The organism is Calditrichota bacterium (assembly GCA_013151735.1).
GTDB lineage: Bacteria > Zhuqueibacterota > JdFR-76 > JdFR-76 > BMS3Abin05 > BMS3Abin05.
Map to the genome: position 1 here is coordinate 1 of JAADHR010000059.1, position 40938 is coordinate 40938.

At 49.0% G+C, this 40938-nt stretch carries 35 protein-coding genes; 6 read left to right on the forward strand and 29 right to left on the reverse strand.

Annotated elements, in window-relative coordinates:
* Positions 1-455: 455 nt before the first annotated feature.
* The 4 genes from GXO76_04060 (at position 456) to eno (ending at position 4663) form a co-directional block, all read left to right on the forward strand.
* Complete coding sequence (locus tag GXO76_04060; protein NOY77026.1) at positions 456-1244, forward strand: alpha/beta hydrolase; 789 nt, start codon at positions 456-458, stop codon at positions 1242-1244.
* Between the two features lie 71 nt (positions 1245-1315).
* Entirely contained in the window at positions 1316-1600 is a 285-nt protein-coding gene (locus tag GXO76_04065) for a hypothetical protein (GenBank protein ID NOY77027.1), read from the forward strand.
* Positions 1601-1822: 222 nt separating this feature from the next.
* Positions 1823-2566 (forward strand): hypothetical protein, encoded by a 744-nt coding sequence (locus tag GXO76_04070; GenBank protein NOY77028.1) that lies wholly within the window; start codon positions 1823-1825, stop codon positions 2564-2566.
* Positions 2567-3388: 822 nt separating this feature from the next.
* Positions 3389-4663, forward strand: a complete 1275-nt coding sequence (gene eno / locus GXO76_04075) for a phosphopyruvate hydratase (GenBank protein NOY77029.1) — start codon at positions 3389-3391, stop codon at positions 4661-4663.
* Between the two features lie 27 nt (positions 4664-4690).
* On the opposite strand, the gene GXO76_04080 is transcribed toward eno, so the two are convergent.
* From GXO76_04080 to GXO76_04125, 10 genes are all read right to left on the reverse strand, one after another.
* Complete coding sequence (locus GXO76_04080) at positions 4691-5953, reverse strand: hypothetical protein (GenBank protein NOY77030.1); 1263 nt, start codon at positions 5951-5953, stop codon at positions 4691-4693.
* Positions 5950-7998, reverse strand: a complete 2049-nt coding sequence (locus tag GXO76_04085) for a hypothetical protein (GenBank protein ID NOY77031.1) — start codon at positions 7996-7998, stop codon at positions 5950-5952. The genes GXO76_04080 and GXO76_04085 overlap by 4 nt, the downstream gene beginning before the upstream one ends.
* Positions 7999-8442: 444 nt before the next feature.
* Positions 8443-9702 carry an adenosylhomocysteinase gene (locus tag GXO76_04090; GenBank protein ID NOY77032.1) on the reverse strand — a complete coding sequence of 420 codons (1260 nt, stop codon included), beginning with the start codon at positions 9700-9702 and terminating at the stop codon, positions 8443-8445.
* Positions 9703-9725: 23 nt separating this feature from the next.
* Positions 9726-10859, reverse strand: coding sequence for a methionine adenosyltransferase (locus GXO76_04095; GenBank protein NOY77033.1), 1134 nt, complete (start codon positions 10857-10859; stop codon positions 9726-9728).
* Between the two features lie 889 nt (positions 10860-11748).
* On the reverse strand, positions 11749-12684 hold the full coding sequence (locus tag GXO76_04100) for a hypothetical protein (protein ID NOY77034.1): 936 nt from the start codon (positions 12682-12684) through the stop codon (positions 11749-11751).
* A gap of 6 nt (positions 12685-12690) precedes the next feature.
* Positions 12691-12894, reverse strand: coding sequence for a hypothetical protein (locus tag GXO76_04105; GenBank protein ID NOY77035.1), 204 nt, complete (start codon positions 12892-12894; stop codon positions 12691-12693).
* The gene (ptsP, locus tag GXO76_04110; protein NOY77036.1) at positions 12891-14672 is read right to left on the reverse strand and encodes a phosphoenolpyruvate--protein phosphotransferase; all 1782 of its coding nucleotides are present in this window, start codon (positions 14670-14672) and stop codon (positions 12891-12893) included. The genes GXO76_04105 and ptsP overlap by 4 nt, the downstream gene beginning before the upstream one ends.
* 2 nt (positions 14673-14674) lie before the next feature.
* A complete protein-coding gene (locus GXO76_04115) occupies positions 14675-14941 on the reverse strand; it encodes an HPr family phosphocarrier protein (GenBank protein NOY77037.1) in 267 nt (88 codons plus the stop codon).
* A gap of 26 nt (positions 14942-14967) precedes the next feature.
* Positions 14968-15711, reverse strand: a complete 744-nt coding sequence (locus tag GXO76_04120; GenBank protein NOY77038.1) for a PTS mannose/fructose/sorbose transporter family subunit IID — start codon at positions 15709-15711, stop codon at positions 14968-14970.
* Positions 15712-15715: 4 nt separating this feature from the next.
* Positions 15716-16408 (reverse strand): PTS sugar transporter subunit IIC, encoded by a 693-nt coding sequence (locus GXO76_04125; GenBank protein ID NOY77039.1) that lies wholly within the window; start codon positions 16406-16408, stop codon positions 15716-15718.
* A 247-nt stretch (positions 16409-16655) separates the two neighbouring features.
* On the opposite strand from GXO76_04125, the gene acs reads away from it, so the two are divergent.
* On the forward strand, positions 16656-18548 hold the full coding sequence (gene acs, locus GXO76_04130) for an acetate--CoA ligase (GenBank protein NOY77040.1): 1893 nt from the start codon (positions 16656-16658) through the stop codon (positions 18546-18548).
* Positions 18549-18608: 60 nt separating this feature from the next.
* Here the strand turns inward: acs and GXO76_04135 are convergent, their stop codons facing one another.
* The 11 genes from GXO76_04135 to GXO76_04185 all read right to left on the reverse strand — a co-directional run bounded on the left by GXO76_04135 (position 18609) and on the right by GXO76_04185 (position 31031).
* Positions 18609-19589, reverse strand: a complete 981-nt coding sequence (locus tag GXO76_04135; GenBank protein ID NOY77041.1) for a polyprenyl synthetase family protein — start codon at positions 19587-19589, stop codon at positions 18609-18611.
* 102 nt (positions 19590-19691) lie between these two features.
* Positions 19692-20915 (reverse strand): FtsX-like permease family protein, encoded by a 1224-nt coding sequence (locus GXO76_04140; GenBank protein NOY77042.1) that lies wholly within the window; start codon positions 20913-20915, stop codon positions 19692-19694.
* Between the two features lie 208 nt (positions 20916-21123).
* Positions 21124-21717 carry a GNAT family N-acetyltransferase gene (locus GXO76_04145; protein NOY77043.1) on the reverse strand — a complete coding sequence of 198 codons (594 nt, stop codon included), beginning with the start codon at positions 21715-21717 and terminating at the stop codon, positions 21124-21126.
* A 138-nt stretch (positions 21718-21855) separates the two neighbouring features.
* Complete coding sequence (locus tag GXO76_04150; GenBank protein ID NOY77044.1) at positions 21856-22509, reverse strand: CBS domain-containing protein; 654 nt, start codon at positions 22507-22509, stop codon at positions 21856-21858.
* Between the two features lie 4 nt (positions 22510-22513).
* Positions 22514-23740, reverse strand: coding sequence for a phenylacetate--CoA ligase (locus GXO76_04155; protein NOY77045.1), 1227 nt, complete (start codon positions 23738-23740; stop codon positions 22514-22516).
* Between the two features lie 302 nt (positions 23741-24042).
* Positions 24043-24834, reverse strand: coding sequence for an ABC transporter ATP-binding protein (locus GXO76_04160; protein NOY77046.1), 792 nt, complete (start codon positions 24832-24834; stop codon positions 24043-24045).
* Positions 24835-24929: 95 nt separating this feature from the next.
* Positions 24930-26150 carry an ABC transporter substrate-binding protein gene (locus GXO76_04165; GenBank protein ID NOY77047.1) on the reverse strand — a complete coding sequence of 407 codons (1221 nt, stop codon included), beginning with the start codon at positions 26148-26150 and terminating at the stop codon, positions 24930-24932.
* 243 nt (positions 26151-26393) lie between these two features.
* On the reverse strand, positions 26394-27446 hold the full coding sequence (locus GXO76_04170) for a branched-chain amino acid ABC transporter permease (GenBank protein NOY77048.1): 1053 nt from the start codon (positions 27444-27446) through the stop codon (positions 26394-26396).
* Between the two features lie 8 nt (positions 27447-27454).
* Positions 27455-28339, reverse strand: coding sequence for a branched-chain amino acid ABC transporter permease (locus tag GXO76_04175; GenBank protein NOY77049.1), 885 nt, complete (start codon positions 28337-28339; stop codon positions 27455-27457).
* Positions 28336-30261: a long-chain fatty acid--CoA ligase gene (locus GXO76_04180; GenBank protein ID NOY77050.1), complete on the reverse strand. Its 1926-nt coding sequence runs from the start codon at positions 30259-30261 to the stop codon at positions 28336-28338. The genes GXO76_04175 and GXO76_04180 overlap by 4 nt, the downstream gene beginning before the upstream one ends.
* Entirely contained in the window at positions 30258-31031 is a 774-nt protein-coding gene (locus GXO76_04185) for an ABC transporter ATP-binding protein (protein NOY77051.1), read from the reverse strand. Before GXO76_04185 ends, GXO76_04180 begins: the two co-directional genes overlap by 4 nt.
* A 326-nt stretch (positions 31032-31357) precedes the next feature.
* On the opposite strand from GXO76_04185, the gene GXO76_04190 reads away from it, so the two are divergent.
* Positions 31358-32077: an HAD family hydrolase gene (locus GXO76_04190; GenBank protein NOY77052.1), complete on the forward strand. Its 720-nt coding sequence runs from the start codon at positions 31358-31360 to the stop codon at positions 32075-32077.
* Between the two features lie 82 nt (positions 32078-32159).
* Here GXO76_04190 and GXO76_04195 read toward each other — a convergent pair whose 3' ends face one another.
* The 8 genes from GXO76_04195 to GXO76_04230 form a co-directional block, all read right to left on the reverse strand.
* Positions 32160-33104, reverse strand: coding sequence for an aldo/keto reductase (locus GXO76_04195; GenBank protein ID NOY77053.1), 945 nt, complete (start codon positions 33102-33104; stop codon positions 32160-32162).
* Positions 33105-33175: 71 nt separating this feature from the next.
* Positions 33176-34495, reverse strand: coding sequence for an amidohydrolase family protein (locus tag GXO76_04200; protein NOY77054.1), 1320 nt, complete (start codon positions 34493-34495; stop codon positions 33176-33178).
* Positions 34496-34687: 192 nt separating this feature from the next.
* Positions 34688-35254: a DUF4416 family protein gene (locus tag GXO76_04205; protein NOY77055.1), complete on the reverse strand. Its 567-nt coding sequence runs from the start codon at positions 35252-35254 to the stop codon at positions 34688-34690.
* Positions 35241-36122 (reverse strand): arylamine N-acetyltransferase, encoded by an 882-nt coding sequence (locus GXO76_04210; protein ID NOY77056.1) that lies wholly within the window; start codon positions 36120-36122, stop codon positions 35241-35243. The genes GXO76_04205 and GXO76_04210 overlap by 14 nt, the downstream gene beginning before the upstream one ends.
* A gap of 407 nt (positions 36123-36529) precedes the next feature.
* The gene (locus tag GXO76_04215) at positions 36530-37324 is read right to left on the reverse strand and encodes a TIGR00266 family protein (protein NOY77057.1); all 795 of its coding nucleotides are present in this window, start codon (positions 37322-37324) and stop codon (positions 36530-36532) included.
* Between the two features lie 216 nt (positions 37325-37540).
* Entirely contained in the window at positions 37541-38539 is a 999-nt protein-coding gene (locus GXO76_04220; GenBank protein NOY77058.1) for a ketoacyl-ACP synthase III, read from the reverse strand.
* A gap of 222 nt (positions 38540-38761) precedes the next feature.
* Positions 38762-39556, reverse strand: a complete 795-nt coding sequence (locus GXO76_04225) for an acyltransferase (GenBank protein NOY77059.1) — start codon at positions 39554-39556, stop codon at positions 38762-38764.
* Positions 39557-39676: 120 nt separating this feature from the next.
* The coding region (locus GXO76_04230) for a transglutaminase domain-containing protein (protein NOY77060.1) at positions 39677-40938 on the reverse strand (1262 nt) is incomplete at its 5' end.

A 40938-nucleotide genomic window follows, 5' to 3' on the forward strand; every position in this document is an offset into this window, starting at 1 on the left:
TAAGATAAACCCAAAAAGGCAAAAGCCCAACAAAATAAGATGTTAAGCGAGCGAAGCCGAGTTTAAAATCTGTAGCGCCTGCCTGCCTCAGGGGGCTCCGCCCACTTTTCAGGGCGGAGCTTCATCCAACAATTTTTTTGATCGGACAATACTCGATGAGTGTCATCGTTCCTGCTTTGGTGAATAGCACGAAGTAGTCGCGCATTTTCGAAAAGGAGGGCAACCCGTCCCTTGGAATCCGGCAGCAGCTTGTGGAGCGGCTGAACAGACAGCAGGCAATTATTGAAAAAACCAAACAAATGGAAAAAGCTATCTTAGGCGGCGGCATTGACGATGCCATTTTTGAAGGCGATTGGGAATGGGTGGAGTTGGAGGAAGTGATAAAAGAAAAACAAAACGGTTGGACGACGCGTACACATGCGTGAAGGATCCGCTGATTCATAAGGAGGAGATTCATGAATTTGGAAATCATAAGTGAAGAAGCCGTATCCAATGCGCGTCCCACGCCAATCCTGTTTTTGCATGGTATGTGGCACGCTGCATGGTGTTGGGCGGAGCACTTTATGCCCTATTTTGCCCAACAGGGATACGTATCCTATGCGTTGAGCCTGCGGGGTCACGGGGGGAGTGAAGGACGGGAGCGCCTGCGCTGGACATCCCTTGCGGATTATGTAGCGGATGTAACCCAGGTGGTGAATCAGATGGAGAAACCGCCGGTATTAATAGGGCACTCTATGGGGGGATTGATCGTTCAGAAGTACCTGGAATCAAATGAAGTACCCGCTGCAGTGCTGTTGGCATCTGTGCCACCCAAAGGGGTGATTCTGGCCACCCTGCGGGTCGCTTCTCGGCACCCGATGGCGTTCATGAAGGCCAACCTAACGCTGAGCATGTTCCCGGTGGTCAGTACCCCGCAACTGACACGGGAGGCATTCTTTTCAGCGGACATGCCCGAGGAGAAGGTGAGGCATTACTTTTCACGACTGCAGGATGAGTCGTATCGTGCCTATCTGGACACAATGGGATTAAACTTACCGCGGCCCAAGCGGGTGAAAACACCGCTGCTGGTGTTGGGGGCAGCCAACGACGCGCTCTTTTCTCCCCGTGAAGTTGAGGCAACCGGGCGGGCGTACAACACGAGGGCAGAGATTTTTCCCAACATGGCACATGATATGATGCTGGAAGACGGGTGGCAGAGGGCAGCGGACCGGATACTGGGTTGGCTGAACGAGCGGGGCTTGTGACGGCCAACTGTGCGGAGAGGGTGTCGGGCGGCGAAACGCGTGTGCCCGCCCGCCGGATATAGCGCGCAGCCATGCCGTCCGGCGTCTCCCATTTTCCGAAGGTGAAAGGCTTTGACAGCCTGGGTTCTGTGGCCTTTTGCCAATGGAATTGCCGGGTCAGGGCCGGAACATCCGCGTTGCGTTCGCGCAGCGGCGGAATGCGAATGGGAAAGACATTGAGGCGAAACTACAAATCTTCGCGGAAGCGCCCCTTTCTGATCATCCCCTCCAGAACGCGGTTGGTGGCAGCCGATTTCAGTATCCACTTGCGGTACGATCCCGAAACATCGGAATGCGATTTTCGTATTATGGGTTAGAAACTGGCGTCCGATTTGAAAGCGTTCGGATTGGTCAATCATGCCGTCTGAACGGAAACAAAAGTCGAGTAATCGGATTCAAAAGAGGTTGAGGTGATACAAATAAACCGTTTTCAGATTCTGTGCCTTAATGCCAGGTGATCGGGAGGATAAAATACGATGGAATTCAGGAAATATGTGATTTTAATTTCGCTGATTTTATTAACTACAGGATGTGCTTCCATGAAAAAGACAAAAATATTCACTTTTACAGGGGACAGGCCGGCTGTCCGCGAAAAAATAACCGAGCAGGATATTGCCGCCTTGCCGTCGGTTGTGCAAAAATACTTGCGCTACACGAACATCGTTGGCAAAGAGAAAATCAAGACCGTGCGCCTGAAACAGGGCGGCGGTTTCCGCCTAAAGCCGGAACGGGATTTCAAAAATATGAAGGCGGTGCAGTATTTCAACGTGGATTCCATGGAATTCTATTGGCGTGGAAAGATCAGCGTCATCACCGCTACCGACCGTTTTATCGACGGCAAAGGCGACCTGACCGTAAAACTGCTCGGCTTCATTCGGGTGGCCCACGCCGAGGGGTTGAAAGTGGATCAGGGCGAGATTCTGCGTTTCTTAGCCGAGGGCGTCTGGTTTCCGTCTGTATTCGTAAACGACTATATCCGCTGGCAGGCTATTGATGACCGCGCGGCCAGAGCCACCATTACGCGGGACGGCCTTTCCGCCTCGGCCACTTTTTTCTTCAATAAGGAAAATCAGGTGGAGCGAATCCTCGCGGAACGCTATATGGACAAAGACGGCAAATTCGAGCTGGCAACCTGGGAGATTCAAATCAAAGAATACAAGGCCTTTAACGGGGTGATGATCCCGAGCCTGTCACATGTGGTGTGGAAACTGGACAGCGGCGACTTTTGCTATTACAAGCCGGAAATTTTCAGCATTGACTATAACGTGCCGCTGCCTTATTGACGGGAGGACGATATGCGCATAGCAAAATACAACGTCCTGATGCGTTCAATCTGAGGGGGGTGAGTTCAACCCCTCTCGGGGTTGGGAAATTTCTTGAGAGACCGTTTTCTACAAACGTTGAACGCCTTTGGCGTTCATGGCCAATTCAAGCGGTTTTGGTCATTGAAAAATTGGAATTTATCCTCCGGAGGCGGACAGGTTTGGTTATTGGAATTTGTGATTTGGGAGTTTCTTTTTCCCTTGCAAATCGGGTTTTTTGGCCGTTTTGGGAATCCACTTCTTGGCGGATGTGATTTGGCAAGTGGTGTGGGGATTATTTTGAGGCCCTACCGGCCTTTTTGTAGAAAAATGATTAACCGATTGATATGAAAAACCTTCGACTCTCTTCCTTATCCATTCATTCTTCCTGCGTCCGGGAAAACCCGGACAGATAGAAAATCACCCCCTTCATAGATGATGATATTTCTTTGAGCAACTGTTTCTGATGGTGAAGGATGGGAGCCTTTGATGACCCGTATCCCCGGACGGTGCAGGGATTGAAAGACCATTGCAGGACGGTTTGCTGCGCTGTATGATTTGCGATACCTGACCAACCAACCGAAGCGCAATGGGATGGATTGACAGGAAGGGAATGAAAAACTATTTTGAACTTTTTAAAGAATAGCCGGTAAGACTAATGATTTGAAATTTATTGAGGTTTTTCAGATCCCATGTTTGACGGAAGCCTTTTTTCAAGGTGTTGCGTTCAGAATTCGGGGGAAAAGGAACCCACTCTACAGGCAGGTTCTGCAGCTAAGCGAACCATTCAAAAGGAGAAACAGCATGAAAACACTTATTAAGAAAATTGATGCGATTGAGATTCTGGACTCACGAGGGAATCCTACGGTAAGAACTTATGTGGAACTTTATGACGGAACAAAAGCAATGGCATCGGTCCCGTCTGGTGCAAGTACCGGCAAACATGAAGCGGTTGAATTAAGAGATCATGACCCCAGGCGATATGACGGAAAGGGCGTTCTAAAAGCCGTCAAAAATGTCAAAGAAATTATCGGGCCAAAACTAATTGATCTGGATGTGACGCGGCAAACGGAAATTGATCAGCTAATGATTGAACTGGATGGAACAGAAAACAAGTCGAAATTGGGAGCCAACGCGATTTTGGGGGTTTCGATGGCTGTGGCCCGCGCCGCTTCACAGTCGTTGCATTTACCTCTTTATCAGTATCTGGGTGGGGTAAATGCCGTTCGAATACCTGTGCCCTGCATGAATATTATCAATGGCGGTGAACATGCCGACAACAGTGTTGATTTCCAGGAATTCATGGCTGTTCCTCACGGCGCCCCGAATTTTAAGGAAGGCTTACGATATGTGGCTGAAACCTTTCACAAACTCAAAAGCATTCTTAAATCCCGTGGTTTGGCAACCAGCGTGGGGGATGAGGGGGGTTTTGCTCCGAATTTAAAAAGCAATGAGGATGCGATTGAAACAATCATAGACGCCATTGAAAAGGCCGGTTATACGCCCGGTAAAGATATTTCGATTGCCATTGACAGTGCAGCCAATTCTTTTTCGCCGGACCTGGGAACAACGTATGATTTAAAATGGTCCGGCGCCGGAAAAATGACCAGCGAAGATTTGATTGAACTTGCGGCCGATTGGATCAAAAAATACCCAATAATTCTGTGGGAAGATCCGCTGTCGGAAGGTGATTGGGATGGTTTTAAAAAATTTACGGAAAAATTTGGCAAAGAAATTGAGGTTGTAGGCGACGACATCTTTGTTACCAACACGGCATATATCAAAAAGGGCATTTTGCAAGGAACCGCCAATTCGTCGTTAATTAAACTAAATCAAATTGGCACAGTAACCGAAACCATTCAAGCGGTTAAAATGTGCAGGGAAGCCGGATGGCGATATTTTATTTCTCATCGCTCGGGCGAAACCGAGGATTCATTTCTGGCTGATTTTGCCGTGGCGATGGACGGCGGTCATTTAAAATCAGGTTCAGCCAGCCGGGGCGAACGACTTGCAAAATATAACCGACTTCTGGAAATTGAAAATGAACTTGGCGATCGGGCTGAATACCGGTGGAAATAGCTGGTTTCAGTCGCCGCGGGTTAATCCCTAAAACCGCAAATTCAAATTCAACCCGAAATCGATGCCTTTGGCGTATGCCGGGAGAAGGCCGCCGCGAAACATCCAGCCGATGTCGAATTTGAAAAAACCGGCGTGGAGACCAAACCCCATGGCGGGGCTGATGCCGTAGTAGCCGCCCAGCCCCAATCCAAATCGCAGGGGCAGAAAGCCGAGGCCTTGCCATTCACCGGCCACGGCCAGATACGGTTGGGGCGAAACGCCGGCCCGATTCGAAAACCCCTGATGGTAATCTGCAGCGAAGAGAAAGCTGTGCCAGGTTCGGCTGACGCCGACCCGCATTTCCAGAGGAAGGCGGGTGGAGAACGGCTGCAAATCGGTGTCGGTGGTATCCACATGAACCGCTGAATCCTGATCGACCTGAGAAAGGGAAAAAACATTCAGTGCCGTTAGTGTGTGGAATCCGCTGTAATAGGCGTGTTTTTCGCCGGTCCATTTGATAGAACCCAGAATATTCGAAAATGCCAGCCCGGCATTCCAGCCCTTCCAGCGTGTAGCGGCTCCCAGATCAAAAGCAAATCCGTGTCCGAGAAGCGCATATTTTCCGGTCAGTTTTCCGGCGGCATATCCGTCGTAGGAATTGTAAATCTCCATTTTTTGGTTTTCGAGGGAGGCGTAACCGATTCCGACCAAGTAGCGCAGATTGGCGCCCACGGCCAAAAAATCCACGTAGGGGACGGCAAAACGGTGGGCTCCCGAAACGGTGAGCGAGGAGTAGCTCAGGCCCTCACCGTGGGTGTCGCTCAAATCGTAGCGGCGGTTCATATCGATGCCCTCAAGGGCCAGTTTCATGTAGTCTTTGTCGAGTGTTACATGGGACGCCCCCCGACCGGTGAAGGTGAGTGCAAAGGATTTAAATGAAAAGCCCAGGATTTGAAGGTGTTCCTTGGAAAGCACGCGAAACCCGGAGTCGGGAATGCGGGACAGGATGTCTTCTTTGTCACTGGCCCCCAAATATTTTCCATTGTACATATCATAAAAATGCTTGGAGAAGGTGCTGTTGCCGAGGTGCAATCCAAGGCCCGCCAAATTAAAGTCGAGAGAAGGGTTGTCTTCAAGCGCCAGATTGGCGGGATTCCAGCTCGGGGCGTACACGCCGCGGGCAATGGAAGTAAATGCGTTGGCCAGTCCTACGCTTCTTCCCTGAGAAAGCCCCTGGCTGAAGGTCTGAACAGAGACGCCGTCCGCCAGTAAAAGAACGGCGGCTATCAGGATTATTTTTTGTATTTTCATTCCGATTCCTCTGGATTTACGTGGTAATTTATTTTGATAAAGGCTTTTGCGGAAAGGTAATCGTTACGGTAAACGCGAATAAATTTATCCCCGGAACCGGGCAGTGAGATTCGAATTCCCGAAACAACCGTGGGATGCGTAAAAACAGCCAGTTGGTCTTTATCAAGAGAAATAGTGATCTGGCTGGGGGTTTCCTGAACAACGTTTCCAGTTTCGGAAGTTACTCCCGGATTTAATGTAATAGGGCCGATTGTCAATTCCGGGTTGGAATAAACGGCGGTGTCTCTGGAGGTGAAATAAAATGTGGCGGACGCGCCGAACGGCAAATGATTTCCAAGTTCCGCCTGAAAAGACCCTCCATTGAGATTATCCCGAATCTCATTCTGGGCATCCTCATCGACTTCGAGACTGTCCGGATCGAGTGTGAGCTGCTGGTCAGGGAATTTCAGATTGACCGGAATGCTGACGGTTACCTGTGAAGAAATGGTATCGGTTGCCCGAATGGTGGATTCGGTTAGTCCGTCGCCAAGGATGACAGAACCCGACACCGTAATGTCATCGGGCAAGATATTCAGAAAACGGGTAACTTCGTCTCCTTCCAGAATAACGGTTGTAACAGCGGGCTGATCTCCCGCCGGTTGAATGGTAACGGTTCGCTGAATGGTTGCCTGTTGGCCGGTGTTTGAGTTGGTACCGACAATATTCAGCGTCGGTTGAATCAAAAAGCCGATTCCATTGATCAACTTCAATTCAATCCGGGCATCGCCAAACTGCAAACCCTCCAAGTCCTTGGGAGTGTCCAGCTGGGTTGACATCGAATCCAGATTGACGTGAATTTGGTTCAGAATTCCGGAGAGTTTTGAAAAGGCCAGTTTGGGAATATTGACCGCCAGGGCAATTCCGTCATTTGCATGGATGGTAATGATTTGATCACCTGACCCGGTCGCTTTTGCCTTCCAGTGAAACCGCACAACGGCCCCTTCACTGGTTCGTTCCGGGCGAAATTTATATCCGCTTAAATCATAATATTGATTGGTTTGTTCGCCTTTTCGAAGGAAAAGATGGGCCTGAAAGGTATCGCCGGAGGCATCAAAGAAATTTAAAAGCTGGATCGAAAGCTCCAGATCCAACGGCAGATTATTGGTCATCTGAAAGGAAATACTTCCGGTGGAGATGTCCGCCTCGGTAACAATGATGGAATCTCCGAGTGTGGTGTAATCGGTATCTTCAAACTCCTGATCCGGTATCTTGGCCCGGGCCTCGCTGGCTACAATGTCGGACACATAGACTTCCATGTCGACCGATTGGTTGGTGGCATCCACGAAAACCGAATCGCTGCCGCTGCCCGGAGAATCCCCCGAAATGGTAAAGGCCAGGTGGCCCGGAAGCCGAATATTCGCAAGAGATTTATTTAGGGTGATCTGTCCGTTGGGAGGCAATTCGTTTTGAGATACAATTGAAACCACGAGGGTATCCGTATTGTAGTCGTAAAGGCTAATTCCCAATCCGCTTGAGATGGGAATGGGGAGTTTGTTATGGAGTGTAATCCGGACGGATCCCTCCCGAATAAGAATGGATTCAAAATCTCCAAAAGCAGGGAGTTCGGTCTTGTCCAGATTAACCGTAAACGGTGGTACCTGGGCCGTTTGCCCGTTCAGTAAAACCGATTGAGGATAAATGGCCGCAAATTGAACGGAAACGACTTGTGAGCCGGGGGAATCGACTCGAATGTCGCCCAGCGTTACGTCAAAATCTTCGGAAATTCCCTCAACGCTCAGATTGTCTCCCACTTCCACCGGATCCATGGATTGCGTTACCTGAAATCCAAGAAGACCCGTTGAATCAAAGGAGATGTCGTCTGTATCCTCCAGAAGCTTACCGATCGTCAGCGTGGTGTCAATGAGCGGGATGGCGACATTGACATCCCATTGGGGGGCTTGCGGTTCCTTAACTGAACAGCCTGAACCATAAAATAAACCTGCCATAAGAATGACGGGCAAAACCAATCGGGGAATGCTACCCCGGAAACGTCCATGTTTTTTCATAAGTCACCATTCCTTAGTGTCCGACTTTTATGCACATCTGCGGGAAAGTTGAACCGGTTAATGCGGTTTTCTTTTTTGAAATGAAAACACTATCTATTTATCGGTCAATTTGGTAAAAAATTTATTAATTTACGGAGAATTGAAAATCTTTTTTAGTCCTGATTCGATATCTGCCCTTTACATTTCATGTTCACTATTTTAGATGTTTTTCACCAAAGTCAAAATTAAATTTTTATTGTGTTGTGTTTTCGATTTTTGGCGGTAAATAATGTTTTCAAATGAAAACAGATTCCTGAATTCAGGCTTAAAAAAGGCCAGCATTCCCTAAAATTCTGTGTGAACTATTTTACAGAGAATACTGGCCAAATTTGAAAGTAACTTGCCCGCGGAAGAGATAATCTTCCTGAATCGATAAAATGGGGTCAATGTGACACAACCAGACGCCTATGTCCCCATTGTCCAGGACGACAAATACTCTTTTTGTTCCTCGGTCAATTCATCGATTCCGATGCCCATGGATTCCAGCTTTAAGGTGGCAATCCAGTTTTCAATTTCTACCGGCACCTTGTACACCTTTGCTTCCAGATGGCCGGCATTTTTGATCACCCATTCGGACGCGAGGGCCTGGGTGGCAAAGCTCATGTCCATTACAGATGCCGGATGTCCTTCCGCTGCGGCCAGATTGACCAGGCGGCCTTCCGCCAGCAGGTGAATCCGGTGCCCGTTGGGCATAATGTACTGATCCACAAAATTCCGAATGCCGCGGTGGACCTCTTTGGCCATTTTTTCCAGACCGGGAATATCAATTTCCACATTAAAATGCCCGGAGTTGGCAACGATCGCGCCGTCTTTCATTTTTTCGAAATGCTCGGGCCGGATCACATGAATATCGCCGGTGAGTGTAACAAAGACGTCCCCGATCTTTGCGGCTTCCGCCATGGGCATCACCCAGAAGCCGTCCATGGCGGCCTCCAGGGCCCGAATGGGATCGACCTCCGTAACGACCACCTTTGCTCCCATTCCTTTTGCGCGCATGGAAACCCCTTTGCCGCACCAGCCGTAACCGGACACCACAAAAATCTTTCCGGCAATCAGGACATCGGCTGCACGAATAATCCCGTCGATGGTGGATTGGCCTGTTCCGTAGCGGTTGTCAAACAGATTCTTGGTAGCCGCATCGTTTACAGCGATGACCGGAAACTTGAGAGCGCCGTCTTTTTCCATGGCTCGAAGGCGGATAACACCCGTGGTGGTTTCTTCCATACTCCCCAGGATCTGAGACGCCATATCCCCGTGTTTGGCGTGGATATCCGATACCAGATCAGCCCCGTCGTCCATGGTGATAACCGGCTGGTGGTCCACGCATTTTTCGATGTGCTGATAATAAACCTCCCGGTTTTCGCCGTTAATGGCAAACACCGGAATATCGAAATCCCGCACCAGAGATGCGGCCACGTCATCCTGTGTGCTGAGGGGATTCGAGGCACACAGATAGATGTCGGCTCCGCCGGCTTTCAGGGTGCGGACCAGATTGGCTGTTTCGGCGGTCACATGCAAACAGGCAGACATTTTTTTGCCGGCCAGCGGTTTTTCTTTTTCAAAACGTTTCCGTATTGCACGCAAAACGGGCATATCGCCGTCGGCCCATAAAATGCGGCGCTTTCCCTCATCGGCGAGCCCCAGATCTTTAACGTCGTAATCCACAATGACCTCCCTCTATTTTAAAATTAACGTGCTAATTCTTTTGCTTTATCTGTAATTTCCCAGGTAAATCCCTTTTCCTCACGGCCAAAATGCCCGTAAGCGGCCGTTCTCCGGTAGATCGGTTTTCGTAATTCAAGCGCATCGATAATGCCTGCAGGGGTCAAATCAAATATCTGGCGAATCTTTTTTACGAGCTCTCCATTACTGAGTTTTCCCGTGCCAAAGGTGTCCACATGGATGGAAACAGGTTCTGCAACACCGATGGCGTAAGCCAGTTGAACCTCGCATTTGTCTGCCAGATTGGCTGCAACCACGTTTTTGGCAATCCAGCGCGCGGCGTAAGAAGCCGATCGGTCCACCTTCGTGGGGTCTTTTCCGGAGAAGGCGCCGCCGCCGTGCCGTGAGTAGCCGCCGTAGGTATCCACGATGATCTTTCGTCCGGTCAGGCCGGTATCTGCATGAGGACCGCCCAAAACAAACCGGCCGGTCGGGTTAATTAGAAACGAAACCGTCTCCTTCCGAATGTACTCCTCCGGAATAACCGGCAAAATGACGTGCTTGATCACATCCGCTTCGATTTGATCGTGCTCGATATCCGGCGCGTGTTGGGTGGAGACAACCACGGTTGTGATCTCTACGGGTTTGCCATCCTCGTAGGCTACCGTAACCTGCGATTTTCCATCCGGGCGGAGATAGGGCAAAACGCCCGTTTTTCGGACGTCAGCCAATCTTTGCGTCAGGCGATGGGCCAGAATAATGGGCAGGGGCATCAGTTCAGGGGTTTCGCGGATGGCGAAACCAAACATCATTCCCTGGTCGCCGGCGCCGGCGCGATCCACGCCCATGGCAATGTCGGGGGATTGCTGGTCAATCGCCGTAAGAACGGAGCAGGTGTTGCCGTCAAAACCCATGAGGGCGTCGGTGTAGCCGATGTCCCGGATCACATCCCGCACTAAATTGGGAATGTCTACGTAGCAGTCTGTGGTAATTTCACCCCCGACCAGCGCCAATCCTGTGGTGACAAATGTTTCGCAGGCAACCCGCCCGTAGGGGTCTTTTGACATAATGGCATCCAAAACGGCATCAGAAATCTGATCCGCAACCTTGTCCGGGTGGCCTTCAGTAACCGATTCGGACGTAAATAATGTTCGAGCCATGAATGAAGTTCCTCCATTTTATAGAATGAGTCGTGTCAAAATAAACAGGAATTCTGTTTTCTGTCTGCCGGCAGCGGCGAACTTTGCTGTAGCCGGATTTTGGTGAAACCGTTTCTGTTGTTTCGTTCATATCGGCATCTTCCCTTTTTTGTTGATGTCGGGACGATGCTCCCCAAAAACCCTTTTGCAGGTCACGTTCAGCAGAGGAATAGATTCAGCAGGAAAAATAGGATTTTGAGCAATTTCTGCAATCGGCGGTTTTTAGAGATTTGAAACGTCACATTTTTAAGTTTAAAACTTAAAAAAAATGGCAATTAAACGCAAGTTTTTTTTGGATGTGGATCAGGGGTTTTTAAATTATTTTAATGGTTTCAGTGGCTTTTTTGTGGGGAAGATATTAGATCTTTCAGAATTCGAATAATTGATTAAGAATATTTTGTCATTTCGAACCCGCTGTCCCTCGACAGGCTCGGGAACCGCGGCGGGTGAAGTTTGGAATGCGCCTTGGGCGTGCAATCTTTAAAGAGATCGCCACGTACGCCAGAGGCGTACCCGCGATGACAGGAAGAAACTCAAATCGGAATTCTAAGTATGTTTTTTAAAATACACCATGACAACAACGCCCACAATAATTCCAGTAGAACCATCTTTAAAAAATGGCAAGCCCCGACCCACATTTTCTGTTTTACTTCAAAAAATATCAGTAAAAACACTGAAAGGGAAAACCTGCTTTTTTTCTGAAAGGACATTGTTGTAACATTTTATATCGTAAGTATTTAGCAGAATCGGTCCATTCCTGACCCTCCCTCCGGCCCCCTCCCTGAAATCAGGGAGGGAGAGTCAGGGGGTGGGTTCAAAAGGGGTTGTGTCTTATTTTCAGGAGGACCTTTTAAAAATCCGAAAGTTCCGTCAGATGGCGTTGAATGTAAAATAACAGTTTTTCGTGAAGTTTTGCATTGGAGGCGGCTACCAGGGACAGAATTTGTCCGTCCTTCTCGGGAATCAGCGGGAAATCGTCCAGCGAATTTCCATGTGCGTCCGAAATGAAGACCCCGCCTTGTTTTGCAATAAGCCGGGCGGCTGCGATATCGTAGGGAAAAAGACCCATAATCCGTCCGTTTCCTGCCTCCCGAAAGTGCAGCTCGGCCTGGTCCAAATTTTCCAGCAAAAATCCTCCCAGATCCAGGTAGGCATCCAGCTGTCCGGTGAGTAGTCGCGTAATAGAATAGGCGGCACTGTTCCACAAAAAGGTTCCGCCATTGAGCGCACTCCCCTGAATCAGATCGCCCAAAATCGCCATGAGCGGCCGGATGGGACGCCCGACCACGTCGAAACTCCAGAACAGACGGGTGAGGTCCGCGGTGTCAGACAAAAGGAGCCCTTTGCCCGGAGGCAGCTCCAGAGAAGACGGCGCAGTGGATGCAAAATAAACCTGCCCTGTTTTGATTTCAACGACAATGCCCGCCACCAGATCCCGGAAAAGGGGCCTTTCACGGAATCTGGCAATGGCGATGGACACGACCGCCATTTCAAAGCCGGAGGCCGCCGGGCGGGTTCCATCCACCGGATCGACAATCAGGACGTAGGCCGGGTTGGAAGCAAGTTTTACAAAGCCGCGATCCTCCGAGTAATAGGCCAGGGGAATGCCGAGATGATCCAATTCCTGTCTCAACACCTCTTCGGCGATTTCATCCAGACGAAAGGTTGTGTCGCCGCTGGAAGCCATTCCTGTAATCGCCTTCCCGGCCCGGGAATCCAGCAACGGAAGCACCGCCTCCCGGATTTTTAATGCAACCGGAATAAATGTCCTGAAATCGACGTTCATTGTGGTTTACCCGGAACCTTTCGACAAACTCTTTTTCAAAATGTCAATGGTTTGAATGGTGGAAAGAGCCCTTTGAATCTCAGAGTTTTCTCCGATGGCGATGGCTTCTTCCCCTTGTGAAGGAAAGCCTTCCAGCAAAGACAGCAAATGGTTTTTGTTTTGATTGTGGAGGGCGTCCCAATCCAAAGAAAATGTCGCAGGGTTGTTCACTTTTGGACTCCCAAACTGTCTTTTGGAAGGCGGCGTTTCAGGAAGCGCTCGGCGTATGCCTGAATTTTTTCCGCCGAATCGTATGTCAGCACCTTCTGAGCCATTTTTTTCATCTCCCGGTAACGCAGGGAACGGACAATTTTTTTGGTTTTATCCAGAAAATAAGGGGGCACGCTTAATTCATCCAAACCCATTCCCAGAAGAATAGGGATGGCCAGGGGGTGGCTTGCCAATTCACCGCACATGCCGACCCATTTTTTTTGCCGGTGTCCGCCTTCAATCGTTTTGTAGATCAATCGCAGTACGGCCGGGTGGAACCCGGTGTAAAGGGCCGCAATTTTTTCATTTCCCCGATCCACCGCCAGCGTGTACTGAATGAGGTCGTTTGTGCCGATGCTCATGAAATCGACCTCACGGGCGTATTCCTCGGCCATCATTGCGGCCGCGGGCACTTCAATCATGATTCCAATAGGCAGGTTTTCGTCGAAGGGCTGTTTCTTCTGGCGAAGCTCTTTTTTGGCCTCTTCCAGGTATTTTTTGGCCTGACGGATTTCTTCTATTGATGTAATCATGGGAAACATCAGGCGTACGTTTCCTTTTATGCTGGTTCGCAAAATGGCCCGCAGTTGGGTTTTGAAGATATCCGGTTTGTCCAAGCAAATGCGAATGGACCGCCATCCCAAAAAGGGATTGTCTTCTTTGTTGGTCAGTTCCGCAATGGAAAGCCGGTCGCCGCCAAGATCAAATGTCCGAAAAATGACGGGTTGAGGAAAAAGCCGGGTGGCCACATTGGAATATTCGGTAAATTGCTCCTCCTCGTCGGGGAATTTAGCTTCTCTTAAAAACAGGTATTCTGTTCGATAAAGACCCACGCCCCTGGCTCCATGCAATAAAACCGAGTCCACTTCTTCCGGGAATTCAATATTTGCCGAAAGTTCAATTTCGTGTCCGTCAAGCGTGATGGGCGATTGTTCCCGTAAAGGAAGCAGGTCTTCCAGATATTTTTGGTAGTTTTCCTGACGTTTCTGATAGTCTTTTAGCGTCTCCGGTTCAGGATTTAGGATCACCCGGCCCGTGTTCCCGTCAACAATGAGGACATCCTCGTTGTTGACTTCGCTTGAGAAATGGTGAAGCCCTACCACAGCCGGTTTTTCAAAGGATCGGGCCAGGATGGCGACGTGGGACGTTTTTCCCCCCATGTCGATGGCGAGCCCCAGAATGCGCGACCGGTTCAAAAGAACAATTTCGGAGGGTGTGAGTTGGTGGCTCACAATAATGCCCGGTTCCGGCAAGTCCGGTCTGACCTTTTTTGTTTCCCCCTGGTAATTTCGAATGACGCGTCGCTTGACGTCCAAAATATCCAGGCCCCGCTCACGCAAATAATCGTCGTTGCCTGAAATCATGAGGTCGTGAAAACCCCGCATAATCTGGAAATAAAGCCAATCGGCATTCTTGCGCTCGTCTTTGATTCGGCGGATGGTTTCATCAAGAACAATTTTATCTTCCAAAATCAGGAGGTGGGCATCAAATACCTTGGCATTCTCTTCGCCAATATTGTTTTGAACGTGTTTTCGAATGCTGAGAATTTCTTCCTTTGTCTTCTGCAGAGCTTCTTGAAATTTTTGAATTTCTCCCGAAATTTCATCGGGGGAAAGGGTTCGTTCTTCTACCGAAATACTCTCTTTTCCAAAGGGACGTGCCGGTCCGATGGCAATTCCCGGAGAGGCAGGAATGCCTGTGAAAATTTTTTCAGAGGGTGTAATTTTATAAGCAGACATACCTAATCTTCATCAAATTTGTTTTCAAAAAGTGCAGCAAGGGTCTCCACAGCCTTATCTTCATCCTCTCCTTCCGCCCGAATGGTTATTTTGCTGCCCATTTCGGCGGCAAGCATCATGAGCCCCATAATGCTCTTCCCGTTGACTTCCACGCCATCCTTAATAAGTTGAATATCCGACTTAAATTTGGATGCCTTCCTTACAAAGAGAGCAGAGGGCCGGGCATGTAACCCCAGTTTGTTTTTCACAATGACTTCTTTCTCGACCATTTTCTTCCGTTTTGAATTGGCGTTTCCTAAAAAATAAAAACAACCCCGAACATAAGTGCAAGAGACAGAACCAAGGCCATATAAAAAGACCATCCTTTTCTGAGGATAAAGAAGGTTACGCCTCCTGTAAGAAAAAACAGTCCGCCCATTTCAAGTCCCATTTTTGCGGACGTCAAAAAGAGAAAGCCTGCCAGAATTCCCACTGAGAAGAGAGAAACCTTTTCCAGCGCATCGACATATTTTTGGTACCTTCGCATGGACAGCTCACTTACGATATCAAACCCCCTTTTGTACCCATGAAAAACCCCGTAATAGCGAATAAAAATATGCGGAATGTTGTACAAAACAAACATGACAATGGGTCCAAGAATTCCGCCAATGAGAGCGAAAAAGACCCCCAAAATTGACGCTACAGGTTTAATGGTGCCCCAAAAAAGCCTGTCGCCGATGGCACCCAGGGGGCTGGACAGCCGGAATTTAAATTTTTCGATGGGAGCAAAATCGGTCCATTTTTCAACGGCGGCTTTTTCTTCCAGCCGGGCAACCGCACCAAGGGCAAATGACGAAAAGTACGGATGGGCATTGAAATAACCCAAATGCCGTTTAAGAAACGCTTTTTTATCTTCGGGATCGCTGTATAATTTGTTCAAAATCGGAAGCAGACAAAAAGCAAATCCCAGATTTAACATTCGTTCAAAATTCCAGGAGCCCTGGATATAAAACGATCGCCAGACAATTTTGACTAAATCCGACTTTTGGAGTTTTCTCATGGCATTAACCCCAGAGTAATCCGATGACGATTCCAAGGATAACCCCTGCAAACAGGATCGGGCGGTTTTTTTTGCTGGTGTAATAATATCCGACAATCCCAATGCCCATTCCCAGAAGCGTGGATTTCAAACCGACGGTTGTAAGCTGTCCCCATTCCCGGGTCCAATTACCCAGTTTATCCAATCCCCAGGCGCCCACCCAGACAGCCACTACCGTCCAGACGGCTCCGTGAAAAAAGGCATGAAGAATCCCAATTCGGTGCATCCAGGCAACACCCGAGGCGTGTCCCTTTTTTGCAAAATGATCGGCCCATTTTACGAGAATCCGGTTGTTCCGGCGCATCTGAGGAAGCGTAAACCCGGCCAGATGGGCGATAAGAAAGGCATACAGGAACCCACCAAATACCAGCCAGGGTTGGTGAAGCGCATTCTGGGGTTGTGCAAATAAAATGGCCGACATCCCCACAAACGATCCGATATTTCCCTCCGGCAATTTTGCACCCCCGATCGGAATATCTTTTAGCCAGATCATTTCCATGGCCAATCCAAAGAACAATCCCAGCGGCAAATCCCCGAAAATCCAGCCAATCAGGGTGTTGCTGATTAAGGGGTGTGAAATGAGGATTTGCCAGGCGGCAGTTGTATCCAGCCCAATGATTCCGCCCGATAAAAAAAGAATTAAATATTTCTGAAACATCAGGAATCTCAAAAGTTTCAGATGACCCGCAAGATTATTTAATTTAATCATTTTAAAAAAAAATACTTACAAAGTCAAGAGAAATAATTGTTGACATTCATTATAAATTTCTTTATCATAAAATTACGAATTAAAAACCTGTTTCCTCTATCGTAATTTGAACACGGCACCATAAAAGGTAGTCGCTGTCAAAATAGATTGAACCCACATATCCAATCAACAAATCAAATCAAAAGGAGAAGCAATTATGGCATCTTTAGAGGGAGAGGTATATTATCCATCTCAGACAGTTATTGATCAGGCAACCATTAAAGATTACGACTCTTTGTATCAAAAATCCATCAAAAACCGGGAAGAATTTTGGGCCGAGGAAGCCGAAAAGCTGGATTGGTTTAAAAAGTGGGATCGGGTACTTGATGACCGTGACAAACCCTTTTACAAATGGTTTGTCGGGGGGAAAATCAACATCATCCACAACGCAATCGACCGTCATCTCAAAACATGGCGCCGGAATAAACTGGCTCTCATCTGGGAGGGGGAACCGGGAGATTTTAGAACCTTTTCTTACCACGCGTTGAATCGGGAGGTTTCCAAATTTGCCAATATCCTGAAGAGTATGGGCGTTAAAAAGGGAGACATTGTGACGATCTACATGCCCCAGATTCCCGAATTGATGTTTGCAATGTTGGCCTGTGCCAAAATCGGGGCCATTCACAGCGTGGTTTACGGAGGATTTAGTGTGGAAGCGCTGGCCGAACGCATTGCCGATGCCAAGAGCCGGGTTCTGGTAACCGCGGACGGTGGATGGCGCCGGGGCAAAATTAACGACCTGAAAAAGATCGTGGATGAGGCCATTAAGCGATCGCCAACCATTGAATCGTGCGTGGTGGTCAAACGAACCGGACACGAGGTGTATATGGAAAGCGGCCGGGACTTTTGGTACGAAGACCTCATGAATTTTCCTATTGCCTGTGAATCGTGTGGAACAGCTGAAATGGATGCGGAAGACACGCTTTTCATCCTTTACACATCCGGTACCACCGGAAAGCCGAAGGGACAGGTGCACACCCATGGAGGATATGCGGTTTATACGTCAACAACCCATCGGTATGTATTCGATATTAAAGAAGATGACCGGTTTTGGTGCGCCGCAGATCCGGGCTGGATTACCGGACACAGTTATATTATTTACGGGCCGCTAATTAACGGCGCGACCGTTATGATGTACGAAGGCGCCCCCAATTACCCGTACCCCAATCGCTGGTGGCAAATGATTGAAAAATATGGAATCAACATCCTGTACACCTCCCCTACGGCTATTCGCGGCCTGATGCGATTTGGCGATGATTGGCCGCGCCGCTACGATCTGAGCAGTCTGCGGCTTTTGGGGTCGGTGGGTGAACCCATCAACCCGGAAGCCTGGCGCTGGTACTACGAGGTGATCGGTCAAAAGCGGTGCCCGATCATGGATACCTGGTGGCAAACGGAAACGGGCGGATTTATGATCACCCCATTGCCCATCACGCCGCTAAAACCGGGATCGGCCACGAAGCCGTTTTTTGGGATTGAGGTCGGGATTGTGGACGAAGAGGGAAAAGATGTGGCCCCGGGGGAAGAGGGAAAATTGGTGATCAAAGCCCCATGGCCGGGAATGGCCCGGACCATTTTGGGGGACCCTGATCGATATGTAAATACGTACTGGAAAGATTACGAAAAACAGGGTTGGTACAAGGCGGGTGATTCCGCCCGAATCGACAAAGACGGCTACATCTGGATTATTGGGCGCATTGATGATGTGATTAAGGTGAGCGGGTATCGTCTGGGAACCGCAGAAATTGAAAGCGCTCTGGTGAGCCATCCCTCCGTTTCGGAGGCAGCAGCAATCGGACTTCCCCATGAGCTAAAGGGACACGCCATCCACGCATTTGTTATTCTGAAAACGGGTCAAAAAGCATCACCGGAATTGGCCGATGAACTGCGGGACCATGTGGCGCGGGAGATCGGGCCCATTGCCCGTCCGGAGGCCGTTAATTTTGTTGACTCATTGCCCAAAACACGGAGCGGAAAGATCATGCGGCGGGTTCTAAAGGCAAAAATTCTGGGACAGGATGTGGGAGATTTGAGTACGCTGGAAGAATAGGTCGGCCTTAAAAAGCCTTTGCCCACGAATTTCACGAATTTTCATGAATTGATTGTACGACTAATAATTTCTGTGGGAAACCAATTCCAGGAACAGCTCCAGGTTTTTGCGCCCCCTTGTTTCGGGCAAAACGGAAAGCTGTTCCTGCGCCTTTTGGAAATGGTCTTGGATGCAGGTTTCAGCGGCTTGCAGGGTTCCCGTTTCCTGAAAGAGTTCGGCAACCCGTTTCACCCCTTCAACATCAATTGCGGGCCGATCCAGAATGCTGTGGATTTCCCGCTTCGTGGCCGGACTTCCGACTTCGAGGGCGTGAATTAATAAGAAGGTTTTCTTCCGCTGGAGGATGTCGCTGCCCCAATCCTTTCCGAGAACCTTTTCATCGGCAGTTACATCGAGCAGATCATCCTGAATTTGAAAGGCCATTCCCATATTCAGCCCGTATTCCCACAGGCTGCGGATGTGTTCTTCGGATCCGTTTCCGAAAATTCCCCCGATCTGCGTACAAAGCGCAATCAGGACGGCCGTTTTTTTGCGAATCATTGTAAAGTAATCGCTCAGGGTGACATTCCAGCGGCTTTCAAATTCCTTGTCCAGTGCCTGGCCTTCGCATAATTCCCGCAGGGCGTCCGAAAAAAGTTTTCCGATTTCTGCGATACGGGGATGGGCACAATTCATCAAATAGCGGTAAGACAGGGCGACCAGCCCGTCGCCGGAGAGAATGGCCACATTCACATCCCATTTTTTGTGGACGGTTTCCTGACCCCGGCGAATATCGTCCTGATCCATGACATCATCATGAATGAGGGTAAAGTTGTGGAGCATTTCCACGGCTACGGCCGCATCCAGGCAGTCCTCTGCGCGCCCGCCCACCGCTTCACTGGACAGGAGAAGCAGAACCGGCCGGAGACGTTTTCCTCCGCCGTCAATAATATATTTCATCGGCTCATAAAGGATGGCGGGTTCCTTGTGCTCAAAAACGGATTGAATGCGCGTGTTCACAAGGGTCCGAAGATGGGTTAATTTTTTTTCAAATTCAGTCAACAAAAATCCCATGCATTACATTTGATGAACAGGTTTTTCAATTGCCGGCCATGCCGTATCCGGATAAGAATATTGGGAGCTCCTTTTTTTCAAAAGTTCTCACTATTCGTAGCGCAGCGCTTCAATTGGATTCAGTTTCGCAGCCTTGGAAGCCGGGTAAATTCCAAAAAAAAGACCCACAAAAGATGAAAACACAATGGCTACCAGGACGGCCCATACCGGAACAGCTGACGGCATTTTAAGGGCCAGTCCCAGAATTTTTCCGCCCCCCACTCCAAGAATAACACCGATAATTCCACCGATTTCACTCAGAATAACGGCTTCCACGATAAATTGCCAGAGGATGTCCTTTTTCTTGGCGCCAATGGCTTTCCGGATGCCTATTTCCCGGGTGCGTTCGGTTACGGATACCAGCATGATATTCATAATCCCGATACCGCCCACAATAAGTGACATGGCGGCGATGGCCGTGGCCACAATGGATATGTAACCGCTGATTTTATTCCACGTGTCCAGAAGCGATTCCCGGGTGACAATTTCAAAATCGTTCGGTTTCCCCGGGGGAACTTTCCGTACCGAACGGAGAATGCCTGTGACTTCATCAATTGCAGGGGCGATGAGATCCGGGCGATCGGCCTGCAAAGCAATGGAAATGGAGCGCCGGCTTCCAAAATATTTGAAAAAGGTGGAAATAGGCATGAAAACAACATTGTCTTGACTGAACCCAAAAATCTTCCCTTTTTCTTCAAATACCCCGATCACGCGCATTTTATGGCCATTGACCAGAACCAATTTCCCAAGGGGACTCTCAAAAGGGAAAAGTTTGTCAACGATGTCCATCCCCAGAATACAGACATCCCGGGTGCTGTGCACATCGTCTCTTGTAATGAAACGGCCTTCCTTCAACATGTAGCCACTCACAAGTGCCCAATATTCATTTCCCCCTTTGGCAAGAACCGTTGGGTTGGTGTGGCGTCCCTTGTATTTTACCGTAATGCCAAACTGATCATCATCCGGGGAAATCAATTTAATGAGAGTGGCGCGTTCTTCAATAGCCCGAACCTCTTTCATCGTGATATCCTTGCGATTGCGAATATCACTGCTCAGGCGTCCGGTTTGAATGGCCGGGTATTTTTGAACATAAAACGTACTGCTTCCGATAATGGACAGCTCTTTGCCCACTCGTTTGTTGAATCCCTGAACCAGAGTCTGCATAGAAATAATGGCGAGAACTCCGAATACAATGCCAATGGTTGTGAGAATGGCCCGGGCTTTGTTTGCCCGGATAGACTCAATGGCCATCCACAAACTTTCATGTAAATCCATGAATCCACCTCTTAATAAATTTAAAAATAAGAAATTTCAATAAGATAATCAAGCAGTTCTTTTGATAAAACCGCCAATTTACAGATACGGGAAAAATAATAATTTGCTTCAATAAATTTTAATAAATAAAAAAAGCCGAAATCGAATGATTTCGGCCTGAGATCAGCATTTTCTCCCCACTATATGAAATCGAGCGGTGACTGCGAAATCAGCCCCCGTGATCCTCGGCATCCATGAGCATCTTATCCATGTATTCCCACAGCTTGGAGATGTCTTGTGTCATGATGATGAGGTCGTGTTTTCGTCCCCGTAAATCCTTAACATGGTCTTTCAGCTGGGCTTCCTTTTGAAATCCGATGGTTTCAAAAACACGAATGGCTCCTTCCTGAGAATCCATCATTTCCGCTTCCACTTTTTCGATGCCAAGGAACTGTGCCAGCAGGAAGATTTCTTTTGCCAGAATTAAGCCCAGTCCCTTTCTTCGGTATTCGGGAGAGGTGACCATGCGAATTTCTCCCACGTGCTGTGACCATCCGTGGCTGGCACGGTGCAGTGTGGCGTCCCCCACCACTTTGTCATCGATAAAGGCCAGAATCGGGATAATTTTTTCGTAATCGATGTGTTGGGCCCACTCATGAATCACTTTTGGATCGGTCACGTCGTCTTTAAGAAAGAGACGATCTTCTGGTCTGAGACCGATGAAAAAATCGTAGAGCGCCTTTTCGTCTGATTTTTTCATGGGTCGAAGGGTTACCGGTGTACCATCCCTTAGCTTCTTGGTTTTTGGGTAGTCTTTAAACATAGTTACTCCTTTTTTAGGTTGAAAAATTGAGAACTTCTGTCTTTGATCTAAAGGGTCAAGAACAAGAATAATAACCTGTTGAATTATCGGATTGATGTCAATTGCCGTCAATGAATTCCGCGTTTTGCAGGACAAACATTACTCTTCACAGGCGATCGTTGAAAGGACCACAAATCCTTCTTTTTCAATTTCAGACACCAATTTATCCACATTTTTTGTGCATTGAATACGCATCACAATTTTGCGCAATTTGGGGTCTTCATGCCGGGGTGCAACCAAGCTGATAATATTGACGTGGTATTCTTTAATAATGGAGGCCAATTTGTAGATTTGCCCGGGCTTGTCCTCTGCTTCAATCGTAATCCGAATACCGCGCGCGCCCACTCCCATCACATCCAGAAATTGGTCGACAATATCGGTAAGCGTAATAATGCCGAGAAGATTTTTTTTGCGGTCGGTCACCGGCAACCCCCCAATCCGATGTTCCCGCATAATCATGGCGGCATCTTCCAGAGTCATTTCAGGATGAGCTGTTAAAACATCCTTTGTCATAATATCTTTTGCGGTGATTTTATCCAACAGATAATTAAGTTCGTAAACCGAAAGGGTGGTGGCCGGCGAGGCCGATGCCTTTTTAATGTCCGATTCCGTTACAATTCCTACCACTTTCCCCTTTTTCACGACCGGGATGTGTCGAATATGGTTTTCCTTCATGGCGTGAATCACTTGGTTGAAGGAATCGGTTTCTCCGACCGTGATTACATCCGTTTTCATGTAATCTTTAACAATCATCTGCTCACTCCCATTTTCTTACGTCGATTACCCTACGATCGGGAATTTCAAAAGCATGAACCCATTTCACATTTCCATAGACCTTTACAACGCTTTTAAGGGCCTCTTCGATTTCGTCCGTTCGTCCCTCGCACCCGGTTTCGGCCGCAATCAGCTGATAGGTCAGGATGTCTTTGTGACCGGTGCGGGTAACCAAAATTTGAAAATCTTTTACACAGGGTATTTTCTTCAACACATCCCAAACCTGGCTGGGGTGAACAAACATGCCCTTCACCTTAACGCCTTCACCCACACGCCCCTTGTACCCGCCCAGACGCGGTGAGGCATCGCCACAGGGACAAGGCTCTTTCATAAAAAAGGACAAATCGCCCGTACCAAACCGAATAAGGGGATAAGTGGCATTAAAATGGGTGACCACAATCTCACCGGTTTCTCCGGGAGGACATTCCTTGCCTGTGGCCGGGTCGCAAATCTGCACCAGTGTCTGGTCGCTCACGTGCCAGCCTTCCTGCTGCGTACATTCAAATCCGGCACAGCCAATATCGGCTGTGGCGTAAACTTGAAAAACAGAGATACCGTAGTCCTCCTGAAACTCCCTGCGAAGCGAGGGCGGAAGGGGCTCGCCCGTGACCAGGGCCACCCGATAATGCAGCTCCTTTTTGGGATGAATGCCCATTTCTTCTGCCCTTTTTAGAATGGCCATCAAATAGGAGGGCGTGCCGGTGTAGCCGGTGATGTTTTGAGAAAGGGCTGCCTTTACCTGTAAATCGGTGTTTCCGACACCGGCGGGAAAGACGACACAACCTATTTTCCGCAAGCCCGCATCCAGCATAAATCCTCCGGGGGTCATGTGATAAGAGAAGGTGTTTTGAACGACATCCCCTTCACGAAAACCGGCTAAACGGAGGGCCTTTTCAAAGTGCCAAAAATCATCTGTATCGCCTTCGGGATCAAAAATCGGTCCCGGCGAGAGAAAGATTCGTCGTAATTGACTCACGGGTTGCGCCAGCCATCCGCCAAACGGCGGATTTTCAGCCTGAAGCCGAATGAGATCATCTTTGTGTGTAACAGGGATTTTTTCCAAATCGGCTGGCGTAGAAAAATCGTTAGGGTTGAGGTGGTTTGAATCGAGCAAAAATTTAAAATAGGGTGCGTGTGCGTAAGTGTAGGAAATCAGATCGCTTATTGTTTCCGAAAACGGAAGATGTTTGGTGTTTGGTGTGCGTGTCACGTTTCTCTCCTACAATCGGTTTGTCAGCAAAGAAAACGCCGGAAAAAATAATCTGATCGTGCTTCAGGAGATGGAATGGCAAAAATAACTCGGATTAAAGAAACCCGTTTTTCTAACTTTCTGTTTTTATAATATAGGAAAAAGAATTCATAAATTCAAAATAAAAATCACAATGGAGAGTTGCTGCTTCCGCAGGTGACAAAAATGAACCGTACCAAATTGACAGGATTATGTGAACAAACGAAGGAACAATGGGATTCAAAAGGTGCTTATATTTTTTTTCATTGGACGGGCCAGGCGGCCTACAGCCACCGTTTCCGGCGTTTGTAATGTTTCACATCGCGGAAGCTTTTTCGTTTGCCCAGTTCAGACAGGCCCAGATAAAATTCCCGGACATCGGGGTTATCTCTCAACTCTTCCGTCAAACCATCCAGTCCCACCCGCCCATTTTCCATAATGTAGGCATATTCCGAAATGGAAAGCGCTGCCCGGGCATTTTGCTCAACCAGCAAAATACTGACTTTTTCCTCGGTGTTGATCCGTTGAATAATCTCAAAAATTTCCCGGACCAGAAGGGGCGCCAGCCCGAGGGAGGGTTCATCCAGCAGCATGAGGCGGGGTTTGGCCATCAGGGCCCGGCCGATGGCGAGCATCTGTTGTTCGCCACCGGAAATATAGCCGGCCACATTGTTTTTCAGGTCTTTCAGACGGGGAAAATAATCGTACACCATATCCAAATCCCGCTTCACATTTTGGCCGTCTTTTCGGGTGTACGCGCCGGCTTTCAGATTCTCTTCAATCGTCAGATGTTCAAACACGCGCCGGCCCTCCAGCACCTGAAAGATCCCCATCTGAACGATTTCCTCGGCGCCCTTGTTGTCGATTCGCTTACCATTAAACTCGATGCTTCCGTCCGTAACCTCACCATCCTCGGATTTCAGCAATCCGGAAATCGCCTTTAACGTCGTGGTCTTTCCGGCGCCATTGGCTCCCAAAAGGGCAATAATTTTTCCATCCGGCACCTCGATGGACATTCCCTTCAGGACCAGGATGACTTTGTTGTAAACCACTTCAATATTGTTTAGTTTCAGCATGCGGATCCTGCTAATGACTCTATTTCAAAAAGATTTTGCTCATGAATTTCACGAAAAGAAAGCTTCCGGAGGGACCCCCCTCCGGAAGCCCTTTTTTATTCTTTCCCTTCCATCTCCTCCTTGGGAACAGGCGGGGTTTGAATCCAACCGGTCACAGGAACCAGTTGACCATCCTTTATCGTGACCAGCTTCACATCTTTTGCCCCCCGGTGATCTTTTTTGGTGTAGCTCACAGGGGTGACAAGGCCATCGATTTTAAAATCCTTGATCGTCTCGAAGCCTTTTTTAATGAGAGCCCCCGTCACTTTGGAGGGATCATTATTGACCGTTGCAAGGGCAATTTTGATGGCCTGGGCCATAATGGCGGCGTTTACCCAGCCGGTCATGTAGGGGGGTTCACGATATTTGATTTTTGGATGATACTGTTTGTTGATTTTTTTCAGCAATTGAATACCCTTCACGTTGTTCTCGCTCCAGATTGCAAAAGGCATGACTCCCAGATAGCCATTTGCGGCCGGTCCGGCCAGCTCTGCCAGTTTTTGCCCGGTGCCCCAGAAATTTCCCGTAAAAATCGTGGTTAACCCCAATTTTTTGGCGTCTTTAAGAATGGTAGCGGTGGCCATAAAGGTCTCCTGAATAAAGGCATAATCAGCCTTTTTCTGTTTGATCCGCAACAATTGGGAGGTGGCGTCCAGTGCTCGCAGCGAAACGTTTTCTTCATCCACAATGTCGATTCCCAGTTTTTTCGCATAACGTTTGGCCGGGGCCAGTGGCGCGCGCCCGTAACCGCTGTCGTTGAAAATAAGGGCGACGCGGACAGGCCGATTTTGTTTCCAGTGGTCCTTAATGTATTTCAGAACCGTACGCACGTGGTCGGCATACGTGGTTACCGGGAGGAAATTCCAGTTGCCCGGCATCCAGACGAGATTTTGAGAAAAAGAGGCCGAAATGTAGGGGATTTTGTCTTTGATAATCTTGGTTCGCAGGGCCTCGCTGTCGCCGGTACCCCAGCCGATGATGGCCTTTACTTTCTCCTGCTCCACAAATTTTTTGTAGGCCGAAATAGCCTGGGGAATTTTGTACTGGTAATCCGTCCATTTTAAATCGATTTTTACGCCATTGATGCCTCCATTCGCATTAAGCCATTTGTAATAATCCCGAACCCCGTCTGCATAATGCCACCCTACATCCCCCGTGGGACCCGTGATGTCGAAAATGGCCCCCACTTTGATTGTTTTTGGCCTGGCGCCTACAGGACTCAAAAGGCCAAATAGAAACAGAATCCCCACGAAAAGAACAGCCCATTTTTTCACCATTTTTCTGACCTCCTCTTTTAGTTAGACCTTCGACTAACACCTGATATAACGTGTATCCCTGAATAAATCCTTAGGACGGAACGAAACAAGAATTCTGAACGTCAATGTGTCGAGTCAGCGACTCAACCCACAATTATCGCGATTAGCCTTCGTGATTCATGGATGATTTTTATCCACAGATTTCACGGATTTGCACGAATTCTTGGTTCGTGTTCATTCGTGTCATTTATGGGTATTTCTTCCCTAATATGAAAAGGGCCACAATTTCCAATAGGCCTTGATCATTTGCCAGCGGTGGTAAAGGCCGTCGGGTTCATAAATCAGAAACAGAATTACAATGAGGCCAAAAACCAACTCGCGGCTGGCTCCCAGAATATCTCCGATGTTCGGGTAGATACTGCCGAGTGAGCCGGCCAACACCCGCAAAAATTCGGGTAAAAGCGTAATAAAAATAGCCCCGTAGATGGTACCCAGTACGCTTCCCAGCCCGCCGATAATAATCATCGCCAGATAATCGATCGAAACGGTAATGGTAAAATGCTCGGGCGTAATGATGGTAATGTAGTGCGCCCAGAGGCTTCCCGCTATACCCGCATAGAAGGAACTGACGAAAAAGGCCAGGAGCTTGTATTTAAACAGATTAACCCCCAGAATTTCTGCGGCAATATCGTTGTCCCGAATGGCAATAAAGGCTCTTCCAATGCGGGTTCGCAGCAAATTCCTCGCATACGTGACCGCCAGAACCAACACAACAAAAATCAGGTAATAGAACGATCTTTCGCTGGAAAATTCAAAGGATCCGATTTTGGGAGGCGGTACCAGAATTCCAGAGGTGCCGTTGGTCAGGCTTCTCCAATGAACAATAGTAAATTCAATAATAACCTGGGCCGCCAGTGTAGCGATGGCCAGATAAAGCCCCTTGATTCGCAGAGACGGAACGCCGAAAGCCATTCCGACAAAAGCCGTAATAAAACCGGCCATTGGCAGGGCTACCCAAAAACTGAGACCCAGCCGTGTGGTGAGGAGGGCTGAAGCATAGGCGCCCACACCGATAAAGGCTCCCTGGCCCAGAGAAATCTGCCCGGCCAAGCCTGTTAAAATATTCAGGCCCATCGCCCCGATAATGGCAATTCCCGTAAGATTGGCCATTGACAGGAGGTAATTGTTCATGTACAAGGGACCGGTCAGAATGGCAATGAAGAATACAATCATCCAGAAACGCAAAAAGCGCGTCCGGAAGATTTCCCGATCTTGCTTGTACGAAACATTAAATACGCCAGCTGGACGCTCACTCATGAATCGACCTACACCCTTTCAATTCGTTCCAAACCGAACAATCCGTACGGTTTGATCATTAACACCAGCACCAGGATAATAAAGGGGAAAATCTCTTTCACGCCGCCTCCAAAAAAGGGGTCCAGATAGCCGCCTGCAAGATTCTCCAGTATACCAATCGCCAAACCTCCGATAATGGCTCCCGGAATGGAATCCAATCCGCCCAGAATCACGACGGGAAACACCCGCAGGCCCATCATGCTCAGGCTGATATTTACTCCGTTAATGTTTCCGATGACCACCCCTCCGACGGCTGCAACCAGGGCCGCAATAGCCCATGCGAGACCGTAGATTTTTTTAATGCTGATGCCCATGGAGAGGGCGGCGTCCTCATCATCGGCGGCCGCGCGCATGGCAATGCCTTCATTGGTGAATTTAAAAAAGACGGTAAAAATTCCAAGGAACAGAACCGCCAGAATAAAACTCCACATGTAAACCTGGGAAATCACGATCCCGCCGAAATTAATGGGCTTGCTTGGGAAAATGGGAGGGAAAACCCGGGTTTCCGTTCCCCAGATGATTTCCACGATTCCTCTCAGGAAGCTGGACAACCCGATCGTCAGCATGATGATGGAAAGCACGGGTTCTCCGATCATGGGACGGAGGAAAAACCGTTCAATCAGCAGACCCACGATCACCGCTACGGTCATGGTTAGTAAGAAAGCCAGGAAAAAGGGCACCTTGTAAGTAGTGGTAAGGGACAGGCACACAAAGGCTCCCACAAGAACCAATTCGCCCTGGGCAAAATTAATGACCCGGCTGGATTTGTAGATGAGAACAAATCCCAGTGCCACCAGCGCATAAACACTGCCCACCACAAAGCCGGTTACCATTAATTGAAGGAAGAATATCATGAAAGAACCTCTTTCGCCTCGCTTTTCATAAATTCTAATTTTAAATTGGTTCGAATGCGTGCCTCGCGCCCGTCGCGGTATTTCACCTGCGCTTCAACCTCACAGGTCTGCTGATCGCGGTAAAGGGCTTCCACCAGCTCTTTGTACCGCTCGGCTATGAATCCCCGCCTCACTTTTTTCGTGCGAGTCAATTCCGCATCGTCGGCGTCTAATTCCTTATGCAGAATTACAAATTTTCGAATGTGGGCCTTTTCGGGGAGCTCGCTGTTCACGCGCTCCACGTCGCTTCGAATGAGATCGTACACCTCCGGTTTCTGAGAAAGATCGACGTAGGTGGTGTACGGAATACGGTGCATCTCGGCCCATTTCCCCACATTGGCCATGTCAATATTGATGAAAACCGTGACGTAATCGCGTCCCTTTCCGAAAGCCACGGCTTCTTTGATGTAGGGACTGAATTTCAGCTTGTTTTCGATGTACTGCGGCGAGAATCGGCTGCCATCGGACAATCTCATAATGTCCTTTACGCGGTCGAACATTATCAAATGCCCGTCTTCATCGATTTCACCGGCATCGCCGGAATGCAGCCAGCCGTCCCGCAGGGCTTCTTTGGTTGCCTCCGGATCCCGGTAGTATCCCACAAAAACGCTGGGACTGCGGGAGAGGATTTCTCCTTCTTCAGAGATTTTGATCTCCGTCTCGGGAATGGGTTGTCCTACGGTGTTAAATTTGATATCATGGTCCCGGTGCACAACGGAAATGCCTGAAATTTCGGTTTGTCCGTAGATCTGTTTCAGGTTAACCCCAATGGCGTGGTAAAAGCGGAAAACATCCGGACCCAGAGCGGCACCGCCCGTGTAGGCGTAGCGAATTCGCGACAGGCCGATGCGGTCGCGCAGGGCGCGAAAAACCAGAATATCCGCCAGCTTGTGCAGGAATTTCCACCAGAGGCTGGGTTTTTGTTTGGCGAATTTCATGTCCGCCAGGGGACGCCCGATTTTCATGGCAAAATTAAAAACCCATCGTTTAAAGGCCGTGGTGTCTGCAATTTTGACCTGAATATCCGACAAGATGCTCTCCCAGATACGCGGCGGAGAAAACATGACCTGCGGAGCAATTTCCCGAATATCGGCCCGAATGGTTTCCGGCTCTTCCGGAAAGTTAACCGTGAAGCCGATTCGCAGGGCACCCGCAACCGACATCATTTGTTCCCCGGCCCAGGCCATTGGCAGGAAGGAAACAAAGTTGTCTTTTTCCTTCAGCGGGTCTACCTTAATTGACAGATTCTCAGCCATTTTGATCATATTCTTGTGGGTGAGCATAACCAGTTTGGGCCGCCCGGTTGTTCCGGAGGTGGTCAGAAAAAGGGCAATGTCCTCACCTTTTCCCGCGGCTACCTGCCGTTCAAATTCCCCGGGATGGTCTTTTTTGTAATCTGCTCCCAGCTTTTCGACTTCCTGAAAACTCATGAGCATAGGATCGCGGTAATACCGCATGCCTTTGGGATCCCAGTAAATGAATTTTTCCGCGCTCGGCAGACGATCCTTAATCTCCAGCAATTTGTCAATCTGCTCCTGGTCTTCGGCAATCACGTAGCGGGAATTGGAGAAATCAGCGGCAAATTGGACCTCTTCCGGCGTGGAATCCTGGTAAATGCCAACGGCAATTCCCCCAAGGGCCTGAACGGCCAGTTCGCCGTACACCCACTCCGGCTCATTATCACCGATAATCGAAACTTTATCACCCCGGTTAAATCCCAGGGTTAGCAGACCCAGAGCAAAATTTTCCACGTGATTCAGATAATCCTGCCAGGTTACGTTGTTCCAGATACCAAAGTCTTTTTCCCGGATTGCAATTCGTTTGCGGCCGTATTTTTGGGCTTTTTCAAGCAGGAGTTTTGGGAATGTGTCAGGCGCTGTCATTGAACGTCTGCCTCCTCGCCCAGGTATGCGCGAATCACATTGGGATTGTTTTTCACGGTTTCCGGCGTTCCCTCGGCGATTTTGAGTCCAAAATCCAGAACACACACACGATTGGAAATGTCCATTACCACTCCCATATCGTGTTCGATCAGAACGACTGTAATGTCCCACTCCTCATTGATGTCGATGATGAAGCGGGCGATATCCTCTTTTTCTTCCAGATTCATACCCGCCATGGGTTCATCCATCAAAATGAGTTTGGGCCGAAGAGCCAATGCCCGTCCAATTTCCAGCCGTTTTTGCAATCCGTAAGAAAGCGTCCCCACAACCTGATTGCGAATATGCTCGATTTCCAGGAAATCAATAATTTCTTCGATAAATTTGCGTTCATTGATTTCCTCTTTTTCGGCAAAGCCGAAATAGATCCCCGCAAAAAGAGCCCCCGACTTTAAGTGCGTGTGGGACCCCAGCATCAGATTGTCAAGAGTGGTCATTCCCTTAAAAAGTTCAATATTTTGAAATGTGCGGGCAATCCCGAGTTGGGCGCGTTTGTGTGGGGGAAAATGGGAAATGTTTTGGTCGTTGTAAAATATGGACCCGCGCTGGGGATGATACAACCCGCTAATTGAATTGAGAAGACTGGTTTTCCCGGCACCATTGGGTCCAATAATTGCGTAAATCTCACCGGAATTCACGGTGAGACTTACGTCTGTGAGGGCATTTACACCCCCAAAGTGCAGCGATAGATTGCGTACGTCTAAAAGCGCCATAAGGTTTTTAGGTTGTTTTCATTAACAAGATGGGACTCTGTTCCGGAATCCCTATTTCCATCTCGCATCTGATTCCGGCTAATCTATTCTGAAACTGTTCGAATTTAAATTCGAACACGCTTGCACGGCTTTAATGCTGCACTTTGGCGTCCCGTTGAGAAGGGGCAATGTGTTGAAAGAGAACTGATCGAATGAAAAAATATACTTATTTTGATATTTATTGTCAAGTAAAAATTGGGAAAGAATCTGCCCCCGCCATTTTTTGCTTGAAAATTATCCGGGAGTGTTGTAATTTTGAACAGAATTCATTTTTCTGGAGATTTCCCATGGGAACCCAAGTTTTACGACCCCTTTTGTCTCAGCCTTATGAAGGCCTGATTTTTGATGTGCTGTATACCCTGGTAGATGATGCCGGTTTTCCACGGGATGTGATTGTGCGGTTTTTGGAAGAAAGCGGTGTTCGGGTTAACCGGGAGGCGTACAATCAGGAGTATGACGCCTATCGCAAAACGCTGTTTGACTGGTCCGCTATTCGCCCGTTTGTTCGGGTCTGGGAGCTTCACAGGCGCCGGCTTCAGCATTTTTACAATTTATATTCCGTCGAACGAAATATTGAAAAGGACCTCTCAAGGTTGTGGGAGTACATGGGAACCAGCCATATTTATCCCGATGCTGCAGAGGTTTTGCCGCAGTTGAAGAAGAGATTCAAAATGGGTATTCTTTCGAATGCGGATAAGGATGATCCCCTGATTCGAAAACTAATCGGCCGGGGATTTGAATTTGATGTGATTTTGACCTCTGAAGAGGCAGGCTGTTACAAGCCGGACCGCCGGATATTTGAGATAATGGGCGAGAAAATGGGCCTGCCTGCGGATAAGCTTCTCATGATTGGGGACTCCCCCGAAGCCGATATTACCGGTGCTCACCGCGCCGGAATGGATGTGGCCTGGATCAATCGGGACGGGAAGAAATTGCCTCCAAGGGTGAAGCCGCCCACCTATGAATTTGCGAATCTGAAGGATCTGGCCGCCTTCTTGATCGGTTAGAAGGCGGCACAGGCCACGCAGATTGCAGCCGCACCCTTCAGGGTGCGCATGTTTTTGGGAATCGCAGGCGTGAAGCCTGCGGCTACAGGGTTTCTTCTAACAACGATTCAATCTCCTCTATTTCTTCTTCGGTTAACCGCCAGCCTGCGGCCCGGACGTTCTCTTCTACCTGCTGAACCGTTCTGGCACCGACAATAGCCGACGTGACGGCCGGATTCCTGAGTGTCCATGCCACGGCCAAATTACCGACCGTTTTCCCGTGCCGTTCGGCAATAGGCCGTAATTTGTCCACAAATGCCAGAATTTTGGACAGCTTCGGCTCTCTAAAATCCGGTACTTTGTGCCGCCAGTCGTCCGGCGCCAATCGGCCGGGATCAAATGCACCTGTAAGCAGGCCGGAGGCCATAGGACTGTAAACCACCACACCGATCCCGTTTTCCTCACAGAATGGTAAAATTTCTGCTTCAATTTCCCGCCGCAGCAAATGGTACGGAGGCTGCAGCGATTGCACCGGAGCAATTTTTAGACATTTTTTTAATTGAGGAACATCAAAATTGCTGACGCCAATATAGCGGACTTTTCCTTCCTTTTTTAGCTTGACCATGGTTTCCCATGCCCGGGCAAGGGAAGCGTTGGGATCGGGCCAATGGATCTGGTAGAGATCAATAACATCGGTTTTGAGGCGGCGAAGACTGTCTTCGGCCTCTTTTCGGATGCTGTCCGGCTGGAGATTGTTTTTGACCCGTCCCCGGTCATCCCAGACCAGCCCGCACTTTGTGGCCAGAAACACCTCGCTTCTTCGGCCTTCAATGGCCCGTGCCACCACCTCTTCGGCATGGCCCAAGCCGTAGATGGCTGCCGTGTCGATCCAGTTCACGCCAAGCTCCAGGGCCTTTCGAATGGCAGCAATGGACTCCTCATCGTCTTGTTTTCCCCAGCCCCAATCCCAGGGGCCGCCGATGGCCCAGGTTCCCAGTCCGATTTCCGTTAAAAAGGGTCCATCCGTGCCCAGTTGCCGTGTTTCCATGCGTCCTCCGCTTTTTCTTATTTTTGAAGTATTTTTGTAGCTCACGTGTTTTTAAAATAATTGATTTTCAGCTAATCCACCGCTTCCCCGGACAAAAAAACCGTGTTGATTGAAAGCGTGTAGTCTCCTGAATCTCCCGAAATATCGCAAAGCAACAGATCGGCATCCATTCCGGGCATGAGTTCAGGCGGGGCGTTTTGAGACCGAAGGTTTAAATAATTCAGGGGCGTGAATGCGCACATGTGAAGGGTCCGGTAAACGGCCGTTTCAAACGGCTGTGCCGGATGTTCCCGATTCCAGATGCCGGCGTGCGAGACCGTTTGCAGGGAAAGCAGATTCTCAAACGCTTTTTTCATAGTAAGAATACTTCCGAAAAGCGTATCGGGGTGGCCGGACACCTGCAAATAATTCCCGCCCTTGCTTACTTCTCCGCGTATTCCGGATATGTGAAAGTGTCGTACATCCGGTAATCCTGTGACAAACATGCTGTCCGTAATAGCCAGTACCCGGTCGGGGCCCTTTCGCCGGATGGCATCCAGTAAATAGCCTTTGCTCACGTGGACGTAATCGGGGATAAGCTCTACAAAAACAGGGTCCAGGGAAAGGGCGGCTTCAAAAGCCCCTCCTCCGTGAAAGGGCTTGTACGAGCTCTTTATTGGCCCGTTCATCAGGTGAACCGCGCCCCGGAGTCCCTTTTCGCTGGCTTTCTTAAACTGGTTGAAGGTTGCACCCGAATGCCCGGCAACCGTAAGAATGCCCAGCTCCCGCAGGATCGGAATCAAATCCCAGACTTTTTCCCCGTGTTCCGGTGGAATATTCACCAGGCGGATGTGGCCTTCGGCATCTTCCTGAAGATGTCGGATAAGATCTCGTGTGGGCGTCTGAAAAAATTCGGGATTGTGAGCCCCCGCAAATGCCGGCGAAGCGATAAAGGTTCCTTCAATAAAAATTCCCTTAAAAACAGCCCCCAGGGAATGCGTGGCTTTAAACCGGGCAAATTGCTTCAACACGCGCCGAATTTGTTCCAAAGGGGCGGAAATGGTGGTCAAAATAGCCGTTGTAACGCCCTGTGACAGGAAAAAACGCGCCGCCCGCTCAAGTCCTTCAAAATAGGCGGATTCTGAGGAATCGAACCTATCCGTTTGTGGATGGTACAGCCCCCAGGTGGTGTCGAAACCGGCGGCTCCGTTGGTGTGCACATCCACAAATCCGGGGAGGACAATCTGTCCGCCGAGGTCTTCGGCAAACCCGGAAACTGCCCCATTTTGTGGAGGCGTAATTTGTGTAATTTTCCCGCCCTCAATCCAGATGTCCGCTGTCTCCAGGCCCCGGGACGTAAAAATCCTCCCATTTGTAAAGAGGCGCGGGTTTCTTTTCTGTTCAGAATTCATAAAATAGCCGCTTTTTTCAGGCGCATTCCCAATGTGCGCACGTTTTGATGAATAAATTCACTCTAAAAACCACGAATGACACAAATTAAATTTTTGAAAATAATTCGTGAAATTCGTGGGTAAAGGTGTTTTAAAGCAAACGCAATTATTGAAGTTTTTTAAATCGATCTGAGTGAAAACAGGCCCATAATTTTAGGGCCGCGATTGCGCGGCTGAATTCTTCTGCCGGTCCCGAATCCATTTTTTGTGCTGTACTTTGAACCGTTCCCGAATCAGTAAAAAGGGCCGCTCGTAGCGGTTCGCCTTGAAGTCGGGAAAGCTCCACGGGTAGGGATAAAAATGCCCCTTCTCATAATAGAGCGTCAGGTCAGCGTAGATTCCGAAATCCAGGTAAATTTTCTGTATATTGTATTTGGCCGATGCCAGGACAACCTTCCCCACGTCCATGTAACCGGGATCCAGATTAACCGGCCGCTTGCCTGAGTCCGCAAATTCGTCTTCGATGGCAATGGTTTCAATTTTGATCCGGGCCAGGTCCTTGGGATGAATCCACTTTTCGAACGAAACAAACACCCGGAAAATGGGAGAGCCCATTTCGGGCACGTAATAATCGGTGACATCAAACGGGAAGGCTTGGCTCTGAAAATCGATGGCCCCGTACCGTTTGATGAGCCGGTTCTTGGCCGCTTCCAGGATGGCCTCCTGCACGTATAAAATCCCGCAAAAAAATTTAACGGGTTCCGGTTCAGCGGGTTTCATGGGTTTCCTTTCGGGGCTTAAAAATTCCATAGTCCCGCTCAAGCCGAAGATTTTCACTCAACGCGGCCTGGGCCTGTTCGATGATCTGTTTGTCAATTCCGAAAACACGGGAAATCGCCTCATGGTAATTCTTTTTGATTTTGATGTTCCGTTTTCCGGAAAATGAGGTTTCCCGCATGAAATCGTTGTGGACAAAAATGAGTCCGTCCGGTGTAAGACGGGTTAAATTGATGCCGTGCATTCCCGGCTTGAAAAACGACTCCTGCCAATACTGAAAAAACGCGTCCCAGGAAACCGGCTGATCTTTGAATCGATACCGCCAGCGAACCTCTTCCCGGTCAAAGGTGTACAGATGGTAGTAATCTGTGGCCGGATCGAAGCGCAGCTCCACGCCGGTGAATTCGGTTTTGTACACGCGCGGACGCTTTGAATGGATTTCCATCGGGTGATTCAGCAAATAACCCGGATCAATCAGAAATTTTCGCCCCTTCCAGAGAACAATGTTTGCCGTGTGGATATTTTCCCCGGCCCGCATATCGGCCATAACCGGATAGGTTTTAAATCCGGTTTGAACCAGGATGCTCTGCAAAAAATAGGTCAGCGCAAAACAGGTTCCCCCCAGTTTTTTTGAGATATGATCGGAAATCACCTCTTCCGGAAGGCGGATGCGTTTGTCATCCTCATTAAAATGCCGGTTCAGTTTAATGATTTTGCTGATATTTTCGTAGGGCAGAACGGAAAAGGCACTCAGGACTTCCTCGAGAAAATCGGGTGTTGCTTCCGGGCGGGAAAGACGAAAGTAATCCCGAAATATTTGGACGCTGTCCTCATTTTTTTCAGGATCTAAGATAAAATGACCGTGAGCCATTTGTGTTCTTTCTGAATATGCCAATGGAAATACACCTCAGGCCAAAACCTGTTTTGACAGGATTTACAGGATAGGTTGTTCATTTTGTACAGCCTGGCCATTTTGATTCATTCACTTATTGTTACGATTGCAATTGAATTGGGTTTCACGCCGCCCAATGGGTACGGTTCGTGTCTGCGCCTATATGAAATTTAGGATTTTTTTTATTTGAATTCAAGAAGCAAAATTACAATCCTCTGTAGCCGCAGGCTTTATGCCTGCGTTTTTACGTGGACGCACCCGTAAAGGGTGCGGTTACAGGGCGTAGCCGCGGGCTTTACGCCTGCGCTTTTTGCGTGGACGCACCCGTAAAGGGTGCGGTTACAGGACCCGCCCGTTAAAGGGTGCGGGTACAGAGCCGTACGGGTCTACCCGTTGTCTCCGTCCAGCAAATCGCCCAGGCCGCCCAGAATGGAACCTTCACCCCGGCGCTTTCCTCCGGCGGAAGGGGCGTAGCGCAGCACACGGTCGGCCATGCGCGAAAACGGCAGGCTCTGCAAGTAGACGATTCCGGTACCCTGCAGCGTAGCCAAAAACAGGCCTTCTCCACCAAAAAACATCGATTTGAGGCTTCGCACAAATTCAATATCGTAATTAATTCCGGAGGTAAAGGCGGCAATGCAGCCGGTATCCACACGAAGCATTTCGTTGTGCAGCTCCTTTTTAACCACCGTTCCGCCCACGTGCACAAAGGCCAGTCCGTCTCCTCGAAGGCGCTCCAGGATGAATCCCTCACCGCCGAAGAAACCCGTTCCGAACCGTTTTGTAAATGCAATTCCGATTTCGGTGCCGTAGGCCGCACACAAAAAGGCATCTTTCTGGCAGAGCAATTCTCCGCCGACGGATGCCAGATCGATCGGGATAATTTTCCCCGGGTAGGGGGCCGCAAATGCCACGCGTTTTTTCCCGGTACCTACGTTGGTAAAATGGGTTAAAAAAATGGATTCTCCGGTCAGAACGCGCTTCCCGGCATTGATCAGTTTTCCGAGGATACCGGCCGTTGCCTCGGTTCCGTCGCCCATTTTGGCCTCGTAGGAAATCCCGTCGTGCATGTAATTCATGGCGCCGGCTTCCGCTACGACGGTTTCACCCGGGTCCAATTCCACTTCGACAATCTGGAGATCGTCCCCGATAATTTCGTAATCCACCTTGTGGCTCTTCATTTTTTGGAATCCTCATAATTAGGTTTCTGAAATAATAAATTCACTTTAAAACGACACATGACACACATGGCACAAATCCAATTTCAATAAAATTAGGTTGTGAATCGGCGCGAAATTTGCAGGCAAATATTTTTTGAAGCAGACGTGCCGTGAAAACAAAAAACCTCCCGAATGCTCGCGTCACCCGAGAGGTTTGAACCCGTTTAAAACACGGTTTTACCAGCGGATGGCTGCTGAAGCCCAGGTAAAACCGGAACCAAAAGCGGCCAGAATCAGCAAGTCACCCTCTTTCAGCATTCCCTTTTCAACCACCTCACTCAAGGCGATCGGAATGGTGGCGGCCGTTGTGTTTCCGTACCACATGATATTGTTGTAAACCTTTTCGGGGGGAAGTCCCAGACGCTGGCGCATGGCTTCGGAAATGCGCAGGTTGGCCTGATGCGGAATAACCAGATCCACATCATCGATTGTTGCGCCAATTGCATTCAGGGCTTCCAGAACGACCTCCGGAAAACGCACCACGGAATGTTTGAACACATCCCTGCCCTTCATTTTGGGAACGGCCCGTCCTTCGTCAATGAGTTCGTGAGAAATATGCCGGGGTGTGGCACTTCCCGGCGATTCTGTCCAAAGATAAGTCGCATATTTCCCCTGAGAATGGAGGTGGGTGGTGAGAATGCCCCGACCGCTATCGTCATCAAAGCCCTCTACAACCGCCGCTCCGGCGCCATCACCAAAAAGAACGGCCACGTCACGACCTTTTGTGGAAATGTCAATTCCCTTCGATTGGACTTCGGCTCCCACAACCAGAATGGTTTTGTACACGCCCGATCGGATAAAGGCATCGGCCGTGGACAGGGCGTACATAAAGCCGGAACATTGGTTTCGGACGTCCAATGCTCCAATCGTCGGCATACCCAATTTGTCCTGTAGAAGAACGCCGCCGCCCGGGAAAAAGTAATCGGGACTGAGGGTGGCAAAAATGATAAAATCGATATCTTCCGGTTTTTTGCCTGCTTGCTCAAGAGCTATTTTTGATGCCTCTACGGCAAGGTCAGAGGTGGCCGTTTTTTCATCCACCCAGTGGCGTTCAATGATTCCGCTTCGTTCGCGGATCCATTCGTCGCTGGTGTCCATTAATTTTTCAAGATCGTGATTGGTAACCACTCGCGGGGGTACATAGCGCCCCAGGCCGGTAATACGAGATCGAATCATATACCTTCTCCTTATTTTTGGTGATACGTGTCTTTCTGAATCGTGCCGTCGATTCACACCTGATGAGAAAACAGGGTGAACGGCTCTGTAATTTAATAAAATCTGGTTAGAAATACAAATTATTTTTGGTGACGTGGCCGGCACTGAAAGAAAAGGCCTGCACCGTTTTTCAATCTTGAAAAGGCAGTTTGCCCCAAAAATTCCATCCGGATTTGCAAATAGTCAGCCTAATTCGTAAAACCGGCTTCTGCGGTCTTCAAAAAGATTGTTTCGGGGCGTGATCCACTTGTCGCGGGCCTCGGAGGGTTCCAGGTCAACCACCCGTAATTTTTCTTCCGTTTTGGAAAATTGCACGAGTCTTTCACCCCGGGGTGAAACAATCTGACTCATTCCGGTGAATGTTAGGGGAGGTTTCCCCCCTCGTTTTTCCGTACCGATCCGATTAGCCGTGAGAGTGAAGACCCGATTCTCGATGGCCCGGGTGATCATGGCATCCTGACAATAGGGCAGGACCAGATTGGCCGGCTGGCAGATCAGATCCGCTCCTTTCAGGGCAAGGGTTCGGGCCGCTTCCGGGAAGATCCAATCGAAACAAATCATGAGGCCGACCTTCGCAAACCCAATGTCGAAAACGGGGAATCCCAAATCTCCCTTTTTAAAGAAGAGTTTTTCTTCGTCAAACAGGTGAATTTTTCGGTACGTCCCCAGCGTGCCTTCGGGACCCACCAGAACCGCTGAATTGTAAAGAGAGTCTCCGTCTTTTTCAGCTATTCCGGCAATGATAAAGGCCTTTTTCCGGCGGGCCAGTGCTTCCAACTGACGGGTGGTTTTTCCGCCGGGAATAGGCTCGGACAGTTCACGAACTTCTTCGTGAGAGCTGAACTGGTAGCCGGTGGTACAGAGTTCCGGGAGAACCAGCAAATCAAAATCGGCCGTTTGAGCGGCCGTTTCGATTTTCCCCAAATTCCCCTCAATGTCTCCAAATAGTGGATGAAATTGAAAAATGGCGGTTTTCATAGTTGATATCCTATTTCAATCAGTCAATTCCGGTTAGGTTCTTGCGTCTCTATTAATACCAAAACAGAAATCAGTCATTCGCGCATTCGCGGCAATAACAATAGTCCTTTAAAATGCGTTCTACTTTGCCGGATTCAGCAATTCGACGTTTAAATCGTAGCTCCATTGGTCAAAGTACAAATTGCCTCCTTTCCATTCCACCTCGCCCCGCTGGAAATCCACATCGTCGGAACGAAAATATTTTTTGGGCGGAAACAATTTCTGTCCGTGATTGGAATTGAAAATGAGCCGGAAATGATCCAGATTTCCGAAGTAAAAATTCAACAGGGCATCTTTCTGCTCTAACGTGTACGTAGCTGCGTACTGGCTGATCCAGATTCCCATGTAGGGCTCCACGGGAATCCAGCCGTACGGTTCGAAATACGCTTCGGCCCAGTCGTGGATGGTTTCCTGATGGGGAAAGATGTACCACCCCGACTGCCAGCGGGCAGGAATGCCCAGAATCCGCGCAAGTGTGATGAACAGGAGAGCCTCCTGTCCGCAGTCCCCGTAACGATGCCGGTAGGTGTACATGCTGATATTCGGGATGGTTGAGTATTCGTTGGCATAACTGTACGCGATATTGGAAGCAATCCACCGGTAAATTTTTTGTGCCTGTTTCAGGGGATTGGTTTCCGCACCGACAATTTTGTGGGCCAAATCCTGAAGCTCCGGTGTAAAAACCACGTGAGGCGGTTGTTCTTTTGTGAAGATTTGAACGGCCGGATCGCTTGGGTTGTAGGGAAGAATTTTGGCCGGATCCGGCTCCACAACCACGGAATACATTCGGTACGTGTACGTCACTTGAAAAACGGTTGGGGAATCTTTCACGGCCGGCTGCTCAAAATAAATGGAACGAATGGGACTGTCGGGCCGGTCAATCCAGAGAGGCTGGGAACTGGCATCTACAAAATGGACATCCGTTTGAAAAGGGTAAGCCCGCGGGTACGGCAGCCAGCACCGAATGGTGTCACCGTCCGGGACGGCGTTTGGCTTTACGGTCAGAGTCATGGTGATTTTGTAATCCTGAGGCAGTGTTTGTCGGTCCGGCGACTCCTGATGGGCAATAATCATGGAGGCATAATTCTTCCAGAAGGCCTGCTCGTAAGGGGCACGCTCTTTCGGGGGCACTTCCCGATCCTGCAAATCCTTGTACCGCTTGAAGAGATTACTGACGCTGGCGTATTGAAAGTGCATTTTCCCGTCGATGGTACGGGTGTCAAATCGTCCTTCTTGAAGCCATTTTTTGAATTCGTCTTTTTTGAAATTGGCCACGCGTTTTTGCAATTGATCCAGAATGTCCTTTTCGGTGTATCTGTAGTCGATGCGCACGCGGTGCATCC

What these genes read in the sequence shown, in the direction of transcription:
- GXO76_04060 (NOY77026.1), top strand. Translation starts at nt 456, where the DNA reads ATGAATTTGGAAATCATAAGTGAAGAAGCCGTATCCAATGCGCGTCCC.
- GXO76_04065 (NOY77027.1), top strand. Translation starts at nt 1,316, where the DNA reads ATGCCGTCCGGCGTCTCCCATTTTCCGAAGGTGAAAGGCTTTGACAGC.
- GXO76_04070 (NOY77028.1), top strand. Translation starts at nt 1,823, where the DNA reads ATGAAAAAGACAAAAATATTCACTTTTACAGGGGACAGGCCGGCTGTC.
- eno (NOY77029.1), top strand. Translation starts at nt 3,389, where the DNA reads ATGAAAACACTTATTAAGAAAATTGATGCGATTGAGATTCTGGACTCA.
- GXO76_04080 (NOY77030.1), bottom strand. Translation starts at nt 5,953, where the DNA reads ATGAAAATACAAAAAATAATCCTGATAGCCGCCGTTCTTTTACTGGCG.
- GXO76_04085 (NOY77031.1), bottom strand. Translation starts at nt 7,998, where the DNA reads ATGAAAAAACATGGACGTTTCCGGGGTAGCATTCCCCGATTGGTTTTG.
- GXO76_04095 (NOY77033.1), bottom strand. Translation starts at nt 10,859, where the DNA reads ATGGCTCGAACATTATTTACGTCCGAATCGGTTACTGAAGGCCACCCG.
- GXO76_04100 (NOY77034.1), bottom strand. Translation starts at nt 12,684, where the DNA reads ATGAACGTCGATTTCAGGACATTTATTCCGGTTGCATTAAAAATCCGG.
- ptsP (NOY77036.1), bottom strand. Translation starts at nt 14,672, where the DNA reads ATGTCTGCTTATAAAATTACACCCTCTGAAAAAATTTTCACAGGCATT.
- GXO76_04115 (NOY77037.1), bottom strand. Translation starts at nt 14,941, where the DNA reads ATGGTCGAGAAAGAAGTCATTGTGAAAAACAAACTGGGGTTACATGCC.
- GXO76_04120 (NOY77038.1), bottom strand. Translation starts at nt 15,711, where the DNA reads ATGAGAAAACTCCAAAAGTCGGATTTAGTCAAAATTGTCTGGCGATCG.
- GXO76_04125 (NOY77039.1), bottom strand. Translation starts at nt 16,408, where the DNA reads ATGTTTCAGAAATATTTAATTCTTTTTTTATCGGGCGGAATCATTGGG.
- acs (NOY77040.1), top strand. Translation starts at nt 16,656, where the DNA reads ATGGCATCTTTAGAGGGAGAGGTATATTATCCATCTCAGACAGTTATT.
- GXO76_04140 (NOY77042.1), bottom strand. Translation starts at nt 20,915, where the DNA reads ATGGATTTACATGAAAGTTTGTGGATGGCCATTGAGTCTATCCGGGCA.
- GXO76_04145 (NOY77043.1), bottom strand. Translation starts at nt 21,717, where the DNA reads ATGTTTAAAGACTACCCAAAAACCAAGAAGCTAAGGGATGGTACACCG.
- GXO76_04150 (NOY77044.1), bottom strand. Translation starts at nt 22,509, where the DNA reads ATGATTGTTAAAGATTACATGAAAACGGATGTAATCACGGTCGGAGAA.
- GXO76_04160 (NOY77046.1), bottom strand. Translation starts at nt 24,834, where the DNA reads ATGCTGAAACTAAACAATATTGAAGTGGTTTACAACAAAGTCATCCTG.
- GXO76_04165 (NOY77047.1), bottom strand. Translation starts at nt 26,150, where the DNA reads ATGGTGAAAAAATGGGCTGTTCTTTTCGTGGGGATTCTGTTTCTATTT.
- GXO76_04170 (NOY77048.1), bottom strand. Translation starts at nt 27,446, where the DNA reads ATGAGTGAGCGTCCAGCTGGCGTATTTAATGTTTCGTACAAGCAAGAT.
- GXO76_04175 (NOY77049.1), bottom strand. Translation starts at nt 28,339, where the DNA reads ATGATATTCTTCCTTCAATTAATGGTAACCGGCTTTGTGGTGGGCAGT.
- GXO76_04180 (NOY77050.1), bottom strand. Translation starts at nt 30,261, where the DNA reads ATGACAGCGCCTGACACATTCCCAAAACTCCTGCTTGAAAAAGCCCAA.
- GXO76_04185 (NOY77051.1), bottom strand. Translation starts at nt 31,031, where the DNA reads ATGGCGCTTTTAGACGTACGCAATCTATCGCTGCACTTTGGGGGTGTA.
- GXO76_04190 (NOY77052.1), top strand. Translation starts at nt 31,358, where the DNA reads ATGGGAACCCAAGTTTTACGACCCCTTTTGTCTCAGCCTTATGAAGGC.
- GXO76_04195 (NOY77053.1), bottom strand. Translation starts at nt 33,104, where the DNA reads ATGGAAACACGGCAACTGGGCACGGATGGACCCTTTTTAACGGAAATC.
- GXO76_04200 (NOY77054.1), bottom strand. Translation starts at nt 34,495, where the DNA reads ATGAATTCTGAACAGAAAAGAAACCCGCGCCTCTTTACAAATGGGAGG.
- GXO76_04205 (NOY77055.1), bottom strand. Translation starts at nt 35,254, where the DNA reads ATGAAACCCGCTGAACCGGAACCCGTTAAATTTTTTTGCGGGATTTTA.
- GXO76_04210 (NOY77056.1), bottom strand. Translation starts at nt 36,122, where the DNA reads ATGGCTCACGGTCATTTTATCTTAGATCCTGAAAAAAATGAGGACAGC.
- GXO76_04215 (NOY77057.1), bottom strand. Translation starts at nt 37,324, where the DNA reads ATGAAGAGCCACAAGGTGGATTACGAAATTATCGGGGACGATCTCCAG.
- GXO76_04220 (NOY77058.1), bottom strand. Translation starts at nt 38,539, where the DNA reads ATGATTCGATCTCGTATTACCGGCCTGGGGCGCTATGTACCCCCGCGA.
- GXO76_04225 (NOY77059.1), bottom strand. Translation starts at nt 39,556, where the DNA reads ATGAAAACCGCCATTTTTCAATTTCATCCACTATTTGGAGACATTGAG.